This is a genomic window from Candidatus Krumholzibacteriia bacterium (genome assembly GCA_035649275.1).
In the GTDB taxonomy this organism is placed as follows: Bacteria; Krumholzibacteriota; Krumholzibacteriia.
On sequence record DASRJW010000054.1, the window covers coordinates 1 to 45,839 of the forward strand.

Consider the following 45,839-nt stretch of genomic DNA (forward strand, 5'->3'; position numbering starts at 1 on the left):
ATGGTGTCGCGGGCCTGGAGGTAGAAAACGTCAAGGTCCGTGGTGGAGAGCCGGCGCGGCGGCGCCGCGTGCAGCGTGGTCCAGGGCGACCACTCGCCGTCGTTGTGGATATTCGTGATGTTCCAGCCGTAGCGATAGTCCTTCGACTGAGCGCCGTAGTGCCCGGTCGTCATGGGTCCCCACTCGAGGGTGACCGAATCGACGCCGGCCGCAGCCACCTGGATCGCCGGCGGCGTGCCGCCCTCGAACACCCAGTTGCCGAGCGGGACCTGAACCTCCCGCACCGGGACCGTGGGCCCGACGGGAAGATTGCTCACCACGTGCAGGATGCCGTAGTTGTTCTGCGTGAAGGGGGCGTCGGCGAATTGTGGCGTGATGGCGCCGGCGTCGTCGAGACCTTGCACCGCGAAGGCATGCCACGAGTCCCCCGTCTCCGGCGGCATGACGTCGTACAGCGCCGCTTGCCGCGCGGCGGCTTCGGCTCCCCAGGGCAGCCAATCACTCCACGCTGATTCGGGCACGGAGTACAGACGCTGCTTCACCAGCGCCGGGTCCGCCGCCTCGGCGGGGGTGAGATGGACGAGCACCCAACGCACCGCTTCGGGGTCCTGGGTGTGGCCATCGCCGACGTCGTCCACGCCGAACCAGTTCATGGCGAAGCTGCGCGGCAGGGTGGCGGTCTCTGGTCCTGGGACCGCCGGCGGCAGCAGCCAGATCACCGGTGCCACGGTGTAGGCGTCGAAGGTGCGCTGCGCCGGGGTTGCATCCTTCGCCCCTTCGCTGTCGATGGCGCGGACATAGAGCGTGTGCCAGCGATCGAAGTGACCAGCGCCGATGTCGCCTTGCGGATCGGCGCGCAGGGTGTCGGCAAGCACCACGAGGTCGATGGCGAAGGGTGTCTCCCCACCTTGCGTCGACGCCCAGCGTGGATCGTCGGTGGCGGGGGTGAAAACGGTGATGTCCTGGTACCGCGCCAGCGCGCGCGGGTACGTGTGCAGCAGGTACTCGAAGCGGAGATTGCTGCCGTCGGCGTCGCGACCGCTGAAATGGACTTCCAGGTGGTGGAGCTCGACACCACCCTCTGCCGGCACCGAGCTGGTGAGGTCCGTTTCCGGGGCCTGGTTCGGCGCCGGGGTGCCGGTGTTGTCGTCGCAGCCGGCGAGGAGGAGGAACGCTGCCGTGATCGCCGCCCCCGTTCCGCCCCTCGAACCCTGGCGGACGAACGCCGCGACACCACTCCCCGAACTCGGGGCCGGGCGACGGAAGGAATCGGCAAGCAGCAGCATCGGACCATCCCTCTCGAGCGCGCCAGCGCCGGAGTGCGCCGCATGCTGACCATAGTAACGAGGGGCGCAGGACGGCGCAACGCGTGCCGCCGCTTGGAGGCACGAGGAAAATGTGCCCGGCCGCACGCGACCCCGCCGTTGGACCAGGCCGGATTCCGGTTCCAGGGCGTAGGTCCCCACCCGATGCGCACCGGGCACATCACGAGAGCAGAACGAGCAACGCATTGGGGATGCGAGCGTGTGGGGATCACGCTCGTTTCGGCGCCCCGAGAGATACGGAGGAGCACTGAGGCTCTCGGGGCGCCCAGCCGTCACGGACTAGGCATCGTCATTCGACGGTGCTCCAGCAAGGAAGGGCGGGGGATCGGGTTTGTCAAGCGCCTGCGGGCACCATCAGGTCGCCGCGACGTCCATGAAGGCGCTGACGGAGAACACGGCGCGTCCTGGCCCCGGCTCGCCGTAACCGGGCGGCACCGGGAGGCCGTGGCGGCGGTGGGTGTCGCGCCAGAGTCGGAGGAGCCCCAGGTGGTACTCGAGGGGTGCAGGACCCTGGTCGCTCCCGAGCTCCGAAAGCTTCTCCGGGCACCAGGTGGTGAAGCGCGGCACGACGCCGTGGGACATGAAGAAGTCGAGACCCTCGCCGGTGGAACGCAAAGCGTCCTCGACCCGCGCGAAGCCCCAAGGCCGTGCCATTTCCACCCCGGCCACGAAGTTGGGGATGACCTGCGCTGGGCCCATGATTTCCGCCGCCGCCAGGATACGCCGGATCCACTCGTCACGACCGATGAAGCGTTCCTTGCCGGGGCAGAGGAGGGCGAAGAGGCGCGGGTCCCACACTTCGTAGTTGGGATGCACGATCTTCACACCGGCGTCTTTGAAGCGCTGGACCGCCTCGGCATCCTGTGCCTGCACCACGACCTTGGAGAGCCAGCGGCCGGGGAAGCGCGCCTCGATGGCGGCGGCGTAACGGCAATAGAAGTCCACCTCCGATTGGCCCTGCAACTGCGAGGTGATGCTGCCGCCGGTGAGCGTGTACGCCGTCGTCCGCAGCAAGGGCAGGAAGAGGTCGTCGGCGCCTCCCGGCGTGGGCGCCGGCGCCGCCCCGCGCTCCTCCTCGTCGATGACGGCCAGCGCCCTCAGGACGTCGTCGAGCTCCTTCACCTGTGTGTAGGGCCGCCCGGCGCGCCGCTGCTGCCGGAAGTTCTCGTTGATGTCGCAAAACTTGCATTCTTCTTCGGCGCCGAAGTACTGGCACAGGCGGAAGATGGTGAGGTAGACGAGGTATCCCCACTCGATGGTGGGTGCCACCTCGCGCATGCTCTTGCCTCCCGGCAAGTCGCGGGCGTAGTACGTCGGCAGCGGGCCCAGCTTCACCTCGGCGAGCGCGCGCTGGCCAGCGTGGAGCCACAAGCGCCCCTCCACGACATCCACCCAGTACGGCGAGGCGGGATTGAGACGCACCGAGACGATGGTGCGACGCAGGTCGTGCGGCCCGCCGAGGAGAGCCATTTCTTCGGGAGCGTGCAGCGACTCCTCGGGAAGCTCGGCCAGCGGCACCATGTCGAAGGAGAAGATGAAATACGCCTTCGGCTTGGCGCGCGCCGCCAGACGCAGCGCCGCCGGGGTGAAGCGCACCCCGAGGCGCAGGAGATCTTCCTTGAACACCGCTTCCAGCGGCAGATCCGGGTAGGTCGAGGCCAGACGCAGGACCTCGTCGTGATGGCGGTCGCCATCCTCGGCTCGAGGCGCCAGACCGGAGTTCTCGGGTCTAGTGCGCTCTGGGGTGCTCCTTGCCTCGCTGGTCACTTCAGTTGCGCTTCTCCGGAGCGGGCACCGGCTCCAGCGGCACCGTCTCCATCGGGCTGATCATGATGCGCTCGTTGCGGGCCCGGTTCTCCGGGCTGTCGTTCTTCACCAGCGGGCTTTCCTCGCCGTACCCGATCGGTGTCAGGCGCCGGGCTTCGATGCCCTTCGAGACGAGATAGCTCGCCACCGCTTCGGCGCGCTTCTGGCCGAGCTGCAGATTCTGGTCGTTCGCACCCACGTCGCTCGTGTGGCCCTGCACTTCCAGCTGCAACTCCGGATAGGCGCGCAGCGACTGCAGCACCGAATCGAGGGCGGCGAAGGACGCGCCTTCGAGCTCCGCCGTGCCGGTGCGGAAGCGGATGCCGGCCAGCACGCGAGCCTTGTCGATCTTCGCCACCGTCGGACAGCCGAGACTGTCCACGGGGACGCCCGCCGGCGTGCTGGCGCAGCGGTCGGCGGTGTCGAGGACGCCGTCGGCATCGTTGTCCGGATCGGGGACGCCGTCCTCGTCCTGGAAGCCGTCTTTGTCCTCCGCCTGATCGGGCGCCTTGTCGCTGGCGTCGAGAATGCCGTCACCGTCGTTGTCCGGGTCCGGGGCGCCGTCCTCGTCCTGGAAGCCGTCCTTGTCCTCCGCCTGGTCGATGGCCTTGTCGCTGGCGTCGGCGATGCCGTCGCCGTCGTTGTCCCCCTCCGGGCAACCGTCGAAATCCTGGAAGCCGTCCTTGTCCTCCGCTTGCTCGGGGCAGGCGTCGGACTTGTTGGCGATCCCGTCCTGGTCGGAGTCGCGTTCGGTGAAGAGGTAGTGCACGCCGACGTAGAGGCTGCTCAGGAACTGGTTGGCGTCGACCTCCGCCGGGCTGCCGAAGGCGGCGCTGGCGCCGGTATTGTCCGTGTGCTGCGCGATCAGCCAGTCCAAGCGGCCGCCCACCTGCACCCAGGCGCGGCGGAAGAACTCGAACTCCGCTCCCACGCCGAAGTGCATGGTCCAGTTCGAGCCGCTCAGCAAGTCGGAAGCGCCGTCGTCCTTGAATCCCCAGGGCACGTCGCCGTTGGCGAACATCCCCGTGGACTTGCCGGTGAGATCCACCACGCGCCAAAAGCTGACGCCTCCACCGCCGAAAACGAGGGGCGACCAGCGTCCCTCGGGATGGAAACTGTAGAGTGCGCTCCCCTCGAACTGCGTGGTCCGGTTGTGGAAGGTGCGCGGCAGGATTGTTTGGCTCCCGTCGGTGTGGGTCTGCACGCTGTCGGGCAGTCCGGTGCCTGCGAAGGAGCCGTAGCGCAGTCCGGCGAGCACGTCGATGTTCCGGGTCCAGCCCAGGCGCAGCCCGCCTTGCAGCATCGGCCCGATATCGGTGTGGTCGAGATTGCCGCCGGTGTACTTGCCGAAGCCCCCGCCCACGTGGACGCCGATGCGGGTGGACTCGTCGCCGCGGGCCGCGGGTGGCGCGGCGAGGACGAGCCCCAGGCCCAGGATCCAGATGCTACACCGGGTCGACCTTCGTGTTCGTGGCACGTGCATGTCCTCCTGGAAGCGACAATCCGTGGCCGGAGCACGGCGACGTGGGCCGAGGTGGGGAAGCGAGAGCCGTTGCAGCCTAGTGGCCCCTGGGGCCGTTTGTAAAGGCTGCCGGCCCGGCTCAGCGTCGCCGCAGGCGGCGCTCGCCGCCACCGCCGGCCGCGGCCTTCGCGGCGGCGAGCCGCTCCAGGACGGCTTTCACCACGAGGGGCCAGACGATGGTGGCATCGGCGTAGACCTCGGCGAAGCGTCCGCCCTCGGAGACAGGGACGAACTTGCCCCAGGACACGCCCTCGGAGTAGGTGCAGCCTGAGAGACCGCCCCAGTGCACCGGCTCCGGACAGATGCGCACGGCGTATTGGAAGCGCCGCATGCCCTGCCCGATCCCCGCACGCTTGTGCAGTAGATCGAGGTAGGGGGCCACCTGCTGCGCCCAGTTGCGCGGCGCACCACCGCCGATGGTGAAGATCGCCAGTCGTTTCTGTTTCTCGATGCGCCCGGTGTAGTCCTCGAGATCCAGGAACGGATCGAAGGCGAGCGACGCGAGACCAGCGCGCTGGCGCCGGCGGCTGTGAATGGCGAAGTCCAATCCCAGCTCCGAGTCGGTGAAGGCGGGGACGTAGATCGGCACGTCGTGCTCGTAGGCAGAGCGCAGAATGCCACGGCCCGCGCCCCGGCGCGCCAGCGTCTCGCCGAGCTCGCGATGCAAGCGCACGCTCGACCAAGGGGTGCCGTCGTCTTCTGCGTCCAGCACAGCGCGCACGACGGGCTCCACGTCGTCGAGGTTCTTTTCCAGCTCCAGGCTGTCGTAGATGCGGTTGTAGCCCCGGTCGAACAGTTGCTCATCGTCCATGGCGGGGTCGTACTTGAAGTGCAGGAGGCCGCTGGCTTCGACGAAACCATGCGCCATGAGAGCACCGGTGGCGACGATGGCCTGCACCATGCCGTGTTCGATCATGTCGCAGACGACGAGTCCCATCTTCGCCACCGTCATGGCGCCGGAGATGGTGAGAACGACGTAGCATTCCGGGTCGCGGCTCGCCGTCTCGAGGATGTCGGCGGCGAGGCCCACCTGGCGCGCGCCGATGGCGGTGGAGCCGTACTGGCGCACGAGATCCGAGATCGAGCTCACCTGCCCCAGGTCGAGCGGCAGGGTGGGTTCGAGGTGATCGTCGAAGCCGGTGCCGTAGGCCGCGGCGGCGCGATGCACGTGTCCCGCCACCGCACCGGCGGCGGGGCGAGTGGGCTCCGCGGCGGTGTCGGGGGCGCGGCGGCGCGGGCGTGCTTTCCCGCCGTTGGGGCTCGTGGCTCTGGACCGGGACCCGGCGCGGGGACGCTTCCGAGAACTCACGACGAACCTCCACGACGGGGCGGGCGGGACATGCGTCGCCGCTGCGGCGACACCATGCGGGCGCGCATCATAGCACAAGCAGGAGCGCCTCAACCGCGGCGGCGGTAGACGAGGACGAACTCGTTGTTCCAGTGCTGCGGGACGGTGCGGATGAGCTCGTATTGCTCGTGGAATGCGGGCAGGGCGTTCATGGCGTAGTCCGGGATGCGCTGGAAGGAATAACCGGCTCCCTGATCGTTGAGGGAGACGAGGACGATGTAGTCCGGCGCCAGGGACAGCACGTAGCGCGGGTTGGCCTTGTAGTGCATGCGGCCGGGCAGGCGGGCGATGTGCGGGTCGATGAGACCGAACATGTCGAGGATGTGGCGCTCCGAGTAGAAGCCCACCGCGCCCACGTCGCTGATGGCGATCTTCGCCACCGGCGGCGTGTTCTCGGCGAACCAGAGCCCCAGCTCCTGGTAGTTCTGCGACAGGTAGTTGTGCGCGGCGAGAGCTGGCAACACCGCCCGCGCCACCCTGAGCTCGGTGTTGCCGATGCCTAAGAATGTCACCAGCAGCACCAGCGCCGCGGCGCCGTAGACGACCGCGGCCCGCAGCGTGCCCGGCTGCACCAGAGACAAGATCTGCATCCATCCCGCAGTCACCAGGCCGGCGAGCAGCGGGAGAACGTGGGCGAAGAAGCGGTAGTGATACATCCAATCGCCGCCGGCCAAGACGACGAAGCCCTCGTAGGCGACGAGAGCAACGAGAGCGACACCCAGCACCGGCCGGCGGGGACCCAGCAGGAGCGGCACCAGGGCGAGCGCGAGAAAAGGAGGCCCGCCCCAGTCACGCATGAAGTCCAGCGTGTACTGGACCCCATCGATGATCCCGTGCAAGCCACCACGCGCTTTGGCGTAGAAAGTGTTGGGCAGCAGGGCATGGAAGTAGCTCCACCGCCACACCACGTAGGCCGCGGCGCCGACTGCGAAGGCCGCCGCCGTCGCCCACAGCCAACTCTTGGCTCGGCTCTCCTGGGCCACGACGAAGGCTCGCGCGCCCAGCAACAGACCGGCGAGAAGGCCGCCCTCCGGCCGAGTGAGCAGCAGCAGCAGCAAGAGCACGAGAAGGCCACCGCTCCGCCACACTCCCGCCTTCGGCTCCGCCGTGAGGAGCACCGCACCGGCGAGCAGCGCCGCGAAGAGGCTCGTCTCCAGGCCGGCCACCGAGTGCTGCACCAGGATCGGCGTCATCGCCACGGCGTACGGCGCCAGCAAGGCGCCGAGACCACTCTCCGGCGCGACACGCCGCGCCAAGAGCCACGACAGCAGCAAGGCGGCGAGGCCCGCTGCGAGGCCCACGACCTTGGCATCGTGCTCGAGGTCCCGGCCGGCGCGAGACGCCGCCGCCCCCAGGAGGACCCAAGAAAGGTTCGAATAGCCTTCGATCCGCTCACCGGGATTGAAGACGAGACCTTCGCCGCGGGCGAAATTCTGGGAATAGCGGTAAGAAATGAACGCGTCGTCCTCGGTCCACTGCCAGTAGATGCGGGCGTGGAAGACGAAGAGACCGGCAGCGACGAGGAGAAGGAAAGCGGTCAGGCCGCGCCGCCAGGCCACGCCTGCCGCCCGCGCGGTGGCCGGCGCGGGCGCTCCGACCGCGGCGCTCACGGCTCACGGCCTTCGGCATTGCCGGGCGAGGCGCCGTCGCCGTGCACGGGTGCATGGAGGATGTGGTAGTCGCCGCTGTGCAGCTTGGTAAAGCGCCGGAAGACCAGATCCCGGAAGGAAACGCGCAACCTGGGTGCTCCTTGCGGCCCGACGTCCTGCTGCTGCACCCGGCCCTCGCGGTAGCAGAAGGCCAGCACTTCGGCGGCACGCTCCCGCACCTCGATTTCCACCTCGACGACACGGGAGCGCTCGTGAGTCAGGATGGCGCGGCGCAGCTCCTGCAGGCCGGCGCCGCTGCGCGCCGAGACGAAGTGCGCCCGCGGATGATGCCGCAGCATGACGTTCACCAGCGTCGGATCCGCGAGGGCATCCAGCTTGTTGAACACCATGAGCGTGTCCCGCTGGCCCTCCAGGATGCCGTCGAGGACCTCGTGCACCGTGTCGATGTGTGCCGGCAGGGCCGGGCTGGTGAGGTCGACGACGTGCAACAGCAGGTCCGCTTCGTTGATCTCCGACAGCGTGGTGCGGAAGCTCGCCACCAGGTCGTGGGGCAGCTTGCGGATGAACCCCACGGTGTCGGTGAGCAGCACCGCGGCGCCCTCCGGCAACGGGGCGCGGCGCGTCGTGGCGTCCAGCGTCGAGAAGAGCTGGTTTTCCACCAGCAGCTCGCTGCCGCAGAGGGCGTTCATGAGCGACGACTTGCCGGCATTGGTGTACCCCACGAGGGCGACGCGGAACTCCCCTTGGCGCGACTTGCGCTGCGTCGCCGCCACCTTGCGCCGCTCGCGTAGCTGCTCTTTGAGATGGGAGATGCGTTCGCCCACCCGCCGCCGGTCCACCTCGAGCTGCGTTTCCCCGGGCCCGCGGGTGCCGATGCCACCGTCCTGGCGCGAGAGGTGGTCCCACAGCCGGCGCAGGCGCGGGCGCATGTACTCGAGCTGCGCCAGCTCGACCTGCAGCATGGCCTCGCGACTGCGGGCGTGTCGCGCGAAGATGTCGAGGATGAGCTCGGAGCGATCGATGACGTTGCGCTCCAGCGCTTTTTCCAGGTTGCGCGCCTGGGCGGGCGACAAGGTGTCGTCGAAGATGACGAGGTTGGCTTCGAGCCGCTCGCAGGCGGCGCGGATCTCCTCCACCTTGCCGCGCCCCACGTAGGTGCGCACGTCCGGTTGGCTGCGCTCCTGCAGCAGGCGCTCCAGCGGCTGGGCCCCGGCGGTGCGGGCCAGCTGTGCCAGCTCCTCGAGATGCTGCTCCTCCTGCACCCGTCGTTGCTGCGGCAGCACCACGCCGACGAGGACGCTGCGCTCTTGCAGGCGGCCCCGGCTCCAGGTCCGATCCCGCGGCACCATGTCGGCGTGGTCGCCGTCGGTGCGCCGCGCCGGTGGATCCCAGCCCACCACGGTGTCGAACCCGGACGCTTGCGCCCCCCAACGCGGGCGGGTACTGCGGCCACGGAGCTTGCGACCCACGACGCTCCCCTCAGCGCTTGCGCCGGCTCCTGCCGGTCGCCTCTTCGAAATGGCGGGTCTTGCTGCCGATCTCCTCGGTGAGCCGGTCCCAGTGCGCGTACTGCACCGCCAGCTCCTTCTTCTTCTCGGCGTGGGCCCGCGCCGTCGCCTGGATCTCCTCGCCGCGCAGCTCCCCGGCGCGCGAGAGCGCGGCCTCCAGCTCCTCGACGTCCACTTCCAAGGTGACGATGCGGTCCTCCAGCTCCTCCAGCTCCCGGCGCAGGCGCGCGAGCACGTTCTTGCTCACCCGCGGTGTCTCCGGCTCGGGTGCGCCGACCGGACTCGCTGGGGTCGCCGCGGCCGCGCGGGTCGAGGGCGGCGGAGCGGTGGCGCTCTCCTGCAGCTGCCGTCGCTCGCTTTCCTGCCGCACGATCGCGCTCCACAGCGGCTCACCGTGCAGAGACTGCACGTACTCCTCGTAGCCGCCGTGGAAGACCCGCACCTTCCCCGCCGCGAGCACCACCAACTTGTCCACGGCGCGGGAGAGCAGCTGCCGGTCGTGCGACACCAGAGCCAAGGTGCCCGCGAAGCCGCGCAGCCCCGCCTCCACCAGATCGATGGCGTCCAGGTCGAGGTGGTTCGTCGGCTCGTCGAGGACGAGGAAATTGTGCTGCATGAGCATCAGCTTCAGCAAACCCAGCCGGCTGCGCTGGCCCCCCGAGAGCACCCGCACCGCCCGGTCGACGAACTCGGCGCCGAAACCGAAGGCACCGAGCCAGCTGCGGATGTCTTCCTCGCCCATGGAGGGATCGACCCTCCAGATCTCCTCCATCAGGGTGGGTGCGTCACCGACGAAATCCAGCTCCTGGTCGAAATAGCCGAGCTCGATCTCGGAGCCGAGCTTCACCGTTCCGGCGTCCGCATGCAAGCGCCGCGCGAGGATCTTGAGCAAGGTGGTCTTGCCCGAGCCATTGGGGCCGATGATCCCCACCTTGTCGCCCCGGGCGAAGTCGAGGTCGAGATCGGTGAAGAGGGTGCGGCCGCCCAGACTCTTGCTCAAGCCCCGCGCCGAGAGGACCACGTTGCCGCCGCGGCGCCGCGCCTGCAGGCGCAGCACGAAACGGGTGCGCTCCTCCCGGGGTTTCTCGAGGCGCTCCAGCTTTTCCAGCTTCTTGCGCCGGCTCTGGGCCTGCTTGGTCTTCTGCCCGGCGATGTTGCGGCGGATGAAATCCTCGGTCTTGCGGATCTCGTGCTGCTGGCGCAGGTAGGCCGTTTCCTCCTGCGTCACCCAGGCTTCGTAATCGACGCTGAACTTGGAGTAATTGCCTGGCCAGCGCATGACCGTGCCGCGCGACAGGTGCCAGACGCAGCTCACGGTGTGGTCCAGGAAGTAGCGGTCGTGGGAGACGATGAGCATGGCGCTCGGGCTCGCTCGCACGAATTCCTGCAACCACTCCAGCCCGTCCAGATCCAGGTGGTTGGTGGGCTCGTCGAGGAGCACCAGGTCGCCGCCCTGGACGAGCACCGCGGCCAGCGCGGCGCGCCGCCGCTCGCCGCCGGAGAGCACCCGGAGCGGCTTGTCGAAGTCCGCGTCGGCGAAGCCCACCCCGTGCAATGCCGCTTGCACCACCGCCTCGTGTCCGTAGCCCCCGAGAGCCTCGAAGCGGTGCTGCAGGTCGCCGTAGCGCTCCAGGGTGTCGGGATCCAGAGTCTCGCCCTGCTCGAGCCGCGTTTGCAGCGCTTCGCTCTCGCTGCGTACCGCATCGAGATCGCCATGGGCGGCATTCACCCAGGCCAGCAAGGTGCCTTCGCCCTCGGCGGCGGTCTCCTGGGGCAAGCAGACGATGCGGGCGCGGCGGGCCACGTGACGTTCGCCACGGTCCGGCGCGCTCTGCCCCGACAACAGCCGGAGCAGGGTGGACTTGCCGCTGCCGTTGATCCCCACCAGCGCCGCTTTCTCTCCTGGCTCGATGTCCAGGGTCACGTCGCGCAGCAGCTTCTCGCGGCCGAAATCGAAGCAGGCGCGGCTCAGGCTCAGCAACGGCACGGGCTTCCCTCTTGATGGTTCAGGGCAGGAGCTTCACCAGAGCGTAGCTCAGGGACTCCATGGCGATGGAAAGATCGACGTCGCGCAACGCCACCTGCGGCGAGATGGTCAGCTTCACCGGCGCGAAGTTGAGGATGCCGCGGATCCCGGCGGCGACGGCGGCCTCCGCCACCGCCTGCGCCGCTCTCTCGGGCACGGCGATGATGGCGATGTCGAAGGGCGTCTTCGCCGCCACCTGCTGCAGCTCGGCGATGCTGCGGATCCCGATGCCCTCCCACTTCTGTCCCACTTTGCGGGGGTCCACGTCGAACACCGCTTCGATCACGAACCCCTGCTTCTGGAAAGCCTTGTAGGCGAAGAGCGCATGCCCCAGGTTGCCGGCGCCGAGGAGCGCCACGCGCCAGCGCTGGGTGAGCCCGAGGATCTCGCCGAGCTTCCGGCGCAGCTTGGCGACGTTGTAACCGAGACCGCGCCGGCCGAAGTTGCCGAAAAAAGAGAGGTCCTTGCGGACCTGCGCCGAGGTGAGACCGGCGCGCTCGGCCAGGCGGTCCGAGGACACCGTGTCCATGCCTTCTTTGCCGAGCTCCCCGAGGGCGCGGTAGTAGCTGGAGAGGCGCGTCACCGTCGAGGCGGAAGCGCGGTCCATGTGCAGGAGCTTGCGTCGCTCACCGCCCGGCGCGCGGTTGCTTCCAGGTCTGTGCTGCATGATCTCCCGGGGGAGCGTGATGCGCACTTCAAACGTCGTCGTCGATGTCCTCGGCTTCCCCGTCCGCGCCGTCCTCGTCGTCCACGACCTCCTCGTCCTCGCCTTCGGCGGCCGCCTCGGCCTGCTGCTCCTCCGGCGAGACCACGCCGGGCGTGGCTACCCGCCGCGGCGCTTCCACGTCTTCGTCTTCCCGGGCGATGTGCGCCACCGCGACGACCCGGTCATCCTCGCCGAGCCGCACCAGGTGCACGCCTTGCGTGGCCCGGCCGAGCTGGGAGATCCCCGACACCGGCAGGCGGATGAGCGTCCCCCGGCTGGTGATGAGCATGAGTTCGTCACCGTCGACGACTTCGCGGATGGCGACCAGCGGACCGTTGCGCCCGGTGACCCGCAGTGTGATGACACCCTTGGTGCCCCGCGCCGTCAGCCGGTAGGCATCGAGGGCGGTGCGCTTGCCGTAACCCTTCTCGGTGACCACGAGGAGCTGGGCCTCCGGACGGGACACCGCCACCATGCCGATGACGCTGTCGCTCTCGGACTCCAGCGTGGCACCGCGCACGCCGGTGGCCGCGCGGCCCATGGCGCGCACGTCGCCTTCCTTGAAGCGCACCGCCTTCCCGGACCTCTTGGCCAGGACGATCTGGCTGTCCCCGCGGGTCAGCGCCACGCCGACGAGCTCGTCGTTCTCCCGCAAGTGGATGGCGATGATCCCCGAGGGCCGGGGGTTGCTGAAGTCGGCGAGCTCGCAGCGCTTCACCACGCCGCGCCGGGTGGCGAACACCAGGAAGCCGGGTTCCTGCAGATCCCGCACCGGGATCATGCTGGTGACGCGTTCGTCCTTGAGGCGCAGGATGTTGACGATGGCCTTGCCGCGCGCCGTGCGCCCCGCCGTCGGCACCTCGTGCACCTTCACCCAGTAGCAACGGCCGCGGTCGGTGAAGAAGAGCAGGTAGCTGTGCGTCGAGGCCACGAAGACGTGCTCGACGAAGTCGTTTTCCTGGCCGCTGAAGCCGGCGATGCCGCGCCCGCCCCGCCGCTGCTGCCGGTAGGTGGTCATGGGCAGGCGCTTGATGTAGCCGTTGTGGGAAATGGTCAGGACCATGTCCTCGTCGGCGATGAGATCCTCGGCCTCGAAGCCCATGATGGCGTCCATGATGCGGGTGCGGCGCGCGTCGCCGTACTTCTCCCGCAGGGCCTGGAGCTCCTCCTTGATGATGTCCACCACCTGCTGCGGATCCGCCAGGATCGCCCGCAACTTCTCGATCAGCGCCAGGGTCTCGCGGTACTCCGCTTCGATCTTGTCGCGCTCGAGGCCGGTGAGGCGCTGCAGGCGCATGTCGAGGATCGCCGCCGCCTGCGCCTCGCTCAGACCGAAGCGCTCCCGCATGCGCGCCGAGGCCTCGGCCGGGTCCTTGCTCGAGCGGATCAGGGCGACGAGCTCGTCGATGTTGTCCAGCGCGATGCGCAGGCCTTCCAGGATGTGAGCGCGCTCCTCCGCCTTGCGCAGATCGAAGCGCGTGCGCCGCACCACCACTTCCTTGCGGTGCTCGATGTAGTGCTGGATCATCTCCTTCAGGTTGACCGTGCGCGGCTTGTTGTCGATGAGCGCCACCATGTTGGCACCGAAGGTCATCTGCATCTGGGTGCTGTGGAAGAGCTTGTTGAGGATCACCGTGGAGTTGGCGTCCTTCTTCAGCTCGATCACCACACGCATGCCGCGCCGGTCCGATTCGTCCCGGAGATCCGTGATCCCTTCCAGGTTCCCTTCCTTCACCAGGTCGGCGATGCGTTCGATCATCCCCGCCTTGTTCACCTGGTAGGGGATTTCGGTGACGACAATGCGCTCGCGCTCGCTCTTCGGGTCGGTCTCGATCTCGGCGGCGGCGCGCACGATGATGCGGCCCCGCCCGGTGGCGTAGGCCTCGCGGATCCCCTCGCGGCCGAAGATGATGCCGCCGGTGGGGAAGTCCGGCCCGGGAACGAGGCGCATGAGCTCGGGGAGGCCCATGTCCGGAGCATCGAGCGTCGCCAGCACGGCGTCCACGATCTCGCCCAGGTTGTGCGGTGGGATGTTGGTGGCCATGCCGACGGCGATCCCGGCGGCGCCGTTCACCAGGAGATTGGGAACCAGCGCCGGCAGCACCACCGGCATTTCCCGGGTGTTGTCGTAGTTGGGGACGTAATCGACGGTATCCTTGTCGATGTCCGCCAGCATCTCGCCGGCGATGGCGCTCATGCGCGCTTCGGTGTAGCGTTCCGCCGCCGGCGGATCGCCGTCGACGGAGCCGAAGTTGCCCTGTCCGTCGACCAGGGGATAGCGGAGCGAGAAGTTCTGCGCCATGCGCACCAGCGTCTCGTACGCCGCCTGGGTGCCATGGGGGTGGTAATTGGCGGTGACGTCGCCGGTGATCTTGGCGGACTTGCGGTACGGCCGGTCGCTGAAGAGGTTCAGATCGTGCATCGCCGTCAGGATGCGGCGATGCACCGGCTTCAATCCATCGCGGATGTCGGGAAGCGCGCGCGAGACGATGACGCTCATCGAGTAGTCGAGATACGAAGTGCGCATCTCGTCTTCGATGTACACGGGAACGACGCGCTCGCTCCGTTCCTGTCCGTCCGGCATCGGCTACCACTCCTTCGTCGTCGGGGCCGCGGTGCGGCGGCCGCCGGCCCTGGCCACGGCGGTCACACGTCGAGATTGGCCACTTCGTGGGCGTTGTCCTCGATCCACCGCCGGCGCGGCTCCACCTCTTCGCCCATGAGCACGGTGAAGATCTCGTCGGCCTCCACGGCGTCCTCCAGCGTCACCTGGCGGATGACCCGGACGCCTGGGTCCATCGTCGTCTCCCACAGCTGGTCGGCGTTCATCTCCCCGAGCCCCTTGTAACGCTGGACGTACACGCCCTTCCCGCCTTGGCCGAAGTCCGTCAGATGCCGGTCCCGTTCCTCGTCGCTAAAGGCGTAGTGGATGGTTTTGCCCTTCTTGAGGCGGTACAGCGGCGGCTGGGCGATGTAGAGATGGCCCGTTTCGACGAGGGGTTTCATGTGGCGGAAGAAGAAGGTCAGGATCAGCGTGCGGATGTGCGCGCCGTCCACGTCCGCATCGGCGAGGATGACGATCTTGTCGTAGCGCAGCTTGGCGGCATCGAACTCGTCCTGGCCGATGCCCGTGCCGAGGGCGGTGATGATGTTGCGGATCTCGTCGTTGGACAGCATCCGGTCGAGCCGCGCTTTCTCGACATTGAGGATCTTGCCCTTCAACGGCAGGATGGCCTGGAAGACGCGGTCGCGCCCCATCTTCGCCGTGCCGCCGGCGGAGTCGCCCTCCACCAGGAAGATCTCGCACTCCCCCGGAATACGGCTCTGGCAGTCCGCCAGCTTGCCCGGGAGAGAGTGGCTGTCGAGAGCGGATTTGCGCCGGGCCAGCTCGCGGGCCTTGCGCGCCGCCTCGCGCGAACGCGCCGCCGCCAAGGTCTTCTCCACCACCCGGCGCGCCACCGGAGGGTTCTCCTCCAAGAAATCGTTCAGGCCGGAAGCGAGGATGGATTCCACCAGGCCCTTGAGCTCGCTGTTCCCCAGCTTCGTCTTCGTCTGGCCCTCGAATTGCGGCTCCGGCAGCTTGACGCTGAGCACCGCCGTCAGGCCTTCGCGCACATCCTCGCCGGTGATCTGGGTCTTGTCGCTCTTCAGCAGGCTGTTCTTCTGGGCGTAGCCGTTGATGGCCCGCGTCAGCGCCGCCTTGAAGCCGACCAGGTGCGTGCCGCCTTCGGTGGTGTTGATGTTGTTGGCGAAGGCGAAGATGTTCTCGTTGTAGCCTTCGTTGTACTGCATCGCGATCTCGACTTCCGTGCCGTCCCGTCGCTCCCGCACGTAGATGGGCTCCGGGTGCAACGGTGTCTTGTTCAGGCTCAAGTGCTTGACGAACTCGACGATGCCGCCTTCGTAGCGGAACTCGTGTTTCTTCCGCGTGCGCTTGTCCTCGATGTAAATGCGCACACCGTTGTTGAGGAAGGCGAGCTCACGCAGTCGTTGGGAGAGTGTGTCGAAACTGAACTCGGTGCTCTCGAAGATCTCAGGGTCGGGCATGAACCGCACCGTCGTGCCGGTGCGCTCGGTCTCCCCCCGCCGCTCCACTGCGCTCGTCGCCGTGCCCCGCGCGTAGCGCTGCATCCAGACCGCGCCATCGCGGTGCACCTCGGCTTCGAGCCACTCGGAGAGCGCGTTGACCACGGAGACGCCGACGCCGTGCAGTCCACCGGAGATCTTGTAGCTCTTCTTGTCGAACTTGCCGCCTGCATGCAGCATGGTCATGACGACTTCGAGGGCGGGTTTCTTCTGCTCCTGGTGCATGTCCACCGGGATGCCGCGGCCGTTGTCGGTCACCGTGACGCTGCCGTCTTCCTGCAACGTCACCTCGATGTTGTCGCAGAATCCAGCCAGGGCCTCGTCGACGGCGTTGTCCACCACCTCGTACACGAGGTGGTGCAAGCCGTTCGTTCCCGTCCCGCCGATGTACATGGCCGGGCGCTTGCGGACCGCCTCGAGCCCCTTCAGGACCTGGATGCCTTGCGCTGTGTACTCCGCCGACATGGATCGACTCTCACCCTTCCTCTGGCCCCGGCAGCGCCCGCTCCGATGGCGTGCGCTCCGCGCTCAGCACGATGCGGCGCACCCACACGGCGCCGAGACGCGCGTTGAGGCGCTCCACGATGCTCTCGCGCAGGAGCCCCAGCTCCTGCAACCACACGCTCGAGTCCACCTCGACGAAGAGGACACCCTCCTGGATCGCCGTGGCGCGGGCGTGCGCCGCGACCGCCGCGCCTACCACGTCCTCCCAGACGTGCACGGCCTCGTACTCCTGCAGGCGCTTCTCCAGCCCGAGCCCCTGCAAGAGCGCGCCCACCACCGGTCCCACCGGTTCGAGCTTGCCCGGCTGGCGCCGTCTGCCCACGGGTCCTCCCGCCGCCTGCAGCGGCCGGCGACTCACTTCTCCCGCAAAAGGCGCCCGGCCTCAACCCGAAACACCGCGTCCCCATCGCCGAAGCGCAGGTCGCTCCGCCGCGGCACCGCCAGGAAGGTCTGGTGTTCGCGGCACACCACCTCCCAGAGACAGCCGGCGCGCTCCTCGTCGAGCTCGGCGAAGACATCGTCCAGGAGCACCACCGGCCGGTCCCGGCGCTGCGCGCGGATGAAGTCCGCCTGCGCCATCTTCATCGCCACCGCCGCGGTCCGGCATTGGCCCTGAGAGCCGAAGCGCCGCAGATCCCGCGCCCCGACCTCGATCTCCACATCGTCGCGGTGCGGCCCCACCAGGTTGACGCGCTGAGCGAGCTCGGCGGCCCGCCGCTCGCGCAAGCGCGCTGCGAACGCCGCCTCCAAGCCGCCTGCCGCCAGGAACTCCAGCAGCTCCTCCCCCACCTGGAAGCGCCGCCCGGTGGCATGCACCGCGTAGCGCAAACACAGCGCCTCGCCGCCGCCGAGACGGCGGTGGCATTCCTCCACTCGGGGCGCGAGATCCACCAGCGCCTCGGCGCGCCGGCGCACCACCTCCGCGCCCGTCCGTACCAGCTCCTCGTCCCAGACGCGCAAGTCCGGTTCCCCCGCCAGGGGAGGACGCCGCCGCGCGGCGCGGAGCCACGCACCACGCTGCTGCAGCACCCGCCGGTACTCGGCGAGTGCGTTCAGGCTGGTGCGGCTGGTCTCCGCCAGCGCGTAATCGACGTAGCGCCGCCGCTGCTGCGGCGCGCCCCGGGCCAGCTCCGCGTCCTCGGGACCGAAGGAGACGCAGGCCAGGACACCGGCGAGATCGGTGAGCCGTGTCACCGCTTGCCCGGCAACCTTGAGCCGCTTGGCTCTGGGCGGTGTGAAGCCGGCCTCGATGCTGAAGACGTCCCCGGCGTCCCCTTCCCCATCCCCGCGCACGAAAAAATGCTCGCCGCCAAAGCGAAGGATCTCATCGTCTCTCGCCCCTCGGTGCGAGCGTCCGAGGGCGAGGTAGTGCACGGCCTCGATGACGTTCGTCTTCCCCTGACCGTTACCCCCGACGAGGACGTTCACACCCTCGGAAAACTGGTGCTCCCTGTCCTCGAGGTTCCGCCACTGGACTGTGCGCAAGCTGCCGAGTCTCACGTCAGTCTGCGAGGCGGAGCGGCATCAGCAGGCAGAAGAACTCCTCGCCGTCCTTCCCCGCCGCCGGCAGAACCATCGCCGCCGTATCGGCCCGATCGAGGGCGAACTCCACGTCGGCTGAATCGACGCACTTGAGGATGTCCAGGAGGAAGTTGGCGTTGAAGCCGATGTCCATCTCCGGGCCTTTGTAGGCAGCGACCACGTCTTCCTGGGCTTCCCCGAGATCCGGGGTGGAAACACTGAGGGCGATCGCGTCGCTGCGGAGCGCCATCTTGATCTGGTGCGTTAGCGTGTTGGACAGGATCGCCACGCGGCGCGTGGCCTGGGTCAAGCCCTCCCGTTCCACCGTGAGCTTGTGCTTGTTGTTGGTCGGGATCACCGGCCGGTAGTTCGGGAAGGGCCCCTCGAGCAGCCGCGAGTGCAGGAAGGTATCACCCAGGTCGAAGCCAATGTAGTTCTCGCTCACGCTCACCTTCACTTCGCCGTCGTCCGGCATCAGGCGCTGCAGCTGCTGCAGGGCCTTGCCGGGTACGATGACCTCGCGCACCGTGCCCGCGCTGAGCTTCTCCGGCACCGTGGCTTTCGAGAGCCGGCTGCCGTCGGTGGCCACCATGGAGAACGTGGTCTTGTCGAACTCCCAGAGCACCCCGGTGAGGGCGACACGGCTGAGATCCTGGGACACCGCGTGGATCACCCGGTCGATCATCCGGCTGAGCATCTTGCCGGGCATGGAGAATCCTTTCTCCTTCATGCGATCCACCACTTTCGGATACTCGTCCGGGTCGGCGCCGTGGATCTTGAAATCGCTCTTACCGCACTGGATGCGCACCGCATCCGGCCTGCCACCGATCTTCACTTCTCCCGGGGGCAGGGCCCGGACGATCTCGCCCGCCCGACGGGCTTGGATGCAAAGCGCTCCGGGCTGCTCCACCTTGGCGGGCATGCTGGTCGTCAAGGACAGATCGAGGTCGGTGGCAGTGAGCCGCAACTGCTCGCCCTCGGCTTGCAAGAGGACATTGGAAAGGGCAGTCAACGTGGTCTTGGCCGGGACCACGGCGCCCACCGCTTGCATCTTCTGACTCAGCTTCGCCTGGTCCGCCACGATCTTCACGGATCACTACCTCCTCGCTGCGATCTCGCGCCTGGCGCTGGGACGGACCCAGGCTGGAGGGACAGCAGAGCAAAAAAACCGCGGCGCACCGCGCTTCGGGGCACGCTCGTGCGGCGGACGTGCCACCGCGCCAACCTCGTACCGCCACACCCAGCGCGGGCCCGAGGGGCGGGACACGGGAAGGGAAACCGAGTGGAACCAGTGCAGGTTCGATCCATGGGGTTCCCGACGTCCCGGATGGTACGCGGCTCGAGCGTTGTCCTGCAAGCAAAAACGACACCCCACTGAACATCTAAACAGTTGATTACAAATGCGTTGTATCGCTCGTCCGAGGCTCCAACATGTCTTCGAGACACTCCCCAATGAGTGTCGTTCGGAGAGCTCTTCTTCGCTTTCGAAAGCAAAGTAGCGGCAGTAGAAAGGGTGTGGATTGTCGACTCTTTCAGACGTTCCGGCCACCCGGGTGGACGCAGTACGAGGGGGTTGCAGCGCTGGCTTGAGTGTCGATCGAATGTGAATGGTGTCTGCATGAAACGTCACTTTTGTCCACAGTGGTGCGATTCGGTGGAAGACTCTCGGCGTTCGATCAGGCTCATGCACAATGGTTTTCCACTTTCTCCTCGATGGGCGCCAGGAGCGAGGGCAGCAGCGGGACAAGGCCGGGCGCTCCCCAAACGAAGGGGCCGGTCCGAAGACCGGCCCCCGACTGGAAGTTGCTGTCAAGGTGGTAAGGTCACGAAAACAGCAACAGTCGCCTCATCTTCTCCAAGCGTTCTTGGAGAGATGAGTCCTGACGGGCGAGCCGCGCGATCTTCCCATAGGCGTGGAGAATCGTCGTATGGTCTCGTCCGCCAAACCTCTTGCCGATTTCGACAAGAGGAATCCCGGTGAGTTCACGGGTCAAATAGACCGCGGTCTGCCGCGGGAAGGCCACGCGTTGCGCCCGGCTTTTCGATTTGAGCGCCTCCACGGTGACGCCGAACTCGTTGGCGACGACCTTCTGGATCGTCGCGATCCGTACCTCGCGCCGCTGCGGGCGCAAGAAGCCCCGCAAAGCCTCCTCGGCCATGTGCACGGTCATGGGCTGCCCGGTCAGGCTGGCGAAGGCGAGCAAGCGCACCAGCGAACCTTCGAGCTCGCGGATGTTGCTCGTCACCCCGCGAGCGATGTGGTGCAGGACGTCGTCGGCCACCTCGGCGCCCTGGGCCTCCACCTTCTTGCGCAGGATCGCCACGCGGGTCTCGAAGTCCGGCGGCGCCAGGTCGGTGATCAGCCCGCACTCGAAGCGTGACTGCAGGCGTTCCTCGAGAGAGTCGATCTCCTTCGGTGGCCGGTCGCTGGCGATGACGATCTGCTTCTTCGCCGAGAACAGGTGGTTGAAGGTATGGAAGAACTCCTCCTGCGTCCCAGCCTTGCCCGAGAGGAACTGGATGTCGTCGATGAGCAGGACATCCACCGAGCGATAACGGTTCTTGAACTCCAGCGTCCGGCCTTGCCGGATGGCCAGGATGAGCTCGTTCATGAAGGTCTCGGAGGAGGTGTAGTGGACGCGCAGGCCGTGTTCCTCCACCACGAAGTTGCCGATGGCCTGCAGGAGATGCGTCTTGCCGAGGCCGACACCGCCATAGATGAAGAGCGGGTTGTAGGTGCGCCCAGGTTTCTCGGCCACCGCCAGGCAGGCAGCACAGCTGAGCTGGCAGTTGGCCCCGATGACGAAGTCGGCGAAGGCGTAGCGGGTGTCGAGGCCATGGGCCAGGGCCTGCTTCTCCGGGGTCCTGGCCGGCTTCGTTTCCGCCCGTTCGGGTGCGCGGGCGATGCGCTGGGGTCCATGGGGACCCGAGGCGATCCGGAGGGTCACCCGAGGGCGCTTCCCGAGAATCTGCAGGGCCGCTTCCTCGATCCTCTCCAGGTGATGTTCCGCTAGCCAATCGACGAAGAACTGGTTCGGGCCCTCGACGACGAGTTCACCCTCGTGGACCTCCACGAGGCGCGTGGGCTCGAACCAGGTGGAGAAGCTCTGCGGATTCACCTTCGCACGCACCCGATCGAGGATCCGCCCCCACAGGGTCGAATTCGGTCGTCCCTGCAGAGAGGGATCATCCTCTGTCCTGGGCACGGAGTCAGTCTCCTCATGGCTTAGAAGGGATGATGGTGGGTCGTGGAGCAGACCGGCGTCAGCGCCAGCGTAAAATTCCTTTACGCTACCGGGCTGTGGCACCAAAGCTTTGTCGGAGAAGGGGCTGTCGAGCCCTTCCGGGAGGGCAATTCCGTGCGCGTCCACAGGTTGACCTCGGGTTGCCCGAGCGGGCCGCCAACTGTCTGCTTACTATAAATTTTGCAACTGCTTACACCATCGAAGCGGGGGCCGTTTCGGTGGCGCGAGGCAGTCTAGCAAATGACCCTGACAGCCGCAAGCGCATTTCCGGCTCCTTTTTCGCGCGATAATTCACAATTCAACACGACTTTAGATAGAAGAACCGATGGCGTAAAAAGTTTTTACGGTTCTGGGTGTGGAAGACCTGGGCGTGTGTGGAAAAAGGGCGCCGGGCGATGGTATCGTGGCGCAAGACGGACACTTGACACCCCCTGGAGCCGGACATAGCCTAGGGAGCTTTCCAAATCGAACGGACGAACCGTTCTCGTTCCCAGAATGGGGTTTCATGAAGCGGACTTACCAGCCGCACAACACGCGGCGGAAGCGTCGGCATGGATTCAGGAGCCGGATGGCCACCAAAGGCGGGCGCTTGGTCCTGAAACGGCGCCGAGCACATGGGCGTAGCAAGCTCACGGTCTGACGCCGGGCAGCCCGCCGAAACGGCGATGGCGTGGCCGACACTGAAGAATCGCAAACAGTTCGACCTCGTCTACTCGCAGGGTCGCAAGCGAGCAAGCAAGACGCTCGTGGTTTTCCACCTGGACAGCGCTCTCGATCGGCGGGTCGCCTACGTCGCGAGCCGCATCGTCGGGGGAGCAGTGCAGCGGAACCGGGCCAAGCGTCTGCTGCGCGAAGCCTTCCGGCAAGTCCAGGAAGCCCGTCCTCTGCCTTTGGGCTGGTTCGTTCTGGTGGCACGCGCGCACATTCTCCAGGAGAAGAGCGCTACGGTGGCGCGGGATTTGGCTGCGGTGCTCGAAGGGCTGGCGGCCGCGAGGTCCGACGCGGTGCAGCGGCCTGCGCCAGGGATGTCGGGGAAAGAGGCGCCGTCGTGAGCCAGGTCGCGCTGTTCCTGCTCCGCGTCTACAAGCTGGTTTTGTCACCGTGTCTTCCCACGGTGTGCATGTACTCGCCGAGCTGCGCCGATTTCGCCGCGGAAGCCTACAGGCGTCACGGCTTCGGGCGCGGGACCCGGTTGACGGCGGCACGTTTGTGCCGCTGCTGGCCTTGGGCTCACGGTGGGTACGATCCCGTTCCATGAAATCCGCGGCCGCGCCGCAGCTCTTTGAGCCGTCGCGTTCGGGACTCGAGGCGAGGCGCCCAGTGTGGCGCCGGGAGTGAGCAGAATGGATCGACGAACGAAGCTGGCCTTTCTCCTCATCGCCCTCGTCCTGGGAACGAACCTCGTTTTCATGGAGCGCATGGGACCGAAGCGCCGGCCCGTCCCCACCGAAGCCTCCGGCGGCGGTGACGCAGGCTCTGCCGCCCCTCCGGTGGCGCCACCCACGAGCGTCGTGGGGTCCGAGCCGTCGGCGGGTTCCGTCGCCCAAGGCACCGTCGCTCCGGGCACCGGTACCGCCCTCTCGGCCGCGGCGATCTTCACCCCGGCCGCGGCGACGGATCCGGAGATCCTGGTGCGGACGCCTGTCTACGAGGTGCGCCTCGCCACCGCCGGCGGCGTGATCACCGGCTTGCGCCTCCAGCAGTTCGACCTGGCCAACGATGGGAAGGTGGATCTCATTCCCGCCGCCCTCGCCGGCCCGGGTCGCAGCGCCCTCGGCCTCCGCCTCGACACGCCCAGCGGGCCGATCGATCTCACCCGGTCACGCTTCGAAGTCACGACCCCGCTCCCAACGACCGGGGTGTTCGAAGTGGCGGCAGGGGGCGCGCCGCTCCGGCTCACCTTGCGCTGCGCCGCCCTCGATGGCGGCGCCATTCTCGAGCACTGGAGCTTCGATCCGGCGAAATACGACATCGGCTTCGAGCTGGAGCTCGAGCGCGGCCCCGGCATCCCCGAGGTGAGCAGCTACACGCTGCAATGGACGAGCGGTCTCGCCAGCACCGAGGTGAACCACAAGGACGACTGGGCCTCCTTCAAGGTGACCGCGCGCGTCGACGACCAGGTGCACAAGCATGGCTTAGCGGGGATGTTCGGCGGTGGCGGGGGCGAGAAGGTGACGAGCTATACCGGGCGGGTCGACTGGGTCGGCGCGCAGACGAAATACTTCACCGTGGCCTTGCTGCCGCAGACCCAGGAAGGCGGCACGCTCACGCTGCGCACCGATGCCCGCGCCCACTGGCACGGGTTCGAGCTGACGAATCCGGTGGCGTGGAAGAAAGGGCCGCGGGAGATCTACACCCTGTATGCCGGGCCGATCGACGTGGATTTGCTCTCGGACCACGGGCGCAGTCTCGAGTCGATCGTCGACCTGGGCTGGACCTGGGTGCGCCCGATCTCGAAGCTCATCCTCGGGGGGATGAACTTCGTCCACAAGTTCGTCCCGAACTACGGCGTGGTCATCCTCATGCTCTCCACCTTGACCCAGCTGCTCTTCTGGCCCCTGACGGAGAAATCCTTCAAGTCCATGCGCAAGATGCAGAACCTGCAGCCCGTGGTGCAGGAGATGAAACGGCGCTACAAGGACGATCCGCAGGAGATGAACCGCCAGATGATGGCGCTCTGGCGCCAGGAAGGTGTGAACCCCATGGGCGGGTGCATGCCCATGCTGGTGCAGATGCCGGTGCTCTTCGCTCTCTACAGCGCGCTGCGCAGCGCCGTCGACCTGCGCGGGGCGCCGTTCCTGCTGTGGATCGACAACCTGGCGGCGCCGGACGTCCTCTTCCACCTCCCCTTCCCGATTCCCGGGCTGGGGCGCGAGGTGTGTCTCCTGCCGTTGCTCATGGGCGCAGCCATGGTGTGGCGCTCCGCCATCAGCCCCACCATGCCCGGCGCCACGGGGGCGGCGGCGCAGCAGCAGGTGATCATGAAGTGGGCCATGCCGGTGGTCATGATCTTCATCTTCTACAAGATGCCTTCCGGCCTGGTTCTCTACTGGCTGGTGAACTCCCTACTGGGTGTGTGGCAACAAACGTCCATCAATCGCAAGTTCGCGCCGGCCGTGACGGCCGTCGCTCCGGCGGCTTCCGCGACGCAAGGGGGCAAGGAGCATGCAGCAACGAGTCGAGGTGACGGGGGCCAGCGTGGACGAGGCGCTGGAGAAAGCTCTGGCCGCGTTGGGGGCAAGGCGCGCTGAGGTCAGCTGCGAAATCCTCGACCGCGGCAGCAAGAGCTTCCTCGGTCTCTTCAAGGGGCGTCCGGCGCGACTGCAGGTCGAGCGCCTGGTGCACCGGCACGTCGATCTCCGCGAGATCGTCGTGGACCTGCTGCAGTCCATGGACTTCGATGTCAGCGTGGAAAGCCGGGTCGTGGAAGGGGTGACGGAGATCACCATCCGTACCCAGGGCCAGGACGGTCTGCTCATCGGTCGGCGCGGTCAGACCCTGGTGGCGCTGCAGCATCTGCTCGGGAGGCTGGCGTCCCGCGAGTTCGGCCAGGACGTGCAGTTCGTCGTCGACGTGGGCGACTACCGCAAGCGCCGCGAGGCACAACTCGTCGAGAAAGCGCAGGTCCTGGCGGAGAAGGTGCGGGTCACGGGCCGGGAGATCAACCTCGAGCCGTTGCATGCGCCGGACCGACGCCTGGTGCACATGGCGGTGGCGAAAGTTTCGGGCGTGCGCACCTACACGGTGGGGCACGGCTTGCACCGCAATGTCGTCATCGCCCCGGCGGGCCGCGGCGTTCCGGCGCTGGGCGAGGCGGAGGCGGACAGCCCCTCTTCCAGGAGCGGCGACACGGAAGAGCGCAGTGCCGCAGGCGGCTGCGCCGCTTGAGCCAACGCGCGCGGATGTTCTCACCGCGAGACGCCAGGAAGACCCCTCGATTCCTCGAAGAAGGTTCGCCGTGCGCGGGAGCCTGGATGACACCATCGTCGCTCCAGCGACGGCCGCGGGAGCCGCAGGTCTGGCGGTGGTCCGGCTCTCGGGTGCCGATGCCATCGGCATCGGTGCGCGCCTCTTCCGCGGTGCAGCGCTCACCAGCTCTCCGAGCCACCACGCCCATCACGGCTTCGTCGTCGATGCCGAGGGCGAGCGGGTGGACGAGGTCCTCGCCTTGGTGCTGCGCGGGCCGCGCAGCTACACCGGTGAGGACACCGTGGAGTTCTCCTGTCATGGCAGCCCCCAGGTCGTGGACGAAGTGGTGGATGCGGCGTTGCGCGCCGGTGCGCGCTTGGCGGAGCCGGGGGAGTTCACGCGCCGTGCCTTCCTGAATGGCAAGCTGGACCTCTCGCAAGCGGAAGCCGTTGCCGATCTGGTCGAAGCGCAAACGCGCGCCGCGCGTCGAGCGGCGCTGGAGCAGCTGCGCGGCCAGCTCTCGTCGCGTCTGCACCCCACCCGCGAGCTGCTGCTCGGCATGTTGGCCGAGATCGAGGCCAGCCTCGATTTCGTGGAAGAAGGCATCGAGTTCATCGGCGCCGCCGAGGCGCAGCGGCGCGGCGACACGGCGCGCGCTGCCGTCGCGGCACTGCTCGCCACCGCCGATGAGGGCGTGCTGCTGCGTTCCGGCATCCGCATCAGCCTGGCGGGAGCGCCGAACGTGGGCAAGAGCAGCCTGTTCAACTGCATCGTCCGCAATCCGCGCTCGATCGTGACCGAACACGCCGGTACCACCCGCGACGTGGTGCGGGAAACGTTGCGTCTCGGCGGCCTGCTCATGGAGCTCGAGGACACCGCGGGTCTGCGGGCCACGACCAACGATCCGGTGGAGGCGATCGGGATCGAGCGCAGCCGGCAGAGTCACCGCGAAGCCGATCTGCTCCTGCTCGTGCTGGATGCCGGCCGCATGCCGCAAGCGGAGGAGACGGCAGCGGTGCAGGGCGCCGGGACCGCGGTGATCGTGGCGCTCAACAAGGTGGACTTGCTGCGGCCCGACGAGCGGCGGGACCTGCTGGCGGAGACCGGGGCGACACGGCGCTTCCTGGCGGCGCGGGGCTGCGCCATTCCCGAGACCATCGCGGTGCAGGCGGTGTCGGCGGAGACGCGAGAAGGCGTGGACCCATTGCTCGACACCTTGCTGCAGCACGCATCGCGGCGGCGCCTGGCGCTGCAGAATGATGCGCTCGTGGCCATCAACCAGCGGCACCGCGAGGTCTTGCTGCGCGCGCAGGCGGCTCTCGCCGACTTCGACCGGGCGCTCGCGGGCGGCGAACCGCCGGAAATCCTCGCCGCGGATCTGCGGCGTGCCGTGGCGGCGCTCGGCGAGATCTCGGGTGAACAGGTGAGCGAGGAGATCCTGGATCGCATTTTCTCTCGCTTCTGTATCGGCAAGTAGGAGCGCAGCGGCTGACGCAGTCCCCCAAGGAAAGGTCGGATCGGTGAAGCGCGACTACGACGTCATCGTGGTGGGTGCGGGACACGCGGGCTGCGAAGCGGCGCTCGCCCCGGCCCGCATGGGGCTGCGCACGGCAGCGCTCACCCTGCGACGCGAACGCATCGCGTTCATGCCCTGCAACCCCGCCATCGGCGGACTGGGCAAGGGGCACTTGGTGGTCGAGGTCGACGCCTTGGGCGGCGAGATGGGCCGCGCCATCGACGCCACGGGGATCCAATTTCGTCTGCTCAATCGCAGCAAGGGACCGGCGGTATGGTCGCCACGGGCGCAAGCGGACAAGCATGAGTACAGTCGCACCATGCGCGGCGTGCTCGAAGCACAGGCGAACCTGGACATCCTGGAGACCAGTGTCGAGAGCCTCGTGGTGGAGCGCACGCCGTCAGGGCGGCAGCGTCTGTGCGCCATCCGCACCGCCGGGGGCGAGGAGATCGGAACGCGCGCGCTGATTCTGACCACCGGAACTTTCCTGTGCGGTCTCATGCACATGGGTGACGATCGCCTGCAAGGCGGGCGCAGCGGCGAGCCCGCCGCTCTCGGCTTGTCCACGGCGTTGCGCGTTCTCGGTTTCGAGCTCGGGCGCTTGAAGACGGGCACGCCACCCCGTCTGCTGCGCGACAGTGTCGATGTCACGCGCTTCCCGGAGCAGCCCGGCGACGAGCCGCCGCGCCCCTTCTCGCACACCACGGGCAAGCTCACTCTCGAGCAAGTGCCGTGCTGGATCGCGGCGACGAACGAAGAGGTGCACGCTCTCATCCGCGCCAATCTGCATCGGGCGCCGATGTACAACGGGCAGATCCAGTCGACGGGACCGCGCTACTGCCCGTCCATCGAAGACAAGGTCGTCCGCTTCGCCGAGCGCGAGCAACATCATCTCTTCCTCGAGCCCGAGGGACGCACCTCGCCGGAGATCTACGTCAACGGGTTGTCCACGAGTCTGCCGCGGGAAGTGCAACACGAGGTCGTGCGCCGCATCCGCGGGCTCGAGGACGCCGTCATCGCGCGTTACGGATACGCGGTGGAGTACGATTACGTCCCTTCGGGACAGGTGCGCGACACGCTCGAAACACGCCTGGTCGAAGGCCTCTACTTGGCGGGACAGATCAACGGTACCTCGGGCTACGAGGAAGCTGCAGCGCAAGGTCTGATGGCGGGGATCAACGCGGCGGCGCGGCTGCTGGACCTGCCGCCTCTTGTCCTGCAGCGGTCCGAGGCCTACGTCGGCGTGCTCATCGACGATCTGGTGCGGCTGTCGCTGGTGGAGCCGTACCGCATGTTCACGTCGCGGGCGGAGTTTCGTCTGGGGCTGCGCATCGACAACGCCGACGAGCGCCTCATGCCGTACGCCGAGCGCTATGGGCTCTTGGATCCGCCGTTGCGACGTCACCGCGAGCGGATGGAGGCGGATCGAGCTCTTCTCGATGCGCTGCTCTCCCGCCGTCTCGATCCAGTGGCGGTGCGTTCTCTGGCGCAGCAGGCCGGTGTCGCGCCGGGACTAGGACCGTACACCGTGGAGAAGCTGGTGAAGCTCGGCATCCGAGCCGATGCGATCGCGACCTTGGTTCCGGAGATGCGGAGCGCGGACACCGAGTCCCTGGAGAAGCTGGAAGTGCGGGTGCGGTACGCCGGCTACGTGGCGCGGCAAGAACGAGAGGTGGCTGCGGCGCGCAAGCTCGAGGAGCGCGTGATCCCCGAGGAGCTGAGTTTTACCGCGATCTCGGGCTTGAGCACCGAATCGGTACAGAAGCTGGAGACGCTGCGACCGCGGACGATCGGGCAAGCGAGCCGCATCGACGGTGTCCGCGCCGCCGACGTCGCCCTCCTGCACGTGCATCTGGAGCGCTTCCGCCGCCAGCAATCGAGCCTGGGTGATGCGCCGTCATGAGCACTCCACCCGCGAGCAGCGGTGACGACCCAGGTGCCGCGATCGCCGCCATCGTTCGTGAGTCGGTCTCCGTTCTTCCCGCGCCGAACCCAGCTCTCGAACCACAGCTGCGGCAGTACTTGGAAGCACTCCTCGTCGCCAACCGCGGAATCAATCTCGTCTCGCGCAAGGACACGCTCGTGCACCTGGCCCGCTTCACAAGAGAGTGCCTGTTCCTCGCCAGCCTCCTGGAGCGAGACGCCTCGGCCCACCGGGATGCGATCGGGCTCTTGGATATCGGCTCTGGTGGTGGTTTCCCCGGCATCGTCCTCAAACTGGCCCTGCCTCAGGTGGAGACGGTCCTCGTGGAGGGAACGCAGAAGAAAGCCCGCTTCCTCGCCGATGTCTGCGGCAGCCTCGACCTCCGCGGCATCAAGGTGATCTGGGCTCGCGCCGAAGCTCTCGTGGATCGCGCTTCGCAGTACCATCGCCCAGACATGCGCCACGACTTCGACTGGGTGACGGCGAAGGGTCTCGGCCTGCTCCGCGATACCCTGGATCTCGCCGCACCGTTTCTGCGCGACGGGGGAGAACTCTGGACCTTCAAGGGCGCGGGCTATGAATCGGAAGTCGATGCCAGCCGCCGGCGCCTGACGCAGCTCGGCTGTCGACTGCAGCGAGTGGAGCGCATCCCAGTGGAGCAGGAATCCTATGTTCTCGCTGTGCGGCGCCTCCCGGGAAGCAAGCGTCCGTCTCAAAGTTGCGATTGAGACCCAGCTCCGGTAGGTCTTAGCGCCACCGCGCCGCAAATTTTGCGCTATCAACGCTAGCACCCACGCGCTGTTTCACGTGAAACATCCAACGGTGCAAAGAGCCAGGGAGATTCCAGACAGAGCCGTGCTGTCATGCCTTCATCTTGATTGATGGGGATCGTAGGAGTGTTTCACGTGAAACAATGGGGCTCGTCCCCCATCGTAGGAGGCCAGGAGCCGACAAGTGTTTCACGTGAAACAATTGGGTTCGCCACACCAAGCCCCCACGGCGAGTGTTTCACGTGAAACACTTCCTCGGTCCTCCCCTGGGCCCCTTGGAGCCTTGCTCGAGTCGAGAGGCCACCCCAGCTCTACCCTTCCAGCCCAGCGGGTGTTTCACGTGAAACAATTGCGTTCGCCACACCAGGCCCCCACGGAGTGTTTCACGTGAAACACTTCCTCGGTCCTCCCTCGGCCCCTTGGAGCCTTGCTCGAGTCGAGAGGCCACCCCACCTCTACCCTTCCAGCCAAGCGGGTGTTTCACGTGAAACAATGGGGAACGCCTGACCACCACCGCGAACGCTCCTGGAGAAGTTGGCTCACTTACTCATGTCCTTCCAGCAGGCTTGAGAATGTTTCACGTGAAACACTTGGGTCGGGACCACGTTGGCCACGCTTCACCCCAGAGGGCCAGTCTCGGTCGCGGGGCTGGTCATCCGAAGTAGGAGGATGCGCCCTTGGCTGGTGGCTGCGAAACCCAGCTGTCATTCTGCCTGTTTCACGTGAAACAACTGGGCTCCTGAGCCCAGAGCCGCCGAAGCCCTGTCCGCTGAGCAATAGCGCGCAAGTCCATGGTGCAGCGCATAGAGCGCGCCTAATCCAAACCCGCTCTGGCGCTAGCGCAGATAACGAGTCATGCCATTTTGGCAGTTGACGACAGGGTGGTCTTTGCCCATATATCAAAACGTCTCCAGTTGTTTCACGTGAAACTTTCCGCGTCCCAGCGGGCTAGTTCCCAGCCTCCCCACGGATCCCACACCCATCCTCCGAGTGTTTCACGTGAAACACCGCGACGTCCTCAGCTGGCGGCCCCGTAGCCTCAATTGGGGTGGTGGAGGCACCTCCACTTCCGAATGTCGGAGCTGGGCCACGTTCCCATGGAGAGCCTTGGGTGGAAATTGGGCTCCTTCCAGCGAGGAATGTTTCACGTGAAACACTCTCTCCCAACCGAGAGCTCTGGCGGCCTCTCCCCAAGGTCTGAGGCACGTGGGGAAGCCGCAGTTCGACAACTGTATATATGTCAATTTGTTACTTGCATATTGAGAGCTGCCGCAGGCGAAACTTTGAAGCCAAGCCGTTGCCGTCAGGGCGGCGAAGGGCTATAAAGGCGACGCGAGGCCGGCCGAGATCCAGTCCACCCAAGGCGAGGAGCAGCCTCGCTGGAGGGCACTGGGATGGGGCGCTCGGGAGGAGGACGCATGGGCCGCGCCCGTGTCATCGCGGTGGCGAATCAGAAGGGCGGGGTGGGCAAAACCACCACCGCGATCAACCTGTCGGCGAGCTTGGCGGCGGCAGAGCGGCGCGTCCTCCTCGTCGACATCGATCCGCAGGCGAACGCCTCCAGCGGACTCGGCGTCCACGCCCACGACGAGCCCATCACCATCTACGAGGTCCTGCTTGGCGAGGCCGAGTTGGCGGGCGCAGTCCATCGCGACATCCTGCCTTTCCTCGATCTCGTGCCAGCGGCGGATCGACTGCACGGCGCCGAGATCGAACTCGTACCGATGCTGTCGCGAGAGACGCGACTCCAACGCGCCCTCGAACCGCTCCGCGACACTTACGATTTCATTCTCATCGATTGTCCACCCAGTCTCGGCCTTCTCACCATCAACACACTCACTGCGGCCGACTCCATTCTCATTCCGATCCAGTGCGAGTACTACGCACTCGAAGGACTCACACAGCTGGTGCGCACGGTCGAGCTCGTGCAAGAGAATTTGAATCCTCAGCTCGTGATCGAAGGTGTGTTGCTCACAATGTTCGATCGCCGGCTCAATCTTGCCAATCAAGTCGCCGAAGAAGCGCGTCGTTACTTCGGGAACAAGGTATACAACAGTGTGATTCCGCGAAACGTGAAGCTGAGCGAGTCTCCGAGCTTCGGCAAACCGATTCTTTACTACGATGCACAATCCAGCGGAGCCGAGAGCTATATGAGTCTGGCGCGCGAGATCATCGCACACCGAGCATGGAGTGAAAGCCCCGCGCGCGGTGATGCAGCAGCCGTGGAGGGGGCATGACGACGAGGAAAGCTCTGGGTCGAGGTCTCGAGGCGCTGATCCCGCGCCGCACGGAGAGCACCGTGGCAGGTCCGAGCGTGGCTGCTGCTGCCGCCATCCCGATGGCAGAGCCAACGCAGCGAGAGGTGGCGATCGAACGCATTCGCAAGAATCGCATGCAACCACGCCGGCACTTTGACGAAGAGAAACTGCAGGAGCTGGCGGAATCGATTCGTGAGAACGGCATGCTGCAGCCCGTGCTGGTGCGGGTGGTGGACGGTGGCTACGAACTCGTCGCCGGCGAGCGCCGGCTGCGCGCGGCGAAGCTCGCGGGCCGCGACTCCGTTCCAGTCGTTGTGCGTGAATCCGTCGACGAACGCGAAGCGCTGAAGTTGGCACTACTCGAGAACGTGCAGCGCGAGGATCTGAATCCCATCGACGAAGCGCTGGGGTACCAGCGCTTGCTCGAAGAGTTCGGCATGTCCCAGCAGGCGCTGGCGGAGCGCCTGGGCAAGAGTCGCAGCGCCATCGCCAACGCCGTGCGGCTGCTGAGCTTACCGCCGGAGCTCCAGACGAAGATCGAAGCCGGCGAGCTCAGCGCCGGACATGCACGGGCCTTGCTTGCCGCCGGAAGCCTCGAGGAGCAGATCGAAGTGGCGCAATTGGTGCGGGACCGAGGTCTGAACGTACGGGAAGCGGAGCACCTGGCGCAGTCGCGTCGACCGGTGGGAACACGGCCCGTGCCGCGACCCGCGAACCCGGCGCTCGAGCAACTGCAGAAGCGCATGGAAGCCCGCTTCGGCACCCGCGTGCGGATCCGGGCACGGAAAGTGGATGGCTCCGCGGGCCGGATCGAGATCGACTACTTCACCCTCGCCGAGCTGGAGAGGATCTTCGAGATCGCAGGTGTGGACTATCTGTTGTAGCGCCGCGAACGCCGGCGCGGGCAAGGGGCGGCGATGAACTCAGGCTTGCTGCGACGGAGCTGGGCCAAGCGCATCTCCGTGATCCTGGTGCCCGAGGGTGGCGCGCGCACTTTCACTCTCCATTTCCGCACCATGCTCCTTGCCGTGGGGGCGGGGCTCACCCTGCTCCTCTTCGCGGGCACCGTGACGCTTTTCTTTTCGCAAGGACGCCTGCTCGGGGCGCTGCAAGAGAACACGCAGCTGCAGCGGAAGATCCGCTCACTCGAAACGGAGCTGGAGAAAGTGCGCGCTCTCGAACAACAATTGACCGAGAGCGAGCGCACCCGCACGGAAGTCCTGACGATCATGGGAGCTCGCGGCGTGCACCTGGACTCGTTGCAAGCCGACGAGGCGCTGACGCTGGCCGGCGCTGGGGGTGACGAGCTGGGGATGGCGCAGGAGGATTTCCTGCGCTCGGTGCCCACAGCCTGGCCGGTGCGGGGACCAGTCACCCGCGGCTTCTCGAGCCCCGGGACCGTCGCTACTCCCTATCACCCGGGGCTCGACATCGCTGCCTCCACGGGATCTCCCGTGCTCGCCGCCGGCAACGGCACCGTGACCTTCGCCGGTACCGATCCCGAGTATGGGAACCTCCTCATCATCGATCACGGCTTGGGTCTCGAGTCTCGTTACGGACACAACAGCCGTCTCAGCGTGCGCATAGGGGATCGGGTGACCCGGGGCCAGCCCATCGCGACGGTGGGGAGCACGGGGAACAGCACCGCCCCACACCTGCATCTGGAGATCCACAAGGACGGCGTCCCCGTGGATCCACGCAAGTACCTGAACTGATCCCAGCCATTCGTGGCCCAGAATCGTCCAGGCGCGGCCCCAGGACTGGCGTGGTCCCCGGGGCCATGACTCTCCCCTGGACGAGCCTGGGCGTGCTACCCTGGCTTCCGGATGCAGCCATGACCTACCGCGGACGGGCTGGAAGGGCTCTTGCATAGCTGCCCTGACAGGAAGTTCAGGAGAGGTCGGATGCTGCCGTCCGGCCGGCGCTAAGGAACCCCTCGAAGGAGGCCGTTCAATGTTCGGGAAAGAGGTGGACGCCAACGTCCAGGAGGGCCGGATCAACTCCATCCTGGGCAAGGGGTGCAAGTTCAAGGGGACCATCGAAGTCGAGGGGACCCTGCGCATCGATTCCGAGTTCGAGGGTGTCGTCAATTGCCCTGAGACTTTGGTCGTAGGGAAGACCGGCATCGTGCGCGCCGAGATCCACGTGAAAAACGCAACCATCGGTGGCAAAGTGATCGGCAATATCACCGCCACGAACAAGATCGAGCTGCAAAGCGGCTCGCACATCGAAGGCGACATCACGACGCACCGTCTCGTCATCGACGAGGGGGTCTTCTTCGAAGGCAGCTGCAAGATGGGAGAACTGCGGCCAGGGAGCGGCAGCTTGGCTGAGGCGACTACCGTCAAGCCGTCGGGCAGCACCATCCAGCAGCCCATGCGGGAGAAGGTCGGCGCAGGCCGCTGACCCGAGGGCTCTAGAGGGCCCGTTCGGACTTCCTGGGCCCGTAGCGATGGCGGGGGCGCCTCACCCTGGGGCGCCCCCACTTTTTTGGTTCCCCCACTTTTGTTCCCTGTTGATATCCGCAGAAAAGTTGTGGAAAACGATGGAATCGGCGTCTTTTCAAGGTCTTGAGACAGAGTTCTCGCTTTTCTTCTCATGGGTTATCCACAAACAGAGGGAATCCACGATGGGGATTCCGGCGTCTGGAGTCTCTGAGGCGGTGCCCGCAAAGGTTGCGGCGGAGGGCCGGAGGGAGCGCGCTCAGCCGTCGAGGCGGCGAGGCCTGAAAAAGATCGGGAGGAAGAACCGCTGGCGGAACTAGGCTTGCCCAGCCTGGTTTGCTGACAGGAGGGCGGCTTGGGAGCACCCGCCCGCTCCACGCACCTGGGAAGGAGTCGACTTGAGCGACACGAGGGAAATATCAGATCAGGAGCTGGTCGGGGAGCTGGCGCAGGCACATCGCGCCCTGCAGGCCGAGATCGCCAAGGTCATCATCGGGCAAAAGGCGGTCATCGAGGAGCTGCTCATCGCCCTGTTCTCCGGCGGCAACTGCCTGCTGGTGGGCGTGCCGGGCCTGGCGAAGACGCTGCTCATCTCGACGCTCTCCAGGACGCTGTCGCTGCAGTTCTCGCGCATCCAGTTCACCCCGGATCTCATGCCGAGCGATATCACCGGGACGGAGATCCTCGAGGAAGACGTGGGCACCGGGCGCCGGGTGTTCAAGTTCATGCGAGGACCCGTTTTCGCCAACGTCATCCTGGCCGACGAGATCAACCGCACCCCGCCCAAGACGCAGGCAGCCCTGCTGCAGGCCATGCAAGAGCACGAGGTCACCACGGGCGGCGAGACGTTCAAGCTCGATCTGCCGTTCTTCGTGCTTGCCACTCAGAACCCCATCGAGCAAGAAGGGACGTACCCCCTTCCCGAAGCGCAGCTCGACCGCTTCATGTTCAACATCAAGGTGGGTTATCCGAACTTCGAGGAAGAGATGGAGATCGTCGACAAGACCACCAAGCCGTTGGTCGCGGATCCACGGCCGGTGATCGACGCTGCCAGCATCCTGCGCTATCAGCAGCTGGTACGGCGGGTACCGGCGGCGAGTCACGTCATTCAGTACGCTGTGCGGCTCGCCCGGGCGACCCGTCCCGGAGGCGACGACGGCAAGGGCATTCACGACTTCGTGGGCTGGGGCGCTGGGCCTCGGGCCGGGCAGCATCTCGTCCTCGGCGCCAAGGCACGCGCGGTGTTGCACGGCCGGCCGACGCCGGGTGTGGAGGACATCAAGGCCATCGCGCCGGCGGTGCTGCGGCATCGCATCGTCACCAACTTCAGTGCCGAGGCCGAGGGTGTGTCCACGGATCAGCTGGTGGAACGCCTCCTCACCGAGATCAAGGAATAGCGCCCATGGCGCCGAAGGCGCACAAGATCGGGGTACAGGACGACCGCGTCCAGCGTCTCCTGGACCCCGAGGTGGTCTCGAAGCTGCGCAACATGGAGCTGCGGGCGCGCCTCGTGGTGGAAGGCTTCATCCAGGGCCTGCACCGCAGCCCGTATCACGGCTTCAGCGTCGAGTTCGCCGAGTACCGCCAGTACATGCCGGGCGATTCACCGCGCTTCGTGGATTGGAAAGTCTACGCGAAGACCGATCGTTACTACATGAAGGTGTTCGAGGAGGAGACCAATCTCAAGTGCGTCCTCCTCCTGGACAAGAGCGCTTCCATGGGCTTCGCCGGCAAAGGCCTGAGCAAGCTGCGCTGGGCGAGCCTCCTGGCTGCGGCCATGGGGTTCCTCATGTTGAAGCAGCAGGATGCCACCGGGCTGGTTCTCTTCGACGACGAGATCCGCGACTATGTGCCGGCGCGCTCGGTACGCGCGCAGCTCCACGAGATCCTGGGCCGACTGGAACGAGTGCAGCCCTCGGAGCGCACCAATATCAGCGTGGCGCTGCACACCATGGCGGAACGGCTCAAGCGTCGCGGCCTGGTGGTGCTCATTTCCGATCTTTTCGACGAACCGGAGAAGATCCTCAAAGGCTTGCAGCACTTCCGGCATCGGCAGCACGAGGTGCTGGTGTTCCATGTCCTGGACGATCTGGAGCGGACCTTCGACTACTCCCAGGAGGCGCGTTTCGTCGATCTCGAGACGCATCGGGAGATCCGCACCCAACCCTGGTTCATCAAGTCCGAGTATCGCCGGAAAGTGGAAGAGTGGATGCACCGGCTCGCCAAGGAATGCCGAGACCACTTCATCGACTACGTGCCGATGACGACATCGACACCGTTCGATCTGGCGCTGCTGGCGTATCTGAACAAGCGCAGCCACCTGGGCTGAGACGGATGCGAGGGGGGCGGCGCGCCCGAGCGCGCCCCCGGCAAGCAGGGCCCGGCCCGCGGGGCGGCGAGGAGAGGGCGTGAATTTCACCTTCCTGAACGGGATTTTCCTGGCGGGACTCGCCGCGGCCGCCATCCCCATCATCATCCATTTGCTACAGCGCCGCCGCTTGCAGCGCCTCGAGTTCAGCGACTTGCGTTTCCTGGCGCCTCTCAACCAGCAGCGCATGCGCAGCCTCAATCTGCGCCGGCTCTGGCTCCTGGTGCTGCGCGTCCTCATCGTGGCGCTCACCGCGCTGGCCATGGCGCGCCCCTCCATCCGGGGCGGTCTGACGCGGCTGGTGCCGACGCAGGCGCACACCAGCGTGATGCTGCTCCTCGATACCAGCTACAGCATGCGCAGCGAAGGACCGGAGGGCATGACCTTCGCCGCCGCACGCGAGGCGGCGTTGCAGATCCTGGGACAGCTGCAGCCCGGCGACGAGGTGAGCCTGATGACCTTCGACGAGACGGCGCACCGCTGGTTCCAAACTCCGGTGCGCGACCTGGAGGCGGTGCGCAGTCGATTGGCCGAGCTGCAGCCGAGCTACCGCCGCACCCATTGGCGGCCGGCGCTGGAGGAAGCGCTGGCGGAACTCGAGGACTCGATCAATCCGAACCGGGAACTCTATGTCCTTTCCGATTTCGTCGGCACCCCCGAGGAGACCCTGCGGGCCGATCTGCGCCAGGCGCAGGGCGACGTGCGGGTGACGCTGGTGCCCATCCGCGTCGAGTCGTTCGTGAACGTGAGCATCGACAAGGTGCAGGTGCCGCCGGGCGCGGTGCTGCGCGAGGATCCGGTGCAGATCTCGGTGTCGGTGCACAACCATGCCTCCGACGTGCCGGCGGATTGCGTGCTGCGGCTCGAGCTGGACGGCTTGCCGAAGGGCGAGGCGAGCTTGCGCCTCGGTCGCGGCGCGGTACAGACCCACGACTTCACCCTCGTGGCCAACACGGCGGCGGAGCTGGCGGGCAGTGTGAGCAAGCAAGCGGACCGGCTCCCCACGGATGACGTACGGCACTTCGTGCTTCCAGTGCTGGCGCAGCTGCACGTGCTCCTGCTCACCGGTCCGGAGCACGGTGGCGGCGCCTTCTTCCTCTCCCGGGCGCTCGCCCCCTCGCGGCAGGGGAGGTCACCCATTGCCCTCGCCGAAGTCGAGGCGCCGCGTTTCTCCAGCCAAGACCTCGACGGCGTGCAAGTGGTCGTCCTCTCCTCGGAGGCGCAGCTCTCCGAGAGCCAGACCCAGGTGCTGACCGGCTTCGTCGCCGAAGGCGGCGGGCTCTGTCTCCTGAGCGGGCAGCGCGGTGCCGCGGAGGCGACGAACCAGATGTTGCGGCGCTTGGGTGCCGCCCAGGTGCGCGGCATCGTGACCCGCAGCGAAGGGTTCCAGAGCCTGGTGGACCTGCGCCCCACCGGGATCCTGGCGGGTTTCGAGACCGAGGCGCTTCGTGCGCTGGAGAACGTGCGCTTCACCCGCTACGCCGAGATCGTGCCCGGGCCCGAGGCGCGGACCCTGCTTCGCTTCGCCGGGGGCGAGCCAGCCGCCATCGAAGCCGTGCACGGCTCGGGCAAGTACATGCTCTACGCCTTCGATGCGGGGACGGACGGCAGCGAGCTGGCGCTCTCTCCCATGTTTCTGCCCTTGCTCCATCGCACGATGATCTACCTCGCCGGCGAGACCGGCCGGCAGCAGCTCGACTACGAAGTAGGGGAGCGCATCGAGCTGCTGGTACCGCTCGACCGCGGCGATGGGCGAGTCAGCCTGGAGACGGAGACCCGGTTGGCGCAAGCCGGCACCAGCGCTACCAGCCAACATGACGCCACGGCTCCCCGACCGGGGAGCGAGGCGGCGAACCCGGGTAGCAGCAGCGGCACGGAAGCGGAGGGCCCGGCCGGAGCGAGCACCTTCACGGTGATCACACCGTCGGGGCAGCACGAAGTGGTGGAAGCGCGCTTCATGGGGAAGATGGCTCTCGTCGCTTACGAGAACACCCAAGAGCCGGGGCACTACAGGTTCCAGGGCGCGGGCGGCGAGTTCGTCCGCGCCGTGAACGTTTCCACCAGCGAGTCGGACCGCACCGAGCTCGAACCCGGGGATCTGGCGAAACAGCTGGGTCTCGAGGCCAGTTTGCTCCGTGATCCGCTGCATCTGGAGCAGCACATCCGCGAAGCCCGTCACGGCAAGGAGCTCTACAAGCTGATCGCCGGCCTCGTGCTGGTGCTCCTCGTCTTCGAGCTCTTCCTTTCCCGCGCCGGCGGCACGACGACGACTTCCAGCGAAGCGTGAGACGGTGGTCTCGCCATTCCCCCGGTGTGGTGGACCGACCACGGTCGGTGTCGGGCCGACCTGACCGCGACTCCCCTGGCCTGCCGATCGGGCGCCCTGGACGGGACGAGAAGCTTCCCCACGCCGGATCGATTCTGCGCCGGCTGGGTACGCAAGAATGGCGTACCGCGACCAGGTTGAGCCTCGAGCGGCCGTTCCCTAGACTGCCTTCGCAGGGAAGTTCGAACCGTCGCCGGGCCTCGCTGGCGGATGGAAGCGGTGCAGCGTGAAGCCGGTGAGCGAGAGCGCGGCTGCCAAAACGACAGGGTACGGCAGGGCGCGCGCGGTCACCCACACGAGAAGGACTGGCCGCTGAGCAAGGCAGACCTGGGAGTAGGAACGCGTTGAAGGAAGCTCGAGTATGAACAAGCCGCTGCAGGGAAAGACGGCGCTGGTGACCGGAGGTGGCACCGGGATCGGCCGTGAGATTGCCCTCGCGTTGGGGAGAGCCGGTGCCGCGGTCGCGGTGAGCGGGCGCCGGTTGGAGTTGCTCGAGAGCGTGGCGGCGGAGCTGGAGCGTTCCGGAGCGAGAGGCCGCGCCCTCCGCGCCGACGTGCGGGAGGCGGCTTCGGTGCAGGCCATGGTGGAAGCAGCGGAGCGCGATTGGGCACCCATCGACATCTTGATCAACAACGCCGCCGCCTTCGGACGCGGCGAAGTCGCCCAGCTCGAGCCCGGGAGGTGGAGCAACGTCATCGCCACGAACCTGACCGGCTCCTTCCTCGTCACGCGGGCGGTCCTTCCCGGGATGATCGAGCGCCAGAGCGGCAGCATCGTCTTCGTCTCCTCCACTTCGGGAAAACGCGGCGACGCCGGCATGGCCGCCTACAGCGCCTCCAAGTTCGGGATCATGGGCCTGGCACACAGCCTGCTGTACGAGGTGCGGCGGCACAACATCCGGGTCATCGTGGTATCGCCGAGCGCCATCGACACGGGCCCCGAGCGTCCGTCCCCCGAGCCCGTGGCCGGCGTGAAACCGCACGCTGCCGATGTCGCTGACGGCGTGCTCGCCTGCCTGACGCTTCCCGGCCGCGCCCTCGTCCGGGAGCTCGAGATCTGGGGCACCAATCCATGAGAACGTCGCCCACCCACACCACAGGAATGACGGCGAGTGAAAGCGCCGCGGCGCCGTCACCCGTTCCCGGAGGAAGCATCGTGACCCGTCGACCCCCGCTTCGCCCCCATCTCTGCATGCTCCTCGCGGCGCTCCTGCTAGCGCCGGGGTCGAGTGCTTGGGCAGCGCCGCGGGCGGTCGTCCAAGGCGAGCACCATCTCGATGCCGGCGAGATCGAGCCCGGGAAAGTGCTGGAGTACGATTTCGTTCTGCGCAACCAGGGCGACGCCTCGCTCGCCATCCAGGACCTGAAGCCCACGTGTTACTGCACGAGCGCGCGCACCGATCTCTGGGACGTCCCTCCCGGCGGCACCGCCACGATCCACGTCCGCATCGATCCGAGCGATTTCGTCGGCAAGATCAACAAGGGCGTCGAGATCACCACCAATGACCCGGCGAATCCGACGCTCTTGGTGGATGTCGACATCGTCGTGCTCCCCGGCATCGCCGTGTTGCCGCCGGAGCTGGACCTCGGCAGCGTCGGCCCGGAGGGGACGAAGAAGTCCCTGAAGGTGGAAGTGAAGATCCCGCGGGAACGGGAGATGGAAATCCTCGGGGTGTCGAGCGACGCCGCCTATCTGGAGGTCACCCACGAACCGCTGCAGCTGGAGGAGCGTCACGGCGCCACCATCTGGGTGAAGGTGCGACCGGGGGTGCCGGCGGGACCGTTCGCGACCAAGGTGCTGGTGAAAACCAGCGACCCCTCGCGGCCGAGCATCGAGATTCCCGTACGCGGCCGCGGCCCCGGTGGGCTGGTGGCGCAGCCCGACAAGGTCGTGTTCGAAACCGCCGCCGCCGGGAGCGAGGTCGGCGCCTTCGAAGTGAAAGGCGGCAAGAACCTGCAGGTGCGCTCGTCCACGCCGAGCCTGCTGGCCGAGATCGAACCGAGCGCTGGCGGGGCCCAGCGGGTGAAGCTCCGCCTGGCGGGGAACGCGCGCTCGGGACGCCTGCTCGCCAAGGTCACCGTGACGACCGCCGACACCTCGCAGCCGGAGCTCGTCGTTCCCGTCATGGGGCTCGTGCGCTGAGCGGATGCCGCGAGAGCAGCGGTCGAAGGGAGCGCGCTCCAGCATGGCCCGACTCGCCGGACAAGTGCTGGTTCTGCTCGGCGTCTCCATCCTGCTTGGACTGGTCACCAACGCGCTGCGCTCGGAAGGCATCGACTGGGGTGGCCGGGATCCCGAACGCTTCCGCCATCCCGACGTCGAGTTCGTCAGCACCGACGAGGCAGCGCCCTTGCAGTCGCAGTCGACCACCCTCTTCCTCGACGCCCGTACGCCGGCGGAATTCTCGGCGCAGCACGTGTTCGGTGCGGTCTCCCTGCCAGCGGGGTCGCTGGATGGGGCCTACGCAGAGCTGCGCGACTTCCTCGCCCCGGAGATGGAGCTCATCGTTTACGCCGGCGACACGATGTCGGCGGTGCGGGTGGCGAAGTACCTGAGCGAGCGCGGCTACAAGGCGCGCGTCCTCGAAGGCGGTTGGGAAGCCTGGCAGGACGAGCGCTTGCCGATGGAGTGAAGGGGAGCGATGCAGAGCGCGGGCACCGATACGCTGGCAACGCGGGCAGCCGCTGCCGGGCGCGGGCAGCGCGTCGTTGCTGTGGGCCTGTTCCTACTTCGGCTCGGCATGGCGGCCGTCTTCATCGGCGCGGCGCTGCCGAAGATCGCCGCTCCCGATCTCTTCGCCCTCGCGGTGCACAACTACCAGATCCTCCCAGCCTGGGGGGTGAACGCGCTGGCTCTCTTCCTGCCCTGGCTCGAGCTGATCATCGGCCTTTGCCTCGGACTGGGCTTGTGGAGCCGCGCCAGCGCTCTGCTCATGGCGGGACTCATGGTGGTGTTCATGATCGCCCTCGTCTCGGCGGCGGGGCGGGGTCTCAGCATCTCCTGTGGCTGCTTCGAAGTCGGTGAACATGCGGCAGGCGCGTCCACCCTCGTCTGGGCGGCGCTGCGCGACCTGGGGTTTCTCGTCGCCGCCCTCCTCCTCGTTCGCTTCGACGCCGGACCGAGCCCGCTGCAATGGTGGCGACGCCGGCGCGCTTGACCCCGAAGAGTGCTCCTTGCGGCGAGGCCGAAAGCGCGCGCAGGCCTTTCGGCCTGCGCTGAGATGAGGGCATATAGAGGACAAGTTGCAGAACTACGTCGGTCGGTAGGAACTGCAATGGGAAGCAGCCCGAGAGTAGGTGCGGGAGCCTCGGAAGTCAACATGGAAACGGTTTCATGGCGGTATCGAGGCCCTTGGCCACGGTGGCGCTCTGGGCGCGTCGGAGGGCCACGAACACGTTACGCGGTGAAACATTTCGATACGCCGCGAGGGAATCCACGTCCAGCAAGCTTCTGCAGCGGATTCAGCGTTCACTCGCGCGCACGAGCCGTGCAAGCCACGAAATGCGCACGGGGTGAATCCCGAGGTCGGGCCAGGGAATGCCCGAGACGGGCACGCGTTCCCCTCCCTTGACACGTCCCACGCCGGGGAGAACACTGCAAAAGCGTCTCCGGCAGTCGATTGAGTCCGCTGCCGATCCGCCTGTGTGGCGGGTGTCTCGCCGCCGCCTGGGGCCTTGGTCCCGCGCGGTCCGCTACCCGCCATCGCTTCTGCCGCCGCTTCGACCGCCTCTGCGAGAGGGAGTCCTGGAATGGCCGCCACGCCCCATTCAGCCCTCATCTTCGACTGGAACCGGCTGGAGGGCTTCGAGTTCCGCCACAAACCGGACCTCGAGCTCAACGACGAGACGCTGCGCGATGGCCTGCAGAGCCCTTCGGTGCGCGACCCCGAGTTGCCACAGAAGATCCGGCTCCTCCACCTCATGGAGGAGCTGGGCATCGCCGGGGTGGACCTCGGTCTGCCCGGGGCGGGAGTGAATGCGGTGGAGCACATCGAAACGCTGTTGCGGGAGATCATCGCCCACAACATGCGCATCCGCCCGAACTGCGCCGTGCGCACCGTGATCTCCGACATCGAAGCACTGCTGGAGATCTCCGAGCGCGCCGGCCGGCCCATCGAAGCCGCCACCTTCATCGGTTCGTCGCCCATCCGGCAGTACGTGGAGGACTGGAGCCTGGAGCGACTGCTGCGGCTGACGGAGGAGGCGGTGAGTTTCGCCGTGCAGCGCGGCCTGCCGGTGATGTACGTGACCGAAGACACCACGCGGGCGCACCCGGACACGGTGCGGCAGTTGTACCAGACGGCCATCCGCGCCGGCGCCAAGCGGATCTGTGTCTGCGACACAGTGGGGCATGCGACGCCCATCGGCGTGCGTTTCGTCCTGCACCACGTGCGCGCCGTGGTCGACGAGGTGGATCCCGCAGTGAAGATCGATTGGCACGGCCACTCCGACCGTGGGCTCGCGATCCCGAACACGATGATGGCGATCGCCTCGGGGGTGGACCGCGTGCACGCCACGGGGATGGGAATCGGCGAGCGCTGCGGCAACACGCCCATGGACCAGCTCATGGTGAACCTGGCCCTGGAGGGCATCTTCCGCGGGTCCTTGGAGAAGCTGTCGGAGTACGTGCATCTGGTGTCGGAGGGCACCGGGGTGCCGGTGCCGCGCAACTATCCGGTTTTCGGTGAGGATGCCTTCCGCACCGCCACAGGCGTGCATGCGGCTGCCATCGTCAAGGCGCTGCGGAAAGGGGACCGCTGGCTCGCCGACCGCGTCTACAGCGGCGTCCCGGCGGCCATGGTGGGGGAGAAGCAAGAGCTCGAGATCGGCTACATGTCGGGTCGTTCCAACGTGGACTACTGGCTCGAGTCCCACGGCTACAAGAGTTCGCCGGAGCTGGTCGAGCGCATCCTGAAGGCGGCCAAGGAATCACCCCGCGTGCTCACGGATGGCGAGATCGAGACGCTCGTCGCCGAGCACGAAGGCGGCACCCGGAAGAAAAGCACGTAGGCGGTTCGCATCCACGACCGTCCAGCGACACCCAGCGGCAGCGCCGATCGGCGCTGGCTCCTCGCCGCCTCCTTCGTCCGCGCCGTCGCGACCGGGGCCCTCGGCATCCTCCTCGGCATCTACCTGCCAGCGCTCGGCGTCGATCTGCGCCGCAGCGGCCTGATCATCACACTCGGTCTGGCGGGAGTGGCGGTCGCCGCGCTGTTCGCTACGCTCGTCGCCGATCGCTTCGGCCGGCGGCGTTTCCTGATCCTCTCAGCGTCGGTGAGCGCGCTCGGAGGTCTCGTCGCCGCATTGCTCAGCGACTGGCGCCTCCTGGCTGTCGCCGCTTTCGCCGGCGGCTTGAACGGCATGGGCCGTGACCGCGGTGCCGGTCTGGTGCTGGAACAAGCGGCGCTGCCGGCGACCGTGGGCGCCGGAGAACGAACGAAGGTCTTCGCCTGGTACAACGTGCTCCAGGATATCGGTCACGCCCTCGGTGGACTCGTGGCCGGTCTGGTGACGGTGCTGGAGAAGCAAGCGTCCATGGGCACGCTGGAGGCGGTGCGGACGGTGCTGCTGGTGTACCCTGCCGCCTTGGCCCTGGGCGTGGTTTTCTACAGCCGTCTGTCGCCGGCGGCCGAAGCGCCGCGGGCCGGAGCGCGGAGCCCGCTGACACCGGCAACACGGCGCATCCTCTGGCACATCTCGGCCCTCTTCGCCGTGGACAGCGTCGCCGGCGGGTTCCTCACCTCGGCGCTCCTCACGTACTATTTTTTCGAGCGCTACGCGGCGAGTGCCCTCGCCATCGGCGTTCTCTTCGCCGCCGCGCGCGTGCTCAACGCTTTCTCCCATCTCGGTGCGGCATGGTTGTCGCAGCGCATCGGTCTCGTGCGCACGATGGTGTTCACCCACATCCCGTCCAGCCTCCTCCTGGTGACGGTGGCCTTCGCGCCGAGCTTTCCCGTGGCCGCGGCGCTCTTCCTGTTGCGCGAGGCGCTCGTCGAGATGGACGTGCCGACGCGGCAGTCTTACGTGATGGCCATGGTGCGTTCGGAGGAGCGCACCGCGGCATCCGGCGTCACGAACATCGTTCGCATGGCCGGCTGGGCCGTCGGTCCCGTGCTCACCGGCGGTCTCATGGCCGGCACCGCGCTCGCTGCCCCGCTCTACATCGGCGCGGGCCTCAAAGTGGCGTACGACCTGGCGCTCTGGCGCGCCTTCCGGCATCGCCGCCCTCCGGAGGAAGACGCTCGAGCGCGGTGATGACCGTCGAGCCACGGACCTCCTCGGCTCGCGCTCCGCGGATGCTAGACTCCGCCCCCGGGTGCGGCACGGCTTCGAATCGACTCGAGACGGGTGCGGTGCGGGCGGTAGCGGCCGACCGGCCGCCGTTCCCGCGCTTGCGAGCGAAGGAGCGCGGCGTGGTTCGCGAGCGAAGGGCCAGTGCGAGGGTATCGTCGCGGCCTCCGGCCGCCTTCCTCTTGTGCGCACTGGTTCTCGTGGTTGGCGCGAGCGCCCTCGCAGCCGCCGTGGACAACAGGACCGACAACCCGGCGGACAGCACGGCGAGCCGCAACGCCAGCAGCGCTGCGAGCCCTTCCGCTCGACCCCGGGACGCGGCAGCGAGCGACCAGGCGTCACCGGCCATGATCCCGGACGAGATGCGGCAGCAGATCGTCACCTTGCAACAGCAGATCTCCATGCTGCAGACCGCCATCGCAGCGCGAGACAGCAACTATGTGAAGCTCAGCGCATCTCTCGCCGCGACACAGCAGCAGCTCCTCGACGTGCAACGCCGCCTCGACGAGTTCGAGCAGCAGATCCCGAGCCTCGAGGCGACGCGGGCCCTGGAAGAACGCCTCAAGGCCGTGGAGGAGGAGGCGAAGCGGGTTCCGGAGCTGCCGCCGGACGTCGTCTCCGCCGGTGATTTCCCCGGGAGCATCCGCATCCCCCGCACCAACGCCGCCATCAAGTTCGGCACCCGCATTCGCTTCGCGGCCGTGTTCACCATGGGACCCCTGGGGTCGGAGGACCGCTTCCTCACCAACTCGATTCCGGTGGCTGGGACTCCCGAGGCAGGAAAAGGGGAACGCACCAATTTCAACGCCGGCGCCAGCCGTTTCAAC

At 67.0% G+C, this 45,839-nt stretch carries 36 protein-coding genes; 22 read left to right on the forward strand and 14 right to left on the reverse strand.

All coding sequences use genetic code 11. The features are described 5' to 3' along the window. The 14 genes from VFE28_05485 to dnaA all read right to left on the reverse strand — a co-directional run. Nucleotides 1-1,286: hypothetical protein (locus VFE28_05485; GenBank protein ID HZM15434.1), on the reverse strand; the 1,286-nt coding region annotated here is incomplete at its 3' end. Between the two features lie 393 nt (nucleotides 1,287-1,679). Next, on the reverse strand, nucleotides 1,680-2,993 hold the full coding sequence (locus tag VFE28_05490; protein ID HZM15435.1) for a radical SAM protein: 1,314 nt from the start codon (nucleotides 2,991-2,993) through the stop codon (nucleotides 1,680-1,682). A 100-nt stretch (nucleotides 2,994-3,093) separates the two neighbouring features. Then, complete coding sequence (locus VFE28_05495; protein HZM15436.1) at nucleotides 3,094-4,614, reverse strand: OmpA family protein; 1,521 nt, start codon at nucleotides 4,612-4,614, stop codon at nucleotides 3,094-3,096. A gap of 118 nt (nucleotides 4,615-4,732) precedes the next feature. After that, nucleotides 4,733-5,962 carry a deoxyhypusine synthase family protein gene (locus VFE28_05500; GenBank protein ID HZM15437.1) on the reverse strand — a complete coding sequence of 410 codons (1,230 nt, stop codon included), beginning with the start codon at nucleotides 5,960-5,962 and terminating at the stop codon, nucleotides 4,733-4,735. Nucleotides 5,963-6,051: 89 nt separating this feature from the next. Beyond that, a complete protein-coding gene (locus VFE28_05505) occupies nucleotides 6,052-7,611 on the reverse strand; it encodes a hypothetical protein (GenBank protein ID HZM15438.1) in 1,560 nt (519 codons plus the stop codon). Then, on the reverse strand, nucleotides 7,608-9,080 hold the full coding sequence (gene hflX / locus VFE28_05510; GenBank protein ID HZM15439.1) for a GTPase HflX: 1,473 nt from the start codon (nucleotides 9,078-9,080) through the stop codon (nucleotides 7,608-7,610). The genes VFE28_05505 and hflX overlap by 4 nt, the downstream gene beginning before the upstream one ends. Before the next feature lie 10 nt (nucleotides 9,081-9,090). Beyond that, nucleotides 9,091-11,106 carry an ABC-F family ATP-binding cassette domain-containing protein gene (locus VFE28_05515; GenBank protein HZM15440.1) on the reverse strand — a complete coding sequence of 672 codons (2,016 nt, stop codon included), beginning with the start codon at nucleotides 11,104-11,106 and terminating at the stop codon, nucleotides 9,091-9,093. Between the two features lie 19 nt (nucleotides 11,107-11,125). Next, nucleotides 11,126-11,812, reverse strand: a complete 687-nt coding sequence (locus VFE28_05520; protein ID HZM15441.1) for a redox-sensing transcriptional repressor Rex — start codon at nucleotides 11,810-11,812, stop codon at nucleotides 11,126-11,128. Between the two features lie 28 nt (nucleotides 11,813-11,840). Further along, nucleotides 11,841-14,435: a DNA gyrase subunit A gene (gene gyrA, locus VFE28_05525; GenBank protein ID HZM15442.1), complete on the reverse strand. Its 2,595-nt coding sequence runs from the start codon at nucleotides 14,433-14,435 to the stop codon at nucleotides 11,841-11,843. Between the two features lie 62 nt (nucleotides 14,436-14,497). Continuing rightward, entirely contained in the window at nucleotides 14,498-16,402 is a 1,905-nt protein-coding gene (gyrB, locus tag VFE28_05530; protein HZM15443.1) for a DNA topoisomerase (ATP-hydrolyzing) subunit B, read from the reverse strand. A gap of 10 nt (nucleotides 16,403-16,412) precedes the next feature. After that, the gene (locus VFE28_05535) at nucleotides 16,413-16,763 is read right to left on the reverse strand and encodes a DUF721 domain-containing protein (GenBank protein HZM15444.1); all 351 of its coding nucleotides are present in this window, start codon (nucleotides 16,761-16,763) and stop codon (nucleotides 16,413-16,415) included. A 32-nt stretch (nucleotides 16,764-16,795) separates the two neighbouring features. Continuing rightward, a complete protein-coding gene (recF, locus tag VFE28_05540) occupies nucleotides 16,796-17,926 on the reverse strand; it encodes a DNA replication and repair protein RecF (GenBank protein HZM15445.1) in 1,131 nt (376 codons plus the stop codon). Nucleotides 17,927-17,942: 16 nt separating this feature from the next. Next, nucleotides 17,943-19,052, reverse strand: a complete 1,110-nt coding sequence (gene dnaN, locus VFE28_05545) for a DNA polymerase III subunit beta (protein HZM15446.1) — start codon at nucleotides 19,050-19,052, stop codon at nucleotides 17,943-17,945. A gap of 733 nt (nucleotides 19,053-19,785) precedes the next feature. After that, nucleotides 19,786-21,168, reverse strand: a complete 1,383-nt coding sequence (gene dnaA, locus VFE28_05550) for a chromosomal replication initiator protein DnaA (GenBank protein ID HZM15447.1) — start codon at nucleotides 21,166-21,168, stop codon at nucleotides 19,786-19,788. A gap of 544 nt (nucleotides 21,169-21,712) precedes the next feature. On the opposite strand from dnaA, the gene rpmH reads away from it, so the two are divergent. The 22 genes from rpmH to VFE28_05660 all read left to right on the forward strand — a co-directional run. Next, nucleotides 21,713-21,847, forward strand: a complete 135-nt coding sequence (rpmH, locus tag VFE28_05555) for a 50S ribosomal protein L34 (GenBank protein HZM15448.1) — start codon at nucleotides 21,713-21,715, stop codon at nucleotides 21,845-21,847. A 25-nt stretch (nucleotides 21,848-21,872) separates the two neighbouring features. Then, complete coding sequence (rnpA, locus tag VFE28_05560) at nucleotides 21,873-22,259, forward strand: ribonuclease P protein component (protein ID HZM15449.1); 387 nt, start codon at nucleotides 21,873-21,875, stop codon at nucleotides 22,257-22,259. Continuing rightward, nucleotides 22,256-22,465, forward strand: a complete 210-nt coding sequence (yidD, locus tag VFE28_05565) for a membrane protein insertion efficiency factor YidD (GenBank protein ID HZM15450.1) — start codon at nucleotides 22,256-22,258, stop codon at nucleotides 22,463-22,465. Before rnpA ends, yidD begins: the two co-directional genes overlap by 4 nt. A gap of 85 nt (nucleotides 22,466-22,550) precedes the next feature. Continuing rightward, a complete protein-coding gene (yidC, locus tag VFE28_05570) occupies nucleotides 22,551-24,458 on the forward strand; it encodes a membrane protein insertase YidC (protein HZM15451.1) in 1,908 nt (635 codons plus the stop codon). Beyond that, nucleotides 24,373-25,095 carry an RNA-binding cell elongation regulator Jag/EloR gene (jag, locus tag VFE28_05575; GenBank protein HZM15452.1) on the forward strand — a complete coding sequence of 241 codons (723 nt, stop codon included), beginning with the start codon at nucleotides 24,373-24,375 and terminating at the stop codon, nucleotides 25,093-25,095. The genes yidC and jag overlap by 86 nt, the downstream gene beginning before the upstream one ends. A gap of 70 nt (nucleotides 25,096-25,165) precedes the next feature. Beyond that, nucleotides 25,166-26,593: a tRNA uridine-5-carboxymethylaminomethyl(34) synthesis GTPase MnmE gene (gene mnmE / locus VFE28_05580; GenBank protein HZM15453.1), complete on the forward strand. Its 1,428-nt coding sequence runs from the start codon at nucleotides 25,166-25,168 to the stop codon at nucleotides 26,591-26,593. A gap of 43 nt (nucleotides 26,594-26,636) precedes the next feature. Continuing rightward, nucleotides 26,637-28,535 (forward strand): tRNA uridine-5-carboxymethylaminomethyl(34) synthesis enzyme MnmG, encoded by a 1,899-nt coding sequence (gene mnmG, locus VFE28_05585; protein HZM15454.1) that lies wholly within the window; start codon nucleotides 26,637-26,639, stop codon nucleotides 28,533-28,535. Then, nucleotides 28,532-29,284, forward strand: coding sequence for a 16S rRNA (guanine(527)-N(7))-methyltransferase RsmG (gene rsmG, locus VFE28_05590; protein HZM15455.1), 753 nt, complete (start codon nucleotides 28,532-28,534; stop codon nucleotides 29,282-29,284). Before mnmG ends, rsmG begins: the two co-directional genes overlap by 4 nt. A gap of 1,460 nt (nucleotides 29,285-30,744) precedes the next feature. Continuing rightward, nucleotides 30,745-31,563, forward strand: a complete 819-nt coding sequence (locus VFE28_05595; GenBank protein ID HZM15456.1) for an AAA family ATPase — start codon at nucleotides 30,745-30,747, stop codon at nucleotides 31,561-31,563. Further along, nucleotides 31,560-32,468 (forward strand): ParB/RepB/Spo0J family partition protein, encoded by a 909-nt coding sequence (locus VFE28_05600; protein HZM15457.1) that lies wholly within the window; start codon nucleotides 31,560-31,562, stop codon nucleotides 32,466-32,468. The genes VFE28_05595 and VFE28_05600 overlap by 4 nt, the downstream gene beginning before the upstream one ends. A 33-nt stretch (nucleotides 32,469-32,501) precedes the next feature. Next, nucleotides 32,502-33,299 (forward strand): M23 family metallopeptidase, encoded by a 798-nt coding sequence (locus VFE28_05605; protein HZM15458.1) that lies wholly within the window; start codon nucleotides 32,502-32,504, stop codon nucleotides 33,297-33,299. Nucleotides 33,300-33,537: 238 nt separating this feature from the next. Then, nucleotides 33,538-33,990 (forward strand): polymer-forming cytoskeletal protein, encoded by a 453-nt coding sequence (locus VFE28_05610; GenBank protein HZM15459.1) that lies wholly within the window; start codon nucleotides 33,538-33,540, stop codon nucleotides 33,988-33,990. 454 nt (nucleotides 33,991-34,444) lie between these two features. Further along, on the forward strand, nucleotides 34,445-35,425 hold the full coding sequence (locus VFE28_05615; GenBank protein ID HZM15460.1) for a MoxR family ATPase: 981 nt from the start codon (nucleotides 34,445-34,447) through the stop codon (nucleotides 35,423-35,425). A 5-nt stretch (nucleotides 35,426-35,430) separates the two neighbouring features. Continuing rightward, complete coding sequence (locus tag VFE28_05620; protein ID HZM15461.1) at nucleotides 35,431-36,357, forward strand: DUF58 domain-containing protein; 927 nt, start codon at nucleotides 35,431-35,433, stop codon at nucleotides 36,355-36,357. A gap of 79 nt (nucleotides 36,358-36,436) precedes the next feature. Beyond that, nucleotides 36,437-38,683 (forward strand): VWA domain-containing protein, encoded by a 2,247-nt coding sequence (locus tag VFE28_05625; protein HZM15462.1) that lies wholly within the window; start codon nucleotides 36,437-36,439, stop codon nucleotides 38,681-38,683. A 400-nt stretch (nucleotides 38,684-39,083) separates the two neighbouring features. Then, on the forward strand, nucleotides 39,084-39,797 hold the full coding sequence (locus tag VFE28_05630) for an SDR family NAD(P)-dependent oxidoreductase (GenBank protein ID HZM15463.1): 714 nt from the start codon (nucleotides 39,084-39,086) through the stop codon (nucleotides 39,795-39,797). Nucleotides 39,798-39,877: 80 nt separating this feature from the next. Further along, nucleotides 39,878-40,864 carry a DUF1573 domain-containing protein gene (locus VFE28_05635; GenBank protein ID HZM15464.1) on the forward strand — a complete coding sequence of 329 codons (987 nt, stop codon included), beginning with the start codon at nucleotides 39,878-39,880 and terminating at the stop codon, nucleotides 40,862-40,864. Between the two features lie 43 nt (nucleotides 40,865-40,907). Then, complete coding sequence (locus VFE28_05640) at nucleotides 40,908-41,354, forward strand: rhodanese-like domain-containing protein (GenBank protein HZM15465.1); 447 nt, start codon at nucleotides 40,908-40,910, stop codon at nucleotides 41,352-41,354. A 9-nt stretch (nucleotides 41,355-41,363) separates the two neighbouring features. Beyond that, nucleotides 41,364-41,879 (forward strand): MauE/DoxX family redox-associated membrane protein, encoded by a 516-nt coding sequence (locus VFE28_05645; protein HZM15466.1) that lies wholly within the window; start codon nucleotides 41,364-41,366, stop codon nucleotides 41,877-41,879. 592 nt (nucleotides 41,880-42,471) lie between these two features. Next, on the forward strand, nucleotides 42,472-43,731 hold the full coding sequence (locus tag VFE28_05650; GenBank protein HZM15467.1) for a LeuA family protein: 1,260 nt from the start codon (nucleotides 42,472-42,474) through the stop codon (nucleotides 43,729-43,731). 9 nt (nucleotides 43,732-43,740) lie between these two features. Next, complete coding sequence (locus tag VFE28_05655) at nucleotides 43,741-44,976, forward strand: MFS transporter (protein ID HZM15468.1); 1,236 nt, start codon at nucleotides 43,741-43,743, stop codon at nucleotides 44,974-44,976. 266 nt (nucleotides 44,977-45,242) lie between these two features. Beyond that, nucleotides 45,243-45,839, forward strand: a 597-nt coding sequence (locus tag VFE28_05660) for a hypothetical protein (GenBank protein ID HZM15469.1), incomplete at its 3' end; no start/stop codon positions are given.

Coding starts and splice junctions, on each gene's coding strand:
- VFE28_05595 (HZM15456.1), top strand. CDS start 30,745: ATGGGCCGCGCCCGTGTCATCGCGGTGGCGAATCAGAAGGGCGGGGTG.
- VFE28_05645 (HZM15466.1), top strand. CDS start 41,364: ATGCAGAGCGCGGGCACCGATACGCTGGCAACGCGGGCAGCCGCTGCC.
- VFE28_05640 (HZM15465.1), top strand. CDS start 40,908: ATGGCCCGACTCGCCGGACAAGTGCTGGTTCTGCTCGGCGTCTCCATC.
- jag (HZM15452.1), top strand. CDS start 24,373: ATGCAGCAACGAGTCGAGGTGACGGGGGCCAGCGTGGACGAGGCGCTG.
- rpmH (HZM15448.1), top strand. CDS start 21,713: ATGAAGCGGACTTACCAGCCGCACAACACGCGGCGGAAGCGTCGGCAT.
- gyrA (HZM15442.1), bottom strand. CDS start 14,435: ATGCCGGACGGACAGGAACGGAGCGAGCGCGTCGTTCCCGTGTACATC.
- VFE28_05620 (HZM15461.1), top strand. CDS start 35,431: ATGGCGCCGAAGGCGCACAAGATCGGGGTACAGGACGACCGCGTCCAG.
- gyrB (HZM15443.1), bottom strand. CDS start 16,402: ATGTCGGCGGAGTACACAGCGCAAGGCATCCAGGTCCTGAAGGGGCTC.
- VFE28_05600 (HZM15457.1), top strand. CDS start 31,560: ATGACGACGAGGAAAGCTCTGGGTCGAGGTCTCGAGGCGCTGATCCCG.
- rnpA (HZM15449.1), top strand. CDS start 21,873: ATGGCGTGGCCGACACTGAAGAATCGCAAACAGTTCGACCTCGTCTAC.
- rsmG (HZM15455.1), top strand. CDS start 28,532: ATGAGCACTCCACCCGCGAGCAGCGGTGACGACCCAGGTGCCGCGATC.
- yidC (HZM15451.1), top strand. CDS start 22,551: ATGGATCGACGAACGAAGCTGGCCTTTCTCCTCATCGCCCTCGTCCTG.
- VFE28_05520 (HZM15441.1), bottom strand. CDS start 11,812: ATGCAGCACAGACCTGGAAGCAACCGCGCGCCGGGCGGTGAGCGACGC.
- VFE28_05650 (HZM15467.1), top strand. CDS start 42,472: ATGGCCGCCACGCCCCATTCAGCCCTCATCTTCGACTGGAACCGGCTG.
- VFE28_05495 (HZM15436.1), bottom strand. CDS start 4,614: ATGCACGTGCCACGAACACGAAGGTCGACCCGGTGTAGCATCTGGATC.
- VFE28_05610 (HZM15459.1), top strand. CDS start 33,538: ATGTTCGGGAAAGAGGTGGACGCCAACGTCCAGGAGGGCCGGATCAAC.
- VFE28_05605 (HZM15458.1), top strand. CDS start 32,502: ATGAACTCAGGCTTGCTGCGACGGAGCTGGGCCAAGCGCATCTCCGTG.
- VFE28_05630 (HZM15463.1), top strand. CDS start 39,084: ATGAACAAGCCGCTGCAGGGAAAGACGGCGCTGGTGACCGGAGGTGGC.